The organism is Aeromonas sp. 1HA1 (assembly GCF_029237385.1).
GTDB classification, from domain to species: Bacteria; Pseudomonadota; Gammaproteobacteria; order Enterobacterales; family Aeromonadaceae; genus Aeromonas; species Aeromonas popoffii.
In genome coordinates, this window is sequence record NZ_JAACGC010000008.1 from 1 (window position 1) to 56,445 (window position 56,445).

The window sequence follows — 56,445 nt, forward strand, 5'->3', positions numbered from 1 at the left end:
CAAACAGACGCATCGAGGCAATCTCGTAGAGCGCGTCTTCCATGGCGCCGTCGCTGAGGTTGTACCACTGCTGCATGCAGTGAATGCGGAGCATAGTGTCGAGTGGGTAGGGACGACGCCCGTTACCTACCTTGGGATAGACGGGTTCGATGACCTCCAGCATCCTTGACCATGGGAGCAAAGCGTCCATGCGAGCCAAGAATATCTCTTTGCGGGTTTTGCGGCGTTTACCATTGAACTCGCTATCCGCGAAGGTGAGCTGGTGACTCATGCTGAACCTCATACCTGATGCCAAGTGGGATTCATGATCTCACATCAGGGACTTGTTCGCACCTTCCCTAGAGGGGACAATAGCCGAGATGAAGTCAGGCTATCAATTCGCCATTAATGTAAAGTGATTCCACCCAGCGCTAACAATCTATTCAACATAAGATAATTCACCTTATGCATATGAATAAAAAGAGATTTAATGAATATTAAAGCGTGTTTAAAAACACCGACCAGGAAAGTTTCCCACCGAATTAATTATTCCATAAAAATTTGAACAGAGGATTATTTGGATCAACGTAACAGTGATGTTTTTCATGCCAGAAATACTGACCATCTCGCTTTAAATATTGCAAAAAATTATCCCGCCCCATATTACGAAAACGAGCAGGATGCTGGCTCTGACCATCAATATGGGGAGTGGCGGGCGAGATAATTCGTCGTTGATCCGCAGCGGTATCGCGATGATTTTTCATAGTGGCGGCCCCGGGCGGCGCCGCCAAGAGGGCTCAAGGCTGGGCCGAGCCAGCCGCCAGATAATCCAGAGCCGCTTGCCAGCCCATACGGTAACCCAGTTCCAGCCGCCCCTTGTCTGTGGTCATGCGGCCGACCCGAAAGCCCGCCGGTGGATAGATGAGCCGGATGCGACAATCCGCCGGTGGCTGGCGGATGAAGTCGATGGCGTCGTTGTAACTGGGATGACGCTGTGGTTGCGCCCCCTGCTAGCCCGCCAGAAAGGCCGCCAGATTGAGCGGATGTGGCATGATCTCCATGAAACGATCACCCGGAACCACCAATGCCGCACATTGGGTGAATTATTACGTCGCGTGTTCTACTTCCGGGATCAGGCTGCACCGTTCCCCGGTAACGGACATGGGCTTATGCAACTGGAGCGGAATTAGGATCAGCTATTTAGAGGGCGAGCACTAGGGGTTGATTGCCGTCCGTGCCGGCGGCGGGTACGGCGCAGCAGATCAGAGCCTCACTTTCGGCCGGCAGGTTGGATGGTGGCTGCGGGTAGGTTACCTGACCACTGACGATGCGCGTGCGGCAGGTGCCGCAGGTGCCGCCCCGGCAGCTGAACTCCGGAGTCAGGCCGCGGCTCTCGGCCAGATCCAGCAGGCTGCCGCTACCAGGCAGCCAGCGCGCCTCCTTGGCCGAGAGCTCAAAAAGCACGGGCACCGGGTTGCTGGCCGCCAGCGGCCAGTCCTGTGTCGGACCGGCCAGGTCTGGGCGTCGCATGAGGCTGGAGGGGCCGAAGGTCTCGGCATGCAGGCGACTGTCACTGATGTTCAGCTCGCGCAGGCCATCGTACAGCGCCTGGGTGAAACCGGCTGGTCCGCACAGAACAAAGTCATAGTCGTCGAAGGGCAGCACAGCCTTGAGCAGTTCGATATCGATGCGCCCGTGCAGGTCGAAGTCCAGTCCCTCCTGCAGCCCGGCCTCGGGCTGGCTGATGACTCGCAGCCAGTGCAGGGTTTCGCCGCTCTGCTGCTGCAGCTCATACAACTCCCGGCTGAAGGCCAGCTCCGCCTGCTGGCGGGCGCTCTGGATCAGCCAGACCGTACGGCGCCGACGCAGCCGGCGATTCTGGTAGGCCACCTCGCGCAACATGCTCAGCAGCGGGGTGATGCCCACCCCGGCGGCCAGCAGTACAAGTGGCCGGTGCTGCACGGGATCGAGCACGAACTGACCCTGCGCGGCCTTGGCCTCCAGCAGACTGCCGACCTTGATCTGATCATGCAGGTAGCCGGATGCCAGTCCGTCACGCTTCACGCTGATGCGCAGAACGTCATCGGAGGGCGCGTTGGATAGGCTGTAGGTGCGGATGACAGGGTGCGCCTGTCCGGGAATCGTCAGGCGCAGGGGCAGGTGCTGACCCGCCGAGAACGCCGGCCAGCCACCGACATCGGCCGGTTCCAGATAGAACGAGCGGATACTGGCGCTTTCCTCGACCACGCGTGCCACCCGCAGGGGGCGCCACTGATCGCGAAGTGTCTGCGCCTGCAGGCGCGCCTCGGCCTGTTCCCAGCTGCCGGTCATCAGGCTGTTGGGCGAGTAACTCTGTAAATCCCAGCGCAGCGTTAGCGCGCCTTGCCGACGGATCACCTGCTCGACCTCCACGTGCCAGAGGCGCTCAGCGCCCTGAAAAGCGCGGATTTCATCACCTTCCAGCGTCAGCTCAGTGCGCCCGCTGATCTGCAGCAGGTCACCCGTGGCGAAGTCGATGAACAACAGGCCGGCTTGCGGGTTGAGCAGCAGGTTGCCGAGGGTGTTGAAGTGCAGGTTGCCGGCAAAATCCGGGATGCTCAGGCGGTTGCCCTGCACCCGCACAAACCCGGCCTGGCCGCCCCGGTGGGAAACGTCCACCGCCAGCCGGCCATCCTCCAGGGTGACATAGCTGGCGACAAAGAAGGTGTCAGCACCGGCAATCATCTGCTGCGCCGGCTCATCCAGATGGTCCAGTTGCTCGGCCACCACGGCCGGCAGGGGTTGGCTGACGGGCAGCAGGTGCTGGCGCAGCTGGATGTACTGCGGGCAGTTGCCGAACGCCTGATCCACGGCGATGCCCAGGCCCTGCGCGTCACGCCCGACCACATTACCGTTAAGGCGATTGCGCCGACGGGTATGCAGCTCGATGCCCAGCAGGCCGACGGCCGCACCGTCTTGCAGCGCCTGCGCGGCCGGATCGCCCGCACCGAGCACGCTATCCAGCCGCAACAGGCGTGGCTCCGGGGAATGGGCAAAGCCGACCGGGCCTTCGAGGATGCTGGCCCAGGGGCGCCCTTGGGCGTCTACCGAGCCCAGCAGCAGGAACGGCAGTTGCCGGTAGAAATCACGGTGCTGGTCGGGCATATGGTCGCGGATCACCCGCCGGCCAAATGCTTCCATACGCTCGGCAACACCCACGCGCTCCTGTAACTGCTTTTCCCCGGCGTGCCAGGGAGATAAATTGGTCGGCTGTGGGCTGGTCATGGCAAGGCTCCGCTGAATGAAAAGGCCGGCGCGGCCGATGGCCGCGCCGGGGGTGAGTCAGGCGCTTTGCAAGCCGACGGCGGTGCGTTGCATCGGTACGAAGCCCGGCAGGGCTTCGACGCGCGCCAGCCAGGCACGCACCTGCGGGTAGTCGGCCAGCGACACATTGCCCTCCGGCGCATGGGCGATATAGGTATAGCTGGCGACATCGGCCAAGGTCGGCAGGTTTCCGGTCAGGTACGGGCGGCTGGCCAGCTCCTGCTCGATCACCTTGAGCAGGGCATGGGTGCGGGCGATGGTCGACGCTGCATCGTAGGGGGCGCCGAACACAGTGATCAGGCGCGCGGTGGCCGGTCCCGAGGCGATCGGTCCAGCGGCGATGGACAACCATTGCTGTACCTGCGCACCTGCCAGCGGCTCCTTGGGCAGCCACTGACCGCTGGTGTCGTACTTCTTCGCCAAGTACACCAGGATGGCGTTGGAGTCACTCAGCACCACGCCGTTATCATCGATTACCGGCACCTGGCCGAAGGGGTTCATGGCCAGGAATTCGGCCGACTTGTGCGCGCCCTTGGCCAGATCGACGAACACCAGTTCGGTCGACACATTCAGCAGCGAGAGGAACAACTCCACACGGTGAGCGTGACCGGAGAGGGGATGACGAAAAAGTTTGATCGGCTTGGACATGGTGAACTCCGCAGTTAGCTATGTGAAACAGCGACACCGAGTGTGCCGTGTTGTGTGAACCATACTGAGCTACCTAGCCAAATCGTAGAATCGCCAGAAAAAGCAATTCATTATTACGTAAAATGAAACAAAAGCGTCGCTCAGCGCAGCGCCGGGTGCTCGCGCAAACGGCCCACCGCAAAATCAACAAAGCTGAGCACCCGCGCAGCGGCGCGCCGTCCTTCGCGATAGACCACATACACCGGCAGTTCCGGTAAGCCGAACGCCTGTAGCACCTCGACCAACTCGCCACGTTGAAAACGCTCATGCACCTGATAGCTCATGCAGCGTATTAGCCCGCCATCGGCGCAGGTTGCGCGAATCGCTGGCTGATTGGAGGTACAGCTCAACCGCGGGCGAAGCGGGTAATGCCGCAGTCTGCCCTCGACCTGAAAGCGCCACTCGGTCAGCCTGGCATCGGCACTGGAATGGATAATGCGGTGCCGTGAGAGTTCCTCGGGATGCGTGGGTGTGCCCAAGCGTGCCAGGTAGGCGGGGCTGGCGCAGACCACGCGGCGTATCTGCCCGGCCTTGAGGGCGAACAACGAGGAGTCGGGCAGGTCGCCGGCCAGAATGGCCACATCGACGCCTTCCTCATGCAGGTTCGGCTGGCGGTCGAGATAGCGGACATACAGCTGCACCTCGGGGTACTGCTGCAGGTAATCGAGCAGGATGGCTGGCATCAGTTCCTGGCCGAACAGCAGGGGCACGCTGACCGTCAGATGCCCGCGGGGCTGACTGTGCAGGCCACTGGCCGAGGCTTCGGCCTCCTGTACCTCGGCGAGAATGCGCTGGCAGTCCGCGGCAAAGCGCTCACCCGCTTCGGTGAGCAACACGCCCCGGGTGCTGCGTTGCAGCAGTGCCAGATTTAACCGTGCTTCCAGGGCGTCGATGGCGCGGGTCACGGTCGGCTCGGAGAGTCCCAACTGGCGTGCGGCGGCGGCCAGGCTCCGCGTTTGACTGACCACAAGGAGCACCTGCATCTGTTGCTGGCGATCCATGACTCAGTTCGACCAGTGTGGATTGAGCGCCGGATCCTGGCCCAGGCGTTGTTCGCAGAAGTCGACGAAGGCGCGCACCTTGGCCGCCACCTTGCGCCCGCCATGATAGACCACATGCACGGGCAGCGGTGGCTGCTCGAACTCCTGTAGGACGATTTCCAGTTCGCCGCTGGCGACCTTGGCCGCCACTTGATAACTCAGCACCCGGGTCAGGCCCCAGCCCAATGCGGCGGCATTGATGGCCGCCTGATTGGCGGTGACCACCAGCCGTGGTTGCAGGCGCACGTTGAGCAGGCTGCCGTTGTCTTCGAATTGCCAGTCGCTGAGCAGCGGGCTGCTGGCCGAGCCCACCACCTGCAACTGCTGCAATTGTTCAGGGTGCGTCGGGCGGCCATGGGCATCAAGAAACGCCGGAGACGCGCAGATCACGCGGCGCACTTCACCGACCCGCAGTGCATTCAGGCCGCTGTCCGGCAGGTTGCCTATCCGCACGGCCACATCAATGCCTTCATCAACCATGCTCACCACCCGATCTACCAGCATCGCGCGGATCTGCACGGCAGGATGCTGCTCCAGGAAGTCGACCATCAACGGGGTAACAAACAGCTCGCCAAACAACAAGGGCGCCGTGAGCGTCAGTTGGCCCCTCGGCATGGCATGGCTGCCAGCGGCAGACTCTTCGGCTTCTTCCAGTTCGGCGAGGATGCGCCGGCAGTCCTCGGCATAACGCTGACCGGCCTCGGTGATGTTCATGCTGCGGGTGGTACGGTTCAGCAGCAGGGTGCCGATGCGCTCTTCCAGTCCGGCCACGGCGCGGGTCACGCTGGGCGGCGACATGTTCAGCCTGCTTGCTGCGGCGGCAAACCCCTGTTCCTCGGCAACGGCCAGAAACACCTGCATTTCCTGAAAGCGGTCCATATTGGACTCCTCATGTGAGGCCACAGTCTGCACTGTTAGTGCTGTGCTTAGACTTACATCTTCATCCCGTTGAAAAGTTCATATCGCAGGGGCGCGTTTCGGGAAGCTAAATTACCGTTCCGAAATGTAGACCACTTATCCGGGTAAAGAATGGAACTCTACGTCGTTTGTGCGTCCTGATTAATCGCCAAATCAACCAAACGACAAACGAGCCGAGCCGAGCCCGAAATGATACTAACACTGCCCGACCATGATGAGCGACGCAGGATCATCAACAAGATGCATCGGACCAAAGATAAAGATCTCTGCCGGAAGCTCAACGCCATCTTGCTCGTCGCTGACGGGCACAGTGTCTCGCTGTTTCAAGGCTCACTGCCGCCGCTCGCTCATCTGGGTGAACTGGTACACCTTATACAGCCTTGAGGAGCTTGAAAGCGAGCTTTGGGGGCGCAAGCCGGTACTGCCATTTGCTCACATCTCGGGTCTATTGCTGCTGTTGATCCAGTTGTCACCTCAGGAGCTAGGATATCAGCGCTCGCCTTGGAGTACCGAACTGATGGCATCTGAACTGAAACGGAATTGGCACCTGAAATTACATGCTTCAACCATAGGGCGCTGGCTGCCACGGCTGGGTATTGTCTAGCACCGGCGCGCCCACTTTGCACATTCGCAATCCTCACAAAGAGCTCAAAATGACGGCCATCAATGATAGCCTTGGGACTCACACTTTGGCTCATCCGGCGCCCGGCCCGGGGGCGGGCTCCCTATAATGGGCGCGCCTCAACGCTCGTACCAACCAGATATAACTTATTGATGCTACGGAATATTACAATGAAAAATATCAGCAAGTCCCTACTCGCCGCTGCCATTTCCCTCGGATTGATGGCAGGCTGTAACAGCCAACATGACTCCGAGACCCCGACCACCATGGTTCGCTTCGCAACTTTCAACCTCTCCTTTGATCGCACCGCTCCAGGCATGCTGAGCGGGGAACTGGCACTGACCCGCGCCGAGCAGGACGCCCTGCTGACCCGCTACCAGCAAGGGGACGGCAGCCTAGGCAAGGAGGAGATCACCCGCGCCAAGGATGTGCAGCAGATCCGCAATATCGCCGAGATTATCCAGCGCACCCGGCCGGATGTCTTCCTGCTCAACGAGTTCGACAACGACGGCAAGGGCGCCGGCACCGCCGATCTGACGGCGTTCAACGACAACTACCTGGCCCACGCCCAGCACAACGAGGTGACCGCCATCCGCTACCCTGTGCTGCAAAACTTCGCCACCAACACCGGCCTGATGAGCGGCCATGACCTCAACCTGGATGGCAAGGTGGGCAGCGGCCCGGACGATGGCTGGGGCTTTGGCAACTACCACGGCCAGTACGCATTCGCCGTCATGTCCCAGTACCCTATCGACACCAAGCAGATCCGCACCTTCCAGCACTTCAAGTGGAAGGACATGCCTGGCGAGCAGAACCCCGTCATCGACGACTGCAACAACCCCAATGCCAAGATCCCGTCGGGCCGCCAGTGTGGCGATGCCTGGTATGACGACGCCGCCTGGCAGGCGTTCCCGCTCTCGTCCAAGAATCACGCCGATGTGCCAGTGCGCATCAAACGCGGCAACCAGGAGGAGGTGATCCACTTCCTCGTCTCCCACCCGACTCCGCCCATCTTCGGCAATGCGGCGCGCCACAACGTCAAACACAACCGCGCCGAAGTCGCCTTCTGGCAGGACTACGTGGAAACGGCCAGCTACATGGTGGATGACGCAGGCAAGGCCGGCGGCCTGCCCCAAGGTGCCAAATTCGTCATCGCCGGGGATCTCAACGCCGATCCCCAGATTGGCGATGGGGATCTCACCGCCATTCAGGATCTGCACAACCATGTGCTGGTCAATCAGGCGGTCACCAACGGCGCCATCATACCGGTCAGCCAGGGCGGCCCCGAGTGCCTCGCCAGCCAGCCGGATCAGTGCAAGCGCAACAACAACCGCCCCACCCCGGAGCGCATCACCAGCAGCAGCGGCCTGCAGCTCGATCACCTGCTGCCCTCCGCCAACCTGAACGCGGTCGCCTCCGGCGTGTTCTGGCCCGCCAGCTTCGAGCCCGGCTACCACCTGGTGTACGACGCCAAGCTGGGCATCGCCAAGGGCGTGAGCTCGGATCACCGGCTGGTGTGGGTCGACTTCAAGCTCGACTAACCTGATTGTTTCCATCTTTCGTGAATGGGCGGACCAGCGGCAGGCTCATCGGGATAGATGAACCGATCACAGAACCCGGCCGCCAATCGGGTTAGAATCGGGGCTCCTGTCGCCATGCCACGCCCTGGTGACGCCTCCTCCGCTTTCACTCATGAGGACACTGTTCATGGAACTGCTTCTTCTTAGCAACGGTAAAGCCACCGAATGCCAGGGTCTGCTCGGCTGGGCCCGGGAGCGGGTGCAGACCCTGCTCGCCCGCAAACAGGTCAAGCGTATCCTGCTCATACCCTACGCGGTGATCCGCAGCGATTGGGATGCCAGGGCCAATGAACTTGGCGAGAGCCTGGGGGTGGAAGCTATCAGCATCCATCAGTTCGACGACCCTGTGGACGCAATCCAGCAGGCGGAGGCCATCTTTATCAGCGGTGGCAACACCTGGCGCCTCAACCAGTTGCTGCACGAGAATGGCCTGGTTGTGCCAATCCAGCGCGCCGTGCGCGAGCGGGGCGTGCCCTATGTGGGCTGGAGCGCAGGTTGCAACGTGGCAACCCCGAGCATTCGCACCACCAACGACATGCCGGTGTGCAGCGCCGCCGTGTTGCCTGCGCTGGGCCTGTTCCCGCTGCAGATCAACCCCCACTATCTGGATGCCAGCATCAGCGGCCACATGGGGGAGACCCGCGATGAACGTCTGGCAGAGTTCTGCGCCATCAACCCGAGCGAACATGTGGTGGCCCTGCGCGAAGCCAGCTTGCTGCAGATCAACGGCGACACCCTCGAATACTGGAGCGCCCGCGGCGAAGACTTCAAGATCTTCAAGCACGGCGAGGCGACTCAGGAGTGCATGGATGCCAGCCCGCTGGCGACGTTGACGGCGTTTCGCCCCCACGGCTGAACCATGATGCAAGAGGGCACGCCTGCGTGAGGCGCTATTCAAGCGGCCGAGCCTGTGGTTTGCCATGCTGTGAGGGGCAAGGGATATTCCCTCGCCCCTTTTCTTTTCGGCGGGAGGATGCAATGACGACACGGATAGAACACGACAGTTTCGGGGAGATAGCCGTTCCGGCCGAGCGGCTATGGGGGGCCCAGACCCAGCGTTCCCTCCACCACTTCGATATCTCGGGGGAGCGTCAGCCCATGGAGCTTATTCACGCTCTGGCGCGCATCAAATCTGCCTGTGCCAGGGTCAACCACGCCAAAGGGCTGCTGCCCGCTCGCACGGCCCAAGCCATCATGAGCGCCGCCGATGAGGTCCTCTGCGGCCAGCACGAGGAAGAGTTTCCGCTCAGGGTCTGGCAGACAGGCTCGGGCACCCAGACCAACATGAACGTCAACGAGGTGCTGGCCAACCGGGCCAGCGAACTGCTCGGTGGCCCGCGCGGCGAAGGGCGTCTGGTGCACCCCAACGACGAGGTGAACAAGAGCCAGTCAAGCAACGATGTCTTCCCGAGCGCCATGAACCTGGCAGCCGTCAGTGCTATCACGCTGCAACTGCTGCCCGCCCTGCTCACCCTGAGCGCCACCCTGGCGCGCAAGGCCCACACCTTCGACGACATAGTCAAAATTGGCCGCACCCACTTGCAAGACGCCACCCCGCTCACCCTGGGACAGGAGTTCTCCGGCTGGGTCGCCCAACTGGAACAGGCGGAGCGCCACATTCGGGCTGCCCTGCCCCATCTGTGCGAACTTGCGCTGGGAGGCACGGCCGTCGGCACCGGCCTGAATACGCCACCCGGCTTTGCCGACGAGGTGGCGGCCACCCTGGCACAGCAGACGGGCCTGCCACTGGTGAGCGCCCCCAACAAGTTCGAAGCGCTGGCGGCAAGCGATGCCATGGTGCATGCCCACGGGGCCCTCAAGGCACTGGCCGCGTCGCTCATGAAGATCGCCAATGACGTGCGCTGGCTGGCCAGCGGCCCCCGCAGCGGACTGGGGGAGCTGCTGATCCCGGAAAATGAGCCCGGCTCCTCCATCATGCCCGGCAAGGTCAACCCGACCCAGTGCGAGGCGCTGACCATGCTGTGTGCCCAGGTGATGGGCAACGACGTGGCCATCACCATAGGCGGTGCCAGCGGCAACTTCGAGCTGAACGTGTTTCGCCCCCTGATTGCCCACAACTTTTTGCAGAGCGTACGCCTGCTTGCCGATGGCATGCAGAGCTTCTGTGATCACTGCGCCATCGGTATCACGCCGAACCGGGCACGCATTGATGAGCTGCTGGCCCGCTCCCTGATGCTGGTCACGGCGCTCAACCCCCACATCGGCTACGACAACGCGGCCGAGATAGCCAAGCGTGCCCACCACGAGGGAATCAGCCTGCGGGAGGCCGCCATCGCCTCCGGCCATCTCACGGCGCAGGAGTTCGATGCCTGGGTGGTGCCGGCCAACATGGTCGGTCGACGGAGAACATGAAATGAGGGACAACTGAACAGCAAAAAGTCGGGCATGCCCGACTTTTTCATTCTGCAAGACGGCAGTCAGGGAGTGAGCAGCTTGCTCAATGCATCTCGCTCGTTCTGGGCTGCCAGCAAACGGATCCGGGCTTCTTCCCGCTTGGTCTGCTTGTTGGCGATCTTGTCAGGTTTGCCCACACCCGCACCGTTTCCAGCTCGAGCAGCCGCTCGTTCACCCCCTCTTTCCGCTCGGCCACCCGTTGCTACTGCTCCTTGAACAGGTCCGCCTCGGTGCAGTGAGCCTCGATGTTGCGCACCGCCCGTTTGAGCTCGGCAACCTGATCCCCGTTGTTGTGCGCCTTGGCGAAGACCCGCTGATCCGCCACGGCCTGTTGCTGTGCCTTGCAGCCAGCATCCAGGCGGGCCAAGCCGTGTGCCAACCGGTTACGACAGAATTTGTGCAACATCACGCCAGCGCGGCTTCGGCGAGTCTACAATAGCGGCTTTCAGGATGGAGTCTTTCATGAATCAACGTATTGTCATCATTGCCAACGGCGCCCCCTACGGCAGCGAATCCCTGTTTAACGCCCTGCGGCTGGCCATCGCCCTCAATGAGCAGGGAGGTGTGAGCCTGCAACTGTTTCTGATGTCCGATGCGGTCGGCGCCGCACTGGCAGGACAAGTACCCGCCGAGGGGTACAACCTGCGCCAAATGCTAGAAATCCTGCTGGCCCAGGGTGCCATCATCCGCCTTTGCAAGACCTGTACCGATGCCCGCGGCATCACGGCCCTGCCGCTCATTGAGGGGATCGAGATCGGCACCCTGCCGCTGCTGGCCCAGTGGACCCTGGCAGCCGACAAGGTACTGACCTTCTAGTGCATAAATAAATGGGCGCAGCCGTTGATCTGCAACAAACCTGCGCCATTTGAAAACCTTCCCCCTGCTGTTAATGTCTACACTGTCAATTAGATAAACGTGCGCGCCTTCATTTTCGTTCAGGGAACTGCCATGAATCCAACCGAACAAACTCTGCTGGAACAGATGCGGATCACAGAGTTCGACATTGCTCACCGCAAGGAGCTTTTGCTGCTGAATGAGGATGACTTCTCCCGGCTCGCCAGTTATCGCCCCAATATAGAGCCTCACATAGATGCACTGGTCGACAAGTTCTATGAAATGCAGACCGGGATCACCGAAATCGCGCTACTGATCGGTGATGCCGATACACTCACCAGACTTAGAACGGCTCAGCGTCGCTATATCCTTGATCTGTTTAGTGGCCTGTATGATCTGGAGTACGTCAACAACCGGCTGCGGATCGGATTGGTGCACAAACGGATCGGGGTTGAGCCCAAACTCTATCTGGCGGCCATCAACACCCTCAAGGGGCTGCTTATCGAGGATATTTTCACCCAGATTGAGCATGAGCAGGATCGCATCGCCATGTTGACCGCCCTCGACAAGCTGTTCCTGTTCGACATTACTCTGGTGTTCGAGACCTATATCCGCAGCCTGGTCTCGGAGATAGAGTCATCCAAGGAGAAGTCGGAGATCTACGCCAGGACGCTGGAGGAGAAGGTGCGGGAGCGTACCCAGCAGCTGGAGGAGATGAGCCGGACCGACTCCCTCACCGGCCTGCTCAGCGTGCGCCACCTGCAGGAGAACCTGACCCGCACACTGCGTACCTGCCAGCGCCGCGCCGAGCCCGTGGTCATCGCCTACCTCGACATCAACGACTTCAAACAGATCAACGACACCCAGGGACACCAGCGGGGCGATGAGATACTGCGCATCGTCGGCGACTGCATTCGCAAGGTGTCACGGGCGGAGGATTACTGTTTTCGCTACGGCGGGGATGAGTTCTGCCTGATCCTGCCCAACTGCAATGAAGACCAAGCCAGAAACGTCTACCTCCAGCGCCTGACCAATGCCCTGAAAGAACAGGTCGACGATGTGACCCTCAGTATCGGCATGGTGCAGACCGGCCCCATGCAGTTCGACGAGGGCCACAGCCTGATCCGGCTGGCCGACGAGCGCATGTATGCCGCCAAGAGGGCGATGAAGCAAGTCAACCAGAAGGAGACCCATTAACCCTCGCGGGAACAGGCTTTCGCCACCTCGGGGCGCGGGATCCTCGCGCCCCACTCGTACAACAGAAAGGTCAGCATGCAGAACAGCGCCATCAGAATGTAGAGTGACTGCCCGCTCCATCGTTCCAGGATCCAGCCTCCCAGCATGGCCCCGATGGCCCCGCCCAACCCGGCCAGCGCACCGGCGCCGAAATAGCTCCCCTTCAGATGAGGGGGCGACATCTGATCGATCAGCACGTTGAGCAGCGGGAACAGAATCGTCTCCCCCACGCTCAGCAGCAGCACGGCGCCGATCCAGTGCGACCACTGCGCGGGATCCCCCAGCGCAAACAGCACCTGAGCCCCCAGAAACAACATGATGCCAAGCTGCAGTCGCACCTTGCCCGGCCAACGGGCGAGCAGATGCAGCAGCGGGAATTGCAGCACGACCACAGTCAGCGCATTGATCGTCACCAGAATAGCGACCAGCCGCGCCACCTCTGGGGTCTCGGCCCGAGTCAGGTACTGCACCAGGGGAGAGTGAAACTGGGAGTAGACCAGCACCATCAGCAGGTTCGCCATCACCAGCAGCAGAAAGCCCCGATCCAGCCACAGCACCTTGATCGCGGCCCGCAGACCCAGGCCGCCTGCGCGCCGCTCTTCCTCGTTCAGCGCGCGAAAGCCCCAGACGAAAGCAGCCCCCAGCAGCAGGTAGCTGCCGGAGAGCAGCAGGAAGGTCTGCTGCTGGGCGCTGATGCCCAGAGTCACCCCAAGCAGAGGCCCTATCGCCGCCCCCAGGTTGAGCAGGAAGTAACGCATATGCAGTGCCAGCTCGCGCGCCTTGGCCGAGGCGAGGCTATCGGCCATCAGCGCCTTGCCCGGAGCATCTATGAGGCCAGAGGAGAGACCGCTGCCTATCACCCCGACTCCGAGCCAGAGCACTGAGTGGGAGAAGCCGAGCAGACCATAGCAAAGCAGCGCGACCAGGCAGCCGGCCAGCAATATGTTGCGCCGCCCCAGCCGGTCCGACAGCCAGCCGCCGTAAAAGCTGATCAGGGTGGAGATCGCCGCACTCGCTCCCAGCATGGCCCCTATGCTGGTGGCCGAGAGGGCATACTCCCGATAGAGCAAGATCGAGAGAAAGGGCCAGACCATGTAATAGCTGGTGCGCACCATGAAGGTGCCCAGGATCACGGTCCAGACCAATGGGGGAAACTGCCTGAGGAGGGCCCACGACATCATACTGATCCTTGTTACCCGTCGCGCGGGGAGCCCATTGTTGTAACAGAGGGCTTCATAAGAAACAACTTTTCTGCCGAGCAGGCACAAAAAAGCCGACCCTGAGGTCGGCTCTTGAACAGCACGGCAGCCCTTATTCGGCAGTCGGCTCTTCGGCAACAGCCACGTCAGCAACCGGTGCGGCGGCTTCGGTCGGTGCATTCGCTTCCTTGATGGAGAGACGCACACGGCCTTGACGGTCCACTTCCAGTACCTTCACCTTCACCACATCACCGATCTTCAGGAAGTCGGCCACGTTTTGCACACGGGCATCGGTGATTTGGGAGATGTGTACCAGACCGTCTTTACCCGGCAGGATGTTGACGAAGGCACCGAAGTCGGCCAGACGCACAACCTTGCCTTCATAGATGCGGTTCACTTCGATCTCGGCTGTGATGGCCTCGATGCGACGAATGGCTTCCATGGCGGCTTCGTTGGCAACGGCGGAGATACGGACGGTACCGTCATCATCCAGCTCGATGTTGGTGCCAGTCTCTTCGGTCAGCGCACGGATCACGGAACCACCCTTGCCGATCACATCCTTGATCTTCTCAGGATTGATCTTGATGGTGTGGATACGCGGGGCAAAGTCAGAGATTTCGCTGCGCGGCGCCTGGATGGCTTCGTCCATCACTTTCAGGATGTGCAGGCGAGCACCACGGGCTTGCTTGAGGGCAATCTCCATGATCTCTTTGGTGATGCCTTCGATCTTGATGTCCATCTGCAGCGCAGTGATACCCTGGGTAGTACCGGCCACCTTGAAGTCCATGTCGCCCAGGTGATCTTCGTCACCCAGGATGTCGGACAGCACGACGAAACCTTCTTCTTCCTTCACCAGACCCATGGCGATACCGGCAACGGAGGCCTTGATCGGCACACCCGCGTCCATCAGCGCCAGGGAGGAACCACAGACGGAGGCCATGGAGGAAGAGCCGTTGGATTCGGTGATTTCAGACACCACACGCACCACGTACGGGAACTCGGCGGCGCTCGGCATCACGGCAGCAACGCCGCGCTTGGCCAGACGACCGTGACCGATTTCACGACGCTTGGGGCTACCCATCATGCCGGTTTCACCGACGCAGTACGGCGGGAAGTTGTAGTGCAGCATGAAGCGGTCGGCACGGTGGCCAGCCAGCTCGTCGATGTTCTGGGCGTCACGCTCGGTACCCAGGGTCGCAACCACGATGGCCTGAGTCTCACCACGGGTGAACAGGGCAGAGCCGTGAGCGCGGGGCAGAATGCCGGTGCCAACAGACAGGGCACGGATCATTTCCGGATCGCGACCATCGATGCGCGGCTCGCCACGTACTACGCGACCACGGACGATGCGGCTTTCCAGGCTGTGGAACTCTTCGCCAATCTTCTTGGCATCGTCTTCCACGCCGGCGGCGATCACTTGCTCAACCACGCGCTGCTTGATGGCACCGATGGCAGCGTAACGCACAGCCTTCTCGGTGATGCGGTAGGCTTCACCCAGTTCAGCTGTAGCCAGCTCGGCAATCTTGGCCTTGAGCGCTTCGTTGGTCGCAGGCGGGGTCCAATCCCACGGCTGGGTACCCACGTCGGCGGCGAATTCGTTGATGGCGTTGATCACGACTTGCATCTGCTCGTGGCCATAAACGACGGCGCCCAGCATGGTCTCTTCAGACAGGATGGCCGCTTCGGATTCCACCATCAGTACCGCGTTGGCGGTACCGGCAACCACCAGGTCCAGATCGCTCTGCGGCAGTTCGGCGGTGGTCGGGTTCAGCACATACTGACCGTTCATGTAACCCACGCGAGCAGCCGCAATCGGGCCGCCGAACGGGATGCCGGAGATGGCCAGTGCAGCAGAGGCACCGATCATGGCAACGATGTCCGGGGAAACCAGCGGGTTCACGGACATGACGGTGGCAACCACCTGAACCTCATTGAGGAAGCCTTCCGGGAACAGCGGACGAATAGGACGGTCGATCAGGCGGGAGGTAAGGGTCTCGCCTTCGCTCGGACGGCCTTCACGACGGAAGAAACCACCCGGGATACGACCAGCAGCATAGGTACGCTCCTGGTAGTTGACGGTCAACGGGAAGAAATCACGGCCGTGATCGGCCTCTTTCTTACCGACTACGGTCACAAATACACAGGTATCGTCCATGCTGACCATAACGGCCGCAGTGGCTTGACGGGCCATCACACCGGTTTCCAGAGTGACGGTGTGTTGACCGTACTGGAATGACTTTACAATAGGATTCACGTGAATTTCCTTTTTTACAATTTGGCTCTTTAAATTCGCGTGCAAGTATACTTGATTCGAATCAAAAGGTAAGCAATCACACAAATTCTGTGACGCCGGCGACAGCCCGACGCGCAATAAAAAAGGGGAACCCGGAGGTTCCCCTTTTTCGCGAAATCTGATGGTCGATTAACGACGCAGACCCAGCTTGGCGATCAGAGCAGCATAACGCTGAACATCTTTACGCTTCAGGTAGTCCAGCAGCTTGCGACGCTGGGAAACCATGCGCAGCAGACCACGACGACCGTGGTGATCTTTAGCGTGCTCTTTGAAGTGACCTTGCAGATGGTTGATCTGGGCAGTCAGCAGGGCAACCTGCACTTCGGGGGAGCCAGTGTCGTTGGCGCAACGAGCGTTGTCAGCAACGATGGAAGCTTTGATCTCAGCATTTAGAGACATGAGTTTACTCCAGTAGAGTGTTTAAAGGTTCACAGCCAATCTCTAATTCAGCCGTGAAATGAGGGCGGTATCATAATCGTCCCCGCCACATTTCGCAACGGGAAAGAGGCGCAGCGGGAAAGACGCCCTGATACCGCCCGAGGATCACTCCTCGTCGCGGTCGTCGTGGTAGCGCACCAGACGCTTGGGGGCTACCCGCCCTTCGTCGTCTATCTCGCCCACACCGATGAACTCACGCTCAGGACCGACCGTCATGCGTACCTGGCCACCTTGCGGCGCCCCGGCAACCTGCACGGCCTGCCCCTGGTTCACATAAGCGGCCACCGCCGCCAGCATGTTCACTTCGGGCAGCGCGGCCACGGCGGTATCCATCGGCAACAACAAGGGATCGAGCTGCTCCCGTGGCGGGATACTCTCAGCCTTGGCCTGTTCGAAGATGCACTCGAGCTGTTCCAGGGTCAGCATCCGCTCATAGGGATAGCTGGCCACCTGGGTGCGGCGCAGCTGGGTGACGTGAGCGCCACAGCCCAGCACTTCCCCCAGATCGTCCACCAGGGAGCGAATATAGGTGCCCTTGCTGCAGTGCACCTCCAGCTTGACCTCATCCCCCTCAAAGCTGATGAGCTTGAGCTCAAATACCGTGATGGGGCGGGCTTCCCGCTCGATCTCTATGCCTTCACGGGCATATTCGTAGAGCGGGCGACCGTTGTGCTTGAGGGCTGAGTACATGGACGGCACTTGCATGATGGGGCCGCGGAACTGGTCCAGCGACTCGATCAGGGTACCCACGGCCACGTTCACCGGACGGGTGGAAACCACCTCGCCGTCGGAATCGCTGGTGTTGGTGCGCTCACCCAGCTTGGCGGTCACCTCATAGCGCTTGTCCGCTTCCAGCAGATACTGGGAGAACTTGGTGGCTTCACCGAGGCAAATCGGCAGCATGCCGGTCGCCAGTGGATCCAGGGCGCCGGTGTGGCCGGCCTTGGCGGCATTGTAGATCCGCTTGACCTTCTGCAACACATCGTTGGAGGTCAGACCGGTCGGCTTGTCCAGCAGCAAGATACCGTGTACGTCACGGCCCTTGAAACGACGTCTTCGAGACATCTCAGGCTTTATCCTCAGTAGTATCATCCGGTGCGGCTTCGTCTTCTTCACGGCCAGCTTCGGCCATACGACGTTTGTCTTCACGCACAGTGTTGGTCACCAGGTTAGAGAGACGCATCCCCTCGACCAGGGTCTGGTCGTAGTAGAAGCGCAACTCGGGCACCACGCGCAAGCGCATGGCACTGCCAAGCAGGCTGCGGATGTAGCCAGCCGCTTCGGTCAGGCCCTTGAGCCCTTCCTTGATGCGGTCGGCGTCGTTCTCCAGCTGCAAGAAGGTGACATAAACCTTGGCATAGTTGAGGTCCTTGGACACTTCCACGTCCGAGACGGTTACCATGCCGATACGCGGGTCCTTGACCTCACGCTGCAAGATCAACGCGATTTCGCGCTGGATCTGCTGGCCGACCCTGTTGGTCCGGCTAAATTCTCTGGCCATATTCTATCCTGCGATAAAAGGGGGCCGCGGCCCCCTATTTTGTCTAACTCTCGGCTTACAGAGTCCGTTGAATTTCAATGGTCTCGTAAACTTCGATCTGGTCGCCTTCGCGTACGTCATTGTAGTTCTTGACTGCGATACCACACTCGTAACCGTTACGGACCTCGTTGACGTCATCCTTGAAGCGACGCAGGGATTCCAGCTCGCCTTCATAGATAACCACGTTGTCGCGCAGAACACGGATACGGTTAGAACGCTTGACCACACCTTCGGTAACCATACAGCCGGCAACCGCGCCGAACTTGGGTGACTTGAAGACGCTACGCACTTCAGCCAGACCGATGATCTCCTGACGATACTCAGGAGCCAGCTTGCCGCTCATGGCCTGCTTCACTTCGTCGATCAAATCATAGATGACGGAGTAGTAACGCAGATCCAGGCTCTCGGACTCGATGACCTTGCGCGCAGATGCGTCGGCACGGACGTTGAAGCCTACCAGGATGGCGCTGGAAGCAGCGGCCAGAGTAGCGTCGGTTTCAGTGATACCACCAACACCCGAGCCCACGATCTTGACCTTGACTTCGTCGGTAGAGAGCTGAACCAGCGCATCGCAAATCGCTTGCACCGAACCCTGTACGTCGGCCTTGATCACCACGTTCACTTCGGACACTTCGCCCTCGGTCATGTTGGCGAACATGTTTTCCAGCTTGGACTTCTGCTGGCGAGCCAGCTTGACGTCGCGGAATTTGCCCTGACGATAGAGCGCCACTTCACGGGCCTTCTTCTCGTCACGTACAACGGTGGCCTCATCACCGGCAGACGGCACCCCGGACAGACCCAGGATTTCCACCGGCAGGGATGGACCCGCTTCCTTGATTTCACGACCCAGTTCGTCGCGCATGGCACGGATACGACCGTATTCCAGACCACACAGTACGATGTCGCCCTGGCGCAGAGTACCTTCTTGTACCAGCACGGTGGCAACCGGACCACGACCCTTGTCCAGGAAGGATTCGATCACGACGCCGCTGGCCATGCCATCGACAACCGCTTTCAATTCCAGCACTTCGGACTGGATCAGGATGGCTTCCAGCAGGTCGTCGATGCCTTCGCCAGACTTGGCGGAGACGTGAACGAACTGGCTCTCGCCACCCCAGTCTTCGGACATGACGTTGTAACGGGCCAGCTCGGTCTTGACGCGATCCGGATCCGCTTCAGGCTTGTCGATCTTGTTGACCGCAACCACGATGGGCACTTCAGCCGCCTTGGCGTGCTGGATGGCTTCGATGGTCTGCGGCATGACGCCGTCATCGGCAGCAACAACCAGAACGACGATATCGGTCGACTTGGCACCACGAGCACGCATGGAGGTAAACGCAGCGTGACCCGGAGTATCCAGGAAGGTGATCATGCCACTGTCAGTTTCGACGTGGTAAGCACCAATATGCTGGGTAATACCACCGGCTTCGCCAGCAGCTACCTTGGCTTTACGGATGTAGTCGAGCAGCGAGGTCTTGCCGTGGTCAACGTGACCCATGATGGTCACGACAGGGGCACGCGGCTTGGCTTCGGAGGTCTCGTCACGATCGGACAGTACCGCCTCTTCCAGCTCGTTCTCACGACGCAGCACAACCTTGTGACCCATCTCTTCGGCGACCAGCTGAGCGGTCTCCTGATCGATCACCTGGTTGATGGTCGCCATGGCGCCCATCTTCATCATCGCCTTGATGACTTCCACGCCTTTGACGGCCATCTTGTTGGCCAGTTCGGCCACAGTGATGGTTTCGCCGATGACGACGTCACGGTTAACCACGGCAGCCGGCTTGTTGAAGCCGTGCTTCATGGCATTGGGCATGGCCACCTTGCCGCGCTTGCCTTTACGGGCACGCGGGTTGCGGGAATCGCGATCATCTTCACGACGACCGGCCTTTTTCGGCGCCTTAACGGCGGCGGCGGCGGTGCGACGGCTGGTCTCTTCCTTCCGGTCCAACTCGTCTTCTGCGGCTTGCGCATGCTTGTTGGTGGTCAGATGATAGTCACTGCTCTCTTTGGCGCGAGCAGCTTCTTCTTCAGCCCAGCGAGGGCCGTTCTGTTCCGCCATTACACGAGCCTCTTCGGCTTTCTTGGCGGCGAGTTCTTCTGCTTTTTGCAAAGCTGTTTGTTCCTGTTGGCGCTTCAGTTCTTCTGCTTCGCGCTTGGCCATCTTTTCTGCCTCTTGCTGAGCTGTGCTACTGGCTGCTTTGGCGGGCTGTGGAGCCTGTCGAGCCTTTGATTGTGCCTCGATCCGCGCCTTTTCCTCAGCTTCACGACGAGCCTGCTCAGCCTCACGGCGAGCCTTCTCTTCAGCATCGAGACGAACCTTGTTCTCGGCCTCGCTACGAGCTTTTTCTTCTGCTTCCAAACGCGCTGTTTCCTCGGCTTCCGCCTGGCGCTGTTCATCTTCCAGCGCCGAGCGTTTTACATAGGTGCGAGTCTTGCGCACTTCAACCTGCACTTCCTTGTTCTTGCCGCCAGTCCCCTGAACACTGATGGTGCTCTTGGTCTTGCGCTGCAAAGTCATGCGGGCTGGTGCGGTAATCTCGTCACCTCCATGCTGTTTTTTCAAGTGAGCCAGCAGAGTCTGTTTTTCAGACTCGCTGACGAGGTCGTCGGCCTTGCTCTTGCTGATACCGGCATCGACAAACTGCTGGAGAAGACGATCAACCGGTGTGTCGATGTCAGTGGCAAGTTGTTTGACTGATACTTCTGCCATTCATTTTCCTCCGTTTGATCTTATTCAGACTGCTCTTCTCCGAACCAACAGATATTGCGAGCAGCCATAATCAGCTCACCGGCTTTCTCAGCGGTCAGCTCTTCAATGTCGGCAAGGTCGTCGATACCTTGCTCTGCCAAATCTTCCAGGGTGCCGACACCACGCGCGGCCAGGGCATATGCCATGTCGCGACCGAGGCCAGCCAGATTGAGCAGGTCTTCGGAAGGTTCTACGCCGTCGAAGGATTCTTCTTTGGCCAGGGCCTTGGTGGTCAGGACATCCTTGGCACGCTTGCGCAGCTCTTCCACCATGTCCTCGTCCAGACCGTCGATGGCCAGCAGCTCATTGACGGGTACGAAGGCAATCTCTTCCAGAGTCGAGAAGCCTTCTTCCATCAGCAGACCGGCGAAATCGTCGTCGATGTCCAGGGCGCTGGTGAACAGGGTCAGGATACGATCGTTCTCGGCCTGGTGCTTGGAACGCATGTCCTCGACGGTCATGACGTTCAGCTCCCAACCGGTCAGCTGGGAAGCAAGACGCACGTTCTGACCGTTGCGGCCGATGGCCTGGGCCAGGTTGGCGGCTTCCACGGCGATATCCATGGTGTGGTTGTCTTCATCCACTATGATGGAGGCCACATCGGCGGGCGCCATGGCATTGATCACGTACTGGGCGGGGTTGTCATCGTACAAAACGATGTCGGCACGCTCACCACTCAGCTCGGCGGAGACAGCTTGCACACGGGCACCGCGCATGCCGATACAGGCACCGATCGGGTCTATACGACGATCGTTGGTCTTCACCGCGATCTTGGCGCGGGAGCCCGGGTCACGGGCGGCGCCCATGATTTCGATCATCTCTTCACCGATCTCCGGTACTTCGATGCGGAAAAGCTCTTTCAGGAAGTCCGGGCTGGAACGGCTGACGAACAGCTGGGAACCACGGGCTTCGGGACGCACGGCGTAGAGCAGGCCACGGATGCGATCGCCCGGACGGAACGTCTCGCGCGGCAGCATATCGTCACGGAAGATCACGGCCTCGGCATTGCTGCCCAGATCCAGGATCACGTTGTCACGGTTACTCTTCTTGACCACACCGCTGATGATGGTGCCTTCCTTGTCCTTGAACTGGTCAACGACTTGGGAACGCTCGGCTTCGCGCACTTTCTGCACGATAACCTGTTTAGCGGTCTGGGTGGTGATACGGTCGAAGGTCACAGAGTCGATCTGGTCTTCTACATAGTCACCAAGCTGGATCTCGGGCTGCTCGATCTGAGCGGCTTCGAGGGTGATTTCACCGTACGGGTTTTCCATTGCAGCCTGATCGGCCACAACAACCCAGCGACGATAGGTATCGTAGTCACCGGTCTTGCGATCGATTTCGACCCGAACTTCAATCTCGCCTTCATATTTCTTCTTGGTCGCAGTCGCCAGCGCGGTCTCCAGAGCCTGGAAAATTTTCTCGCGGGGCACAGCTTTCTCGTTGGATACTGCGTCAACGACCAGCAAAATCTCTTTATTCATATCCGATAGCCTCGTTAACCAAAGTTCGGCACTATGTTCGCTTTTTGGATATTGGTGAAAGCCAACACGTCGTCCTTACCATCTACTGTCAGGGTGATCATGTCGCCTTGCACAGCTTTGATTACGCCTTTGAACTTGCGGCGGTTATTTGTTGCCATCCGCAGCTGCACCGCCGCCTCTTGGCCAACGTATTTTTCGAACTGGGCAACCTTGAACAGCGGACGATCCAGACCAGGGGAGGATACTTCCAGGAAGTATTCTTCTGTGATGGGATCCTCGACATCCATGATGGCGCCAACCTGATGGCTGACTTCAGCACAGTTCTCGACAGTCACACCATTCTCGCTGTCGATAAAGACACGCAAAGTGGAGTGGTTACCCGCTCGGATAAACTCAATACCCCAAAGTTCAAAACCCAAGGCAACGACCGGAGCCTCGAGCAGATCGGTCAAACGTTGTTCCAACGTAGCCAAAGTCACCCTCCGAAAAACAAAAAAAGGGCATAAAGCCCAGATAGAGATCGATTCAGAGTAAATCGCACATAACAAAAAGCCCCGATGTCAAATCGGGGCTTGGCGCTTTACCCTGATTGTCGCCTCGCAGCGACCGCCTTCCTGAGCGTAGGAAATGCGTGAAATTTGGTTGCGGGGGCCGGATTTGAACCGACGACCTTCGGGTTATGAGCCCGACGAGCTACCATGCTGCTCCACCCCGCGTCCGAAATCGTGCGAGATTATAGCCAGTTCATTCTCTTCACACAAGACCGACTGGCTATAATATACCCGGTTACCCGAGCTCACTACTTAATTGGTGCCGTGGGCGGGACTCGAACCCGCACACCCTAGAGCACTACCCCCTCAAGATAGCGTGTCTACCAATTCCACCACCACGGCAAAAACTCACTTATTCGGGAACGTCAGTGTCTTTCTTTACTGGCGCTTTAGTCTGCTCAACCTGCTGGGTTTGTTGCAGATTTTCCCATTCACTACCCTGTTTGACCTTGTTGCTGGACATAGATCCGAGCACCAGGCTAATCAAAAAGAACAGAGTAGCCAAAACAGCTGTTGTACGGGTCAGGAAACTGCCTGAACCACCGGAGCCGAATACGGTATTCGATGCCCCTGCGCCGAAGGAGGCGCCCATGTCAGCCCCTTTACCTTGCTGAATCATCACCAGACCAATCAGAGCCAGTGAAACCAGCAGATAAACGACTAAAAGAATTTCGTACATTTAACTTGCACCCTTTGCCGCTTCAACAATTCCTAAAAACGTCTTGTCATCGAGACTCGCTCCACCTATCAGGCCGCCATCAATGTCGGGCTGGGCAAACAAATCTCTCGCATTGGTCGGTGTCACGCTCCCACCATAGATGATTCTAACTTTCTCACCTATAACCGGAGTATCCTCCGCCAAGCGACCACGTATAAAGGAATGAACCTCTTGTGCCTGCTCGGGTGTGGCGCATTTACCTGTACCTACAGCCCAAATCGGCTCGTAGGCGATGATAGCATTATCGAAAGCCATCGCGCCATTTTTCTCTATGACAATGTCCAGCTCTTCTGCGATCACCTCAAAGGTTCTTCTCGCCTGCCTCGCTGCGCCCGACTCACCCAAACAGAGGATGGGGATCAAGCCTGCCGCTCTGGCTGCCGCAAACTTCTCTGCGACGATAAAGCTGGTCTCACCAAAGAGACGCCTGCGCTCGGAGTGCCCTACCAGTACGTAACGACACCCTGCCTCAACCAGCATCTCACACGAGACTTCACCCGTATAAGCGCCTTGTCGGTGCTGACTCACATTCTGAGCCCCCAACTTCATTACCTTTTGCTCGTTGAGCAGTACGGCCGTGAAGTCGAGATGCACATGGGATGGACACAAGACCACATCTACTTGCTCATCCATGCCTTTAAGGCATTGGCGAGTAAACTGCTCTAACTGCGACCTACTACCTTGTAACTTCCAGTTGGCTGCTACAAACGGCTTGCGATGTCCCATCGGCAACTCCCTTGCGAAAGCGGGGCTGATAATATCCAGAGGATTGTCAGCTGACAAGCGCTATTTTTGAATTTTCGAATCGTTTGAACAAGATACAACCAGGGCGGCTAAAAAGCCGCCCACATTGTTCATTAAAACGCCGATTCGACCTGTTGAGCGATGCGTTGTGCCATGTCACGCACCTGCTGCTCATGCTCACCTTCCACCATGACCCGGATCAGGGGTTCGGTGCCGGATTTACGCAGCAGGACGCGGCCACGGCCAGCCAGCTCTTGTTCCACCTTGGCCACTTCCTGGTTGACGGCATCAGCCGCCAGCGGATCCTTGCCCTCGGCAAAACGGACGTTCACCAGCACCTGAGGGAACTTGCTCATGCCGGAACGCAGCTTGGCCAGCGGCATCTCTGCGGTGCAGATGGCCATCAGCACCTGCAGGGCGGCGACGATACCATCCCCGGTGGTGGTCTGATCCAGGCAGATGATATGACCGGAGTTTTCACCCCCGATACGCCAGCCCTTCTCGTTCATCATCTCCAGTACGTAGCGGTCACCCACTTTGGCACGGGCGAACGGGATCCCCAGGGTCTGCAGCGCCAGTTCCAGGCCCATGTTGGCCATCAGGGTACCGACGACCCCCCCCTTGAGGCGACCGTTGCGCAGCGCATCGCGGGCGATGATGTAGAGGATCTCGTCACCGTCGATGATGTAACCCGTGTGGTCCACCATCACCAGGCGATCGCCGTCACCGTCGAAGGCCACGCCTAGATCGGCTTTGCACTCCAGCACCTTGGCTGCCAGCGCCTCGGGAGCGGTAGAACCTACACCGTCGTTGATGTTGAGGCCATCAGGGCTGCAGCCGATAGCGATTACCTCGGCTCCCAACTCGCGGAAAACGGAAGGAGCGATGTGATAAGTAGCGCCATGGCCGCAGTCAACCACCATTTTCAACCCTTCCAGACTCAGATTGGAGGGGAAGGTGCTCTTGCAGAACTCGATATAGCGGCCAGCAGCATCCTCGATACGCACTGCTTTGCCCAGCTCGGCAGACTCAACACACTGGATCTCGTGATCCAGCTCGGCCTCAATGGCCATTTCCACATCATCCGGCAACTTGGTGCCATCGGCGGAGAAGAACTTGATGCCGTTATCATAGAAGGGATTGTGTGAGGCACTGATCACGATACCCGCCTCTGCACGGAAGGTGCGGGTCAGATAGGCAACGGCCGGGGTCGGCATGGGGCCCATCAGTATGGCCTTGAGACCTGCAGCGGAGAGACCCGCTTCCAATGCCGACTCCAGCATGTAACCTGAGATCCGGGTATCCTTGCCGATCAGCACCTTACGGGTGCCCTTCTTGGAGAGCACCTTGCCTGCGGCCCAACCCAGCTTCATCACGAAATCAGGGGTGATCGGGAATTCGCCAACCTTGCCGCGGACACCATCGGTGCCAAAATACTTTCTTGCCATTGTCTGTTCTCTTTTTTATTTGGATATGAAATCTTGTCCCGTCATTACCATCCAGCCGGCGCGCAGGGCATCCATGGTCGCTCGCACATCGTGCACCCGGATGATCCGGGCACCATGCTGCATCCCGATGAGCGCGCAGGCCAGACTGCCGGCCAGCCGTTCATCAACCGAGCGGCCAAGCAGGTTGCCTATCATAGACTTTCGCGACATACCGACCAAGAGCGGAAGCTGGTAATCGAGCAACTTCTCCTGCCAGGCCAGCAGTTGATAGTTGTGTGCCAGCGTCTTGCCAAAGCCGTAGCCCGGGTCCAGCAACAGCTGCTGACGCCCTATACCGGCGGCCAGACAGGCGGCGATACGTTCATCGAAGAAGGCCCTCACCTCCCCCAGCAGGTCGTCATAGTGGGGTTCGGCCTGCATGGTTCTCGGCTGGCCTTGCATGTGCATCAGGCACACGGGTACGTCAGCTTCTGCGGCGGCGGCCAGGGCACCGGGTTCGAGCAAGGCCCGCACGTCGTTGATGAGATGGGCCCCAGCCTTGCAGCCTTCCCGCATCACGGCAGCCTTGGAGGTATCGAGAGAGATCATCACATCCAGCTCGGCGACCATCCGCTCGACCACGGGGATCACCCTGTCCAGCTCATCTTGCTCGCTCACGTCGGGGGCCCCCGGACGCGTCGACTCCCCCCCTATGTCGATAAGCGTTGCGCCGTCGGAGATCATCTGGCGAGCATGGTCCATGGCCCGGTCAATCTGATTGAAATTGCCACCATCGGAGAAGGAGTCAGGTGTCACATTGAGGATCCCCATCACATGGGGACGATCGAGGGAGAGGCTGAGCCCCTTGCTGGTTAGCTGCATCTTCGCTTCCATTTACATAAAGAAAAACCCCGGGACCAGCCCGGGGTTTGCATCATCACGATTTATTTGGTCAGCAGATCGTTGGCCTTGTCGATGTCGACATCCGCCACCGACTCCACCTCGGTCACTGCCGGTTTGGCATCCGCCGCGACAGTGGCACCGCCTTGCGGAGTATCGCCGCTGTGCTCGTCATGCCAGTTGCTGGGAGCACGCACCTCACGACGGGCCATCAGATCGTCTATCTGTTTGGCGTCGATGGTTTCGTACTTCATCAGCGCATCTTTCATGGTGTGCAACACATCCATGTTGTCCAGCAGGATCTGCTTGGAGCGGGCGTAGTTGCGATCAATGACCTGTTTGACCTCAGCGTCAATGACGCGCGCCGTGTCGTCGGACATGTGCTTGACCTTGGCCATGCTGCGACCGAGGAACACTTCACCATCTTCTTCCGCATAGAGCATGGGACCGAGACGCTCGGACATGCCCCACTGGGTGACCATCTTGCGGGCGATGTCAGTCGCACGCTCGATATCGTTGGACGCACCAGTCGATACCTTCTCGGCGCCGTAGATCAGCTCTTCCGCCAGACGACCACCGTACAGACTGGAGATCATGGACTCCAGGTGCTGCTTGGAGTGGCTCCAGCGATCCTGCTCGGGCAGGTACATGGTCACACCCAACGCACGACCGCGCGGTATGATGGACACCTTGTAGACAGGGTCATGATCCGGTACCAGACGACCAATAATGGCGTGACCCGCCTCATGGTAAGCCGTCATCTCCTTCTCGGAGTCTCTCATCACCATAGAGCGACGTTCCGCACCCATCATGATCTTGTCCTTGGCCTTCTCGAATTCAGCCATGGAAACCACACGACGACTCTCACGGGCGGAGAAGAGGGCGGCTTCGTTGACCAGATTGGCGAGATCAGCACCGGAGAAACCCGGGGTACCACGTGCGATCAGGGCCGCATTGACATCATCTGCCAACGGCACCTTGCGCATGTGCACCTTCAGGATCTGCTCGCGACCACGCACATCCGGCAGACCGACCACGACCTGACGGTCGAAACGGCCCGGACGCAGCAAGGCAGGGTCCAGTACATCGGGACGGTTGGTGGCGGCGATGACGATGATGCCTTCATGGCCTTCAAAACCATCCATCTCGACCAGCATCTGGTTAAGGGTCTGCTCACGCTCATCGTGGCCACCGCCGAGACCGGCGCCACGCTGGCGACCGACCGCATCGATTTCATCGATGAAGATGATGCAAGGGGAAGACTTCTTGGCCTGCTCGAACATGTCACGCACCCGGGAGGCACCGACACCCACGAACATTTCGACGAAGTCGGAACCCGAGATGGTGAAGAAAGGCACCTTGGCCTCACCCGCAATGGCCTTGGCCAGCAGGGTCTTACCGGTCCCCGGAGGGCCAACCAGCAGTACACCGGTGGGGATCTTGCCACCCAGTTTCTGGAACTTGCTCGGATCGCGCAGATAATCGACCAGCTCTTTCACCTCTTCCTTGGCCTCATCGCAGCCTGCGACGTCGGCAAAGGTGGTCTTTATCTGCTCTTCGCTCATCAGACGAGCCTTGCTCTTGCCGAACGACATGGCACCCTTGCCGCCGCCGCCCTGCATCTGACGCATGAAGAAGACCCAGACACCGATCAGCAGTAGCATCGGGAACCAGGAGATAAAGATAGAGGTCAGCAAAGACGGCTCTTCCGGCTTCTCACCAATCACTTTGACATTGTGATTGAGCATGTCGTTGAGCAGCTGGGGATCCGGCGCCGGTATGATGGTGGTGAAGCGTTCACCGGTGCGCTTGACGCCATTAATGACCTTGCCATCCATCCGCACTTCACGGATCTGCTCTTGGGTCACTTCTCTAACGAAGCTGGAATAGTCCAGCTGGCGACTGGTGGTATCGCTGGGGCTGAAGCTATTGAACACCGACATCAACACGACGGCGATGACCAGCCACAGGATTAGGTTTTTCGCCATGTCACTCAAATCAATGACCTCGCAGACTGACAGTTAACGATGAAGGTTAGGGTACTACAGTTTAAAACCGGTAGCCACAATGTAGACTTCTCGTGAACGGGCACGAGACGAGTCTGGTTTACGAATCTTGACAGCAGAGAAAAGCTTACGAATTTCATTGAGATAGGCATCAAACCCCTCTCCCTGGAATACCTTCACCACGAAGCTGCCATTACTGCGCAATACTTGGTTACACATGTCGAGCGCCAGCTCGACCAAGTACATGGCGCGAGCCTGATCTACCTGCTGGGTGCCACTCATGTTGGGCGCCATATCAGACATGACCAAGTCTACCTTGTCCGGACCGACACGGGCCAGCAAAGCGCCGAGTACAGTTTCCTCCCGAAAGTCCCCTTGCAGAAAATCGACACCGGCAATGGGATCCATCGGCAAAATGTCACACGCGATGACCCGTCCATCGTCACCCACCTGCTCAACGGCAAACTGGGACCAGCCACCCGGGGCCGCCCCCAGATCCACCACTGTCATGCCGGTACGGAGCAATTTGTCCTTGCCCTGGATCTCATCAATCTTGAAAACAGCGCGGGAACGCAGCCCCAACTTCTGGGCTTTTTTGACGTATTGATCGTCGAAATGTTCTTTTAACCAGCGGGTTGAGCTGGGGGAACGTTTTTTCTGGGTCATGATTGTCGACTTTAAAAAACCACAAGGGTTATTAGTATTAAGGGCTAAGTGGGGGTAGAATACGCCCCTTTCAACCCTGACTTATGAAGAAATTGCCATGATTCTCAACAATAAACAGAAACAGTACCTCAAGGGCCTTGCCCACAGTCTGAAGCCCGTGGTCCTGCTGGGTCAACATGGTCTGACCGAAGGCGTACTGGCCGAGATCGATCTGGCCCTGAACTACCACGAGCTGATCAAGGTTAAGGTTGCGTCTGAAGATCGTGAGATGAAACAACTGGTTATGGATGCAATCGTCCGTGAAACCGGCGCGGTCAAGGTACAGAGTATCGGCCACGTGCTGACCATCTACCGTCAGGCCAACGAGCCGAAAATCCAACTGCCCCGCAAGTAACAGGAAAGAGCCTCGCTCTTTCCTTCATTTCTCTTCTTCCCAAGTCGCTTGCCAAAGTACTCTCCAGGCCCTTAACCTGCGATGAATACTCGTGGACACTCCACTATGGATCACCATCCGATTCTCACCGAAGATGAACTGGCCATGTTACGGGACTTGGGGAGCAGTCAGGAGACGGCCGCCGGGCAATCCCTGAGCGGTTATCTCGCCACCCCCTTGCTCGAACTGCTGCAACGTGCCGATCAACTGGTGCTCGAAGCCCGTATCGCCGGGCATCAACTCCGCTTTCCGCTGCGCTTCACCGAGGGAGACGATGGCTTTGTCGAACCGCGCATCGCTGCCCCCATCATCACGGAGCTGGGTTATCCCCATTTGCGCGCCTGGCGCCTCGACCAGGAGGCGCGCCTGAAGGTGGCCGATACCGAGTGTCTGGTGCACAGCTTGTCGCTGGACGGATTAGTGGTGGAGGGCTTGCCCACCGACCTGACGATCGGCGCCACCCTCAGTGGCACCCTGCTCATTAATGAACTGGCCCCGCTCCCCCTCTGCGCTGAGCTGGTCAGGCACATGCATCTACGCAATGGTGTACAAGGCTGGGCACTGCACTTCCAGATGGCCAAGCCGGATCTTGAGCAACTGAGCAGCTGGATGTTCCAGCGCCATCAGGATGCCTTCACCCAAGCCTACCAACCCCGCTAAATAGCAACAGGGGAGCCGGGCTCCCCTGTTTCAGACATCACCTCATATCAGAGGTAAGCGACGGCCAGAACCTCGTATTCCACGTCGCCGGCCGGCGTCTTGACGATGGCAACATCATCCACTTCCTTGCCGATCAGGGCACGGGCGATGGGCGAGTTCACCGAAATCATGTTCTGTTTGATGTCAGATTCGTCGTCACCCACGATACGGTAGACAACTTCCTCTTCCGTCTCGCTTTTCAGCAGGGTAACGGTCGCCCCGAAGATAATGCGACCATTGTTGGTAATCTTGGTGACATCGATTACCTGGGCATTGGAGAGCTTGCTCTCAATCTCCTGAATGCGGCCTTCACAGAAGCCTTGCTGCTCACGGGCGGCATGGTACTCGGCGTTTTCTTTCAGATCACCATGTTCACGGGCATCTGCAATCGCTTCGATAATCTGCGGACGAAGCTCGCTCTTCAGATAGTCGAGCTCTTGACGCAGCTTTTCGGCGCCGCGAACAGTCATCGGAGTATGATTCATAGTCGAAACCTGGGTTGCTTGAAAAGAGAAGCTGCGGCTATCAAAAAGAGCCGCAGCTATCGGTTCGGATGAGCCATCTTAATATGAAGCCAGCACAAAATCCATGTCAGTCCCTGCGAGCAGGATCGCGCTTTGCCATCGACACTACTTCTGCTCAGAGACCCCAATCGGGGCTGATACTGTCGGCTTGCCCTGCATGATGGCGATCTCCACGCGCCGGTTCATGCGCCGGTTTTCCGGGGTGGTGTTCAGTGCCAGTGGCTGGGAATCGGCCATGCCCTGCACCACCAGTCGCCCGCCATCGAAGCCGGGCACCTTGATCATCTGATGGGCAACCGCCACCGCACGCTGGGATGAGAGATCCCAATTCGATCGAAACAGCTCATTTTCGGTCGCTATGTTGTCGGTATGGCCCGACACGGTTATCTCACCTGGCACATCTTTCAACAAGCTGGCGACTTTGCGAATAACCGGCCAGAACTGGGGCTGCAGGAAGGCTGAACCGGCCGGGAAAGCCGCCCTTTCGCGGATCCGTATGATAATCTGCTGACCCAGCGCCTCCACCTCGATAGCGCCATCCTGGATCTGAGCCTTCATCTGCTCCGCCAACTCCTTGGTCAAGGCATTGGACTGCTCCTGCTGTTTCTGCGCCTCCTGTTGGGTGTCGCCCCCAACCAGTTTTTCTTCGCTCTTGTCATGACCTCCGGCCTGATCGGCGTCACCGGGCTGAAAGTCCAGCTCAGTCTGGGTCATGTCTATAGTCTGCTGCATGATGGTATCGATGGGGGTCGGCTCGGGGCGACCCGGCCTGAACTCGAGGGCGATGACAGAAGTTCCCTTTGGAATGTCTTTGACCTCCAGAATGTTCTGCACGCCGAACGCCTTCTCCATGGAACCGGCGATCTGCTTGAACTTCTGCACATCCATCTCGGAAAAAGAGAGCAGCAGCACGAAGAAACACATCAACAGCGACATCAGATCGGCGAAGGTCCCCATGTAACCGGGCAGACCAGGTGGCGGACACTTGCACTTAGCCATGGGGATTACTCGCTGCCATTGTTGCGTTTGGACTGGTTCAGGTAATTTTGCAGCATGGACTGGATCACCCGCGGGTTCTGACCATCCTGAATGCCCATGATGGCGTCCAGCACCAGGCAGCGGCTCAACTGCTCTTCACCGCTGCGCAGCTCCAGCTTGTCGGCGATGGGGATAGCAATCATGTTGGCCTGAATGGCGCCATACAGTGTGGTGAGCAAGGCCACGGCCATGGCTGGGCCTATGGATTTGGGATCGCTCATGTTGGCCAACATCGCCACCAGTCCCACCAGCGTGCCTATCATCCCCATGGCGGGCCCCAGATCACCTAGCGCACGAAAGACCTTGATGGCCAGGATGTGCCGATCAGCGGTGAGCTCGATATCCTTTTCCATCACACCACGGATAACATCGGCGTCGTGCCCGTCCACCAGCATGTCGATACCTTTTTTCATGAAATCGTTTGGCACTTCGGCGGCTTCCAGCGCCAAGAACCCCCCTTTACGGGCCGAATCTGCCAGTTCAACCGCCTTGATGATGAGGTCGTCGAGCTTGTCACCCTTGTAGATGAACGCCTTGCCGGCCACCTTGAACGCCATCAGGAACTGACCGATGTTGAACTTCATCATACAGATGAAGAGGGAGCCCAGAATGGTGATGCAGACAGAAGGGATATCGATGTACATGCTCATGGGCCCCCCCAGTAGCATGCCGTACACCACGACCCCAAATCCCAGTACTATGCCAATCAGACTACCTAGATCCACATCCCTACTCCTGTCAGCTGAAATTTTTTTATCTGTAGTTTTTTGAATTTTCTGCTATTGGCTCATCAGCGGCAAGGGCCACCACGTTTTTCCTTGTTCACGAGATGGTTTATTATCGGCCACTTTTCCGAGAGTTTAAGCCGACCGCACTTTTCAGCCTCCCCCCTGCCCGTCGTCGATGTTAAGATAAGCCGTTTTTTTCAATCCCCGAGGATGAACATGGCCAGTAAAAAAATCGACCGCCTGAGTTTTGATGCCACTCTGGAAGAGCTGGAAACCATAGTTCATCAACTGGAACAAGGTTCCTTACCACTGGAAGAGGCGCTCAAACAGTTCGAACAGGGCGTTCATCTGGTGCGGGCTGGCCAGCAGAAGCTGGAACAGGCCGAACAGAAGATCCAGATCCTGCTGACTCAGGCCGATGGCACAGAGCAAGCAGTCCCCTTCCAGCCAGAGCAAGGAGAGGAATGAGTGACGCTAGACGATTTTTCCCGTCTGCATCGTCAACGTATTGACGACTGCCTGTCTGCACAACTTGAATCTTTGCCCGCCATGGCCCCGCGTTTGCGCGATGCCATGCACTACGGCCTGCTGCTGGGCGGAAAGCGAGTACGGCCCTTCCTGGTCTATGCCGTGGGCGAGATGCTGGGTGTCAAGAGCGAGCTGCTGGATGGCCCCGCCGCCGCAGTGGAGTGCATCCACGCCTACTCCCTGCTGCACGACGACCTGCCCGCCATGGACAACGACGACTTGCGCCGTGGTCAGCCGACCGTGCACAAGGCATTTGACGAAGGCACCGCCATCCTGGCCGGTGATGCCCTGCAGACCCTGGCCTTCGCCATTCTGGCCGACCATCCCCTGCCCGACCGGCTTCTGGCCAACCGGGTGCGGATGCTGAGTCGCCTCGCCCGCGCCTCCGGCTACCTCGGCATGTGTGGTGGACAAGCACTGGATCTGCAGGCCGAAGGCCGCCAGATCAGCCTGTCCGAGCTGGAGCAGGTGCATCGCCACAAGACGGGCGCCCTGATCGAATGCGCCGTGGCACTGGGAGCCCTGTGCAAGCCCGACGTGGACGACGCCACTCTGGCCGCGCTGCAAACGTACGCAGCCGCCATCGGACTGGCCTTCCAGGTGCAGGACGACATCCTCGACATCACGGGCGATACCGCCACCCTGGGCAAGCCGCAAGGCTCGGATCTGGCGCAGGAAAAGAGTACCTATCCGGCCCTGCTCGGACTCGACAATGCCCGTGAGCTGGCTCGCGAACTGCACGGTAAAGCCTTAACAGCCTTGCAATCTTTGCCCTACAATACCGACATTCTGGAAGCGTTTGCCGATTACATCATCGAGCGAACCCACTAAACGCTGGATAACAGTAACAATATGAGCGTTGATATAAGCAATTTCCCCAACCTGGCCCTCGCGGATACGCCGGTCGATTTGCGATCCCTGCCGTTCGATCGGCTGCCTGTACTGTGCAACGAACTGCGTGAATATCTGCTGCGTTCGGTGAGCCGCTCCAGTGGTCATCTCGCCTCCGGGCTCGGCACAGTCGAACTGACGGTAGCGCTGCACTACGTCTACAACACACCGTTCGATCGACTGGTGTGGGATGTGGGTCATCAAGCCTATCCCCACAAAATCCTGACCGGTCGTCGGGACAGGATGCAGAGTATCCGTCAGAAAGACGGCCTGCATCCCTTCCCCTGGCGCGGCGAAAGCGAGTATGACGTGCTCTCGGTCGGTCACTCCAGCACCTCCATAGGTGCGGCGCTCGGCATGGCCGTCGCTGCCGAGAGCGAGGGCCTGGGTCGTAAAGTAGTGGCCGTGATAGGTGATGGTGCCATCACAGCCGGGATGGCATTCGAGGCCCTCAATCACGCCGGCGATGTCCACAAGGACATGCTGGTGGTGCTCAACGATAACGAGATGTCCATTTCCGAGAATGTCGGGGCGCTGAACAACCACCTGGCCCGCATCATGTCAGGCAAGCTCTACACCAACATACGCGAGGGTGGCAAGAAGGTGCTGGCGGGCCTGCCTCCGGTCAAGGAGCTCGCCAAGCGGGCCGAGGAGCATCTCAAGGGCATGGTGGTGCCTGGCACCCTGTTCGAAGAGTTTGGCTTCAACTACATAGGCCCCATCGACGGCCATGACATCAATGCCCTGGTCGAGACCCTGCGCAACATGCGCAATCTCAAGGGACCGCAACTGCTGCACGTCAAGACCAAGAAGGGCAAGGGTTACGAGCCCGCCGAGAAAGATCCCATCGGTTATCACGGCGTGCCCAAGTTCAATCCGGACGAGTGCACCCTGCCCAAGGCGAGCGGCGGCAAGCCGAGCTTCTCCGCCATCTTCGGCCAGTGGCTGTGCGACATGGCGGCAAAAGACGAGAAGCTGGTCGGCATCACTCCCGCCATGCGCGAGGGCTCGGGGCTGGTCAAGTTCAGCCAGCAGTATCCGGATCGCTACTTCGACGTCGCCATCGCCGAGCAGCATGCGGTCACCTTCGCCGCTGGCCTCGCCATCGCCGACAAGAAGCCGGTGGTCGCCATCTATTCGAGCTTCCTGCAGCGCGCCTATGACCAGCTGATCCACGACGTGGCGCTGCAAGAGCTGCCGGTACTGTTTGCCATCGACCGGGCCGGTCTGGTGGGCGCCGATGGCCCGACCCATCAGGGGGCGTTCGACATCAGCTTCCTGCGCACCGTGCCCAACATGGTGGTGATGACGCCGTCCGACGAGAACGAGTGTCGCCAGATGCTCTACACCGGCTATCAGTGCAACCAGCCTGCGGCGGTGCGTTACCCCCGTGGCAGCGGCACAGGTATCGAGGTGCAGACCGAGATGCAGGCGCTGGCGCTCGGCAAGGGCCGTGTCATTCGCAAGGGCAAGGGCACCGCCATACTGGCGTTCGGCACCCTGCTGCAGCAGGCCAGGGCCGCCGCCGAGGCGCTCGATGCCACCCTGGTGGACATGCGCTTCGTCAAGCCGATGGATGAGGCGCTGGTACTGTCGCTTGCCACCAGCCATGACCAGTTCGTGACCATAGAGGACAACGCCATCATGGGCGGTGCCGGCTCTGCGGTGAACGAGCTGCTGATGCGCAATAAGCAATGCAAACCGGTGCTCAATCTGGGCCTGCCGGATCGCTTCGTGGAACAGGGCACCCAGCAGGAGATCTATGCCCTGCTCGGTCTGGACGAGACAGGCATCCAGCGCAGCATCGAAACCTGGCTGCAAGCCTGACCTGCTGCGAGTTAAAGAGAAAACAAGAGAAGGGCGCCTGATGGCGCCCTTCTTGTATCTTCACTTCTGACCCGAGTTAACCCTTGTAAATCTTCGGGTTGAACACATCCCGCAGCCAGTCACCCAACAGGTTGATGACCAGTACCAGCACCACCAGACAGATGCCCGGGAAGGCAGTGATCCACCAGGAGCCGGAGAAGATGTAGTTGAAGCCGACGCTGATAAGCGAACCGAGCGACGGCTGATCCACCGGCATCCCCAAGCCGAGGAAGGAGAGTGCCGCCTCGCTCATGATGGCGTTGGCCACCTGCACGGTGGAGATCACCAGAATGGGCGACAGGCAGTTGGGCAGAATGTGGCGAAACATGATGCGCGGGGCGCGGAACCCCATCACCTTGGCCGCTTCCACATACTCCTTTTTCTTTTCGGCAAGTACAGAGGCACGTACCGTCCTGGCGTACTGCGGCCACTCGGCAATACCGATGATCACCACCAGCATCATGATGGCGAATTTCGAGTAGAACTCGGAGCCAAAGGTTGCCTGAAAGATGGCGGAGACGATGATCGCCACCATCATGGTGGAGAACGACAGCTGCACGTCGGCAAAGCGCATCAGCAGGCTGTCGATGCGGCCACCGAAGTAACCGGCGATCAAACCGACGACGATGCCGAGCACCAGTTGCAGCCCCACAGCAAACAACCCTATGGTCAGCGAGATGCGGGCACCATAGAGGATGGTACTCCAGATATCGCGGCCCTGGTTGTCGGTGCCGAGCCAGAAGCGCTCCTCACCCCCTTCCAGCCAAGAGGGCGGCAGTTCGGCATCCATCAGATCGAAACTGGTCTGGTCATAGACGTTGTGCGGCGCCAGCCAGGGCGCCAGCAGCGCCGCCAGTACGAACACCACAAACACGGCGAAGCTGAACATGGCTACCTTGTCCCGCAGGAAGTAGTAGACGATGTCAGCGTTCTTGAATCGAGTCCAACGGCTTGGGCTCGCAGTCACAGTGTTAGTCATGTATCACCCCTTGGCGGTCAGGTTGACGGTCGGGTTGATAAACCCGTAGAGCAGGTCGACCAGGGTATTGGTCACCACGAAGATCAGTCCCACGAAGATAACGTAGGCGGTGATCAACGGGGTATCGACCCGGTGGATCGCCTCGAGGAACAGGAAACCGGTACCCGGCCACTGAAACACGCTCTCGGTCAGGATGGTGTAAGCCACCATAGTGCCGATCTGCACACCACCGACGGTAATGACCGGCAGCATGGTGTTCTTCAGGGCGTGCTGGTAGTAGACCTTGTTGTTATCCAACCCCTTGGCGCGGGCGAACTTGACGTACTCGGAAGATAGCTGCTCCAGCATCTCGGAGCGCACCAGCCGGATAAACAGTGGCAGCATGATGGAGGAGAGCGACACCGCTGGCAGGATCAGGTGCTTGATACCATCCCAAGTGAAGAAGCCCGACTCCCAGCCCAGCAGGTTGTAGGTTTCGCCACGGCCGTAAGCCGGCAGCCAGCCCAGCTGAATAGAGAAGAGATACATCAGCATGATGGCGGTCAGAAAGACCGGGATCGAGATGCCGATACTGCTTCCCGCCATGATGAGCTTGGTGGGGATGCTGCGCGGGCGGATCGCCGAGTAAACACCGAGTGGAATGGAGACCACCACAATGATCAGCGCAGCGGCAAACACCAGCTCAAGGGTAGCCACCAGCTTGTCGAGTATCACCTCGAGGGCCGGTCGCTTGAAGAAATAGGAAGTGCCCAAATCCCCATGCACCGCATTTTTCAAAAAGCGGCTGTATTTGATGAGGAAGGGATCATTGAGGCCCATCTTCTCACGCAACTCGTGACGCTGGGCTTCGGAGACCGATTGTCCCACCATCTCGCGCAACGGGTCACCCAGGTTGTCCTGGATGGAGAAGGCGACCAGGCTGATGACGAACATCACTATCACCGCCTGATAGAACCGTTTCAGCAGGAATGTAAACATGCTTGTCCTTCTACGTGGCCTGTGTCGTGGCACAGGCTTCTGTTAGTGGGCGGAGTGGCCAGCTGGCCACCCCGCCCCGTCCTTCCTTGCGACGTTCTCTTACTTGCCGACCACCAGGTCGCCCAAGTAGGGGAATACCATGACGTTGGCTACCGGTGCGATATCCACATTCTTCTTGGCGCCATAAGCTACGTTTTCCCAGTGAAGCGGCACATAAGTGGCATCTTCAACCAGCAATGCTTCAGCCTTTTTCAGCATCTCGGCACGCTTGGCCGGATCGGTCTCGGTGTTGGCATCCATCACCAGTTTGTCAACATCGGTGTTCGCGTTGCCTGCGCAGTTGTACTGGCCCATACCGGTCTTGGCATCTTTGGTAAAGGTCAGGAACTCAAACAGGTTGGCGCTATCTTCGGTATCCGAATGCCAGCCGATCAGCTGCATGTCAGCGGCGCACTTGTCAAACTCGGGCCAGTACTGAGCCACCGGCATGGTCTTCAGATCCACCTTGATATTGATCTTGGCCAGCATGGCAGAGACCGCCTGGGCAATCTTGACGTCGTTGACGTAGCGAGCGGCCGGGGAGATAAAGCTCACCTTGAAGCCATTCTCGTAACCGGCTTCCTTCATCAGTGCTTTCGCTTTAGCCAAGTCATATTGAGGGGTCAGGGCTTCATTGTGACCAACATAGCCTTTCGGGCTCAGTTGACCAGCCGCTGTGCCAAAACCCTTGTTGATCTTCTCAACGATACCTTCCTGGTTGATGGCGTAGTTGATTGCCTGACGCACACGCTTGTCTTTCAGTGCCGGGTTGGTGTTCTGGTTGAGTTCGATGATGATGATGCGGGTACCAGGCAGGCTTACCAGCTGGGTATCCTTACCATTTTTGACTCGCTCCAGATCGTTGGGGGCAACCGGATAGATAATATCCACATCGCCGCCCAGCAGGGCTGCAACACGGGTTGCATCTTCCTTGATCGGCACAACGGTCAGATTTTGGACGTTACCTTTGGAACTCTTGTCCCAGTAGTTAGCATTACGGACGTAATCAAGTTTCACACCTTGCTCGCGAAACTTGACGGCAAAGGGCCCGGTGCCAGACACATTGGTCGAGGCGAAGGAACTGCCGTTTTTAACAATCTCAGCCTTGTCCTTACCATCGTTGGTTTTCCCAGTGTAGAACTTGGCGTCCATCGGGAAAAAATAGGTTGCTGTCTGTAGCACCAGTGGGAATGGCTTGGCAGTAATGAAGTCAACGGTGTGATCATCGATCTTCTTCACCTCAGTGATGGGCTCAAAGATCGCTTTGTAGTCGACAGAAGACTTCAAGCGGTCCATGGTCCATACCACATCATCGGCGGTGAACTCATTACCGGAGTGGAACTTGACCCCTTTACGCAAAAAGAAACGTATCGTCTTGTCATCGATGCGCTCATATTTCTCGGCAAGACGCGGCTCGAACTGCATGTCCTGGGTGTAGCGCACCAAGGGATCGAACACCAGATGCGACATCTCCAGGGTCTGACCGGAGAGCTGCTCCTGCGGATCCATGGACGTTGCATCTGACGCTACGCCGACTTTGATATCAGCAGCTGAGACACCGAAGGCGAAACCGGCGGCAACCAGCGCCAGGGCAATTTTGGACAATCCTTTCTTCATCTTGTTCTCCATGCTTTTGGCTTTTTTATTGACAGACAAACCGGCGAGCTGGTGATTTCCTAGCTTGCGATTTCCAGCCCCTCGCGGGACATTCCCTTGAACTCCGGCATGAGGGAGATCAGCTTGCGGCTGTACTCATGCTCGGCATTGGTAAACAGTTTTTCGGTCTCGGCCACTTCCACCAGATGGCCATGCTGCATCACGCCGATGCGATCGCACATCTGGCGGATCACCGGCAGATCGTGGCTGATGAACAGCATGGTGAGCCCAAGCTCCTGCTGCAGATCCTTGAGCAGGTTAAGGATCTGTGCCTGTACCGACACATCCAGCGCCGAGGTCGGCTCGTCGCAGATAAGGAAGCGCGGCCGGGTCGCCAGGGCACGGGCGATGGAGATGCGCTGACGCTGACCACCTGAGAACTCGTGGGGATATTTGACCCCGGCACCACGACCGAGCCCCACATGATCGAGCAGGTCGTTGACTATGCCCTCGATCTGGCTCTCACTGCCCGCCAGCTTATGGAAGCGGATGGGCTCGGCGATGATGTCACGCACCTTCATGCGCGGATTCATCGAGGAGTAAGGGTTCTGGAATACCATCTGCATCTGGCGACGCAGGGGGCGGCGCTCACGCTCACTCTTGAGAGCGGTGAGATCGATCCCCTCGAAAAAAATCTTGCCAGTATCGGGCGGATAGAGGCCTGTAATGGCGCGGGCTATGGTGGATTTGCCGGAGCCCGACTCCCCTACCAGGCCGAAGGTCTCCCCTTCGAAGATCTCGAAACTGATGTTGTTGCAGGCACGCACGTACTGGCGACGACTAGGGAAGATGGAGTCCTTGGTGACGAACTTCAGATCCACGTTCTCCACCCGCAGCAGGGCCCCCTCATAGGTACGCTCGTCCTGACTCTGGCCAAGCCAGTGGGTCTTGAGATCGATATTGGTATCCGGCGCGCTGGCATCCTCGATATAGGAGACCAGCGGGAAACGTACCAGCTTGACGTCGGAGCGGGGCACTGCCGAGATGAGGCTGCGGGTATAAGGGTGATTGGGGTGACCCAGCACCTGTTCAGTGGTACCGAACTCCACCAGATCGCCACGGTACATCACAGCCACCTTGTCAGTGACGTTGGAGACCACCCCCATGTCGTGGGTCACCAGCATGCAGCCCACCTGACGCTCTTTGCAGAGGTTGCGGATGAGCTGGAGGATCTGATCCTGAATGGAGACGTCGAGGGCCGTGGTCGGTTCGTCGGCGATGATAAGCTCCGGATCGCACGACAGCGCGATGGCAATGACCACCCGCTGACGCATGCCGCCGGAGAACTGGTGTGGATACTGCTTGATTCGCAGCTCGGGCTGCGGGATCCCGACCGCCCCCATCAGCTCGAGCGCCTTGGCAAAGGCCGCGTCGCGAGAGAGCTTGGTATTGGCAAGAATGGTCTCCACCAACTGCTGTTCAACCGTGAACAGCGGATTGAGGGAGGTCATGGGATCCTGGAAGATGAAGCCGATACGGGAACCACGGATGGCCCGCATCTCGTTCTGGCTCTTGCCAGAGATGAGTTCGCCGTTGAGATAGATGTCACCACGGGCGATACGCCCCGGCGGGCTCAGCAGATCGATGACGGCATTGCCTATGGTGGATTTACCGGCGCCAGATTCGCCCACCACGCCGACGATCTCCCCTTTTTCGACACACAAGGAGAGATCTTTGACTGCGGCCAGCACGCCATAGCGGGAGGGATACTCGATCCGCAAGTTTTTCACTTCGAGCAAGGACATGTTTACCTCTGCGGGGGACATCCGTCCCAAAGAATTCGTCCGTAAATCGGCCGCAGATGCTGGCTGTGCCTGGAGTACTGATATTGAGTGCTTTTATGAGTAATAAACGCTCAATCCATGAGGCAGCGAAACCAGCGATCCGGGCGGGTTTTTTGCATTTTTTTGGAATAACCCGCGAGTAAGTTAGACGGTTTGACCGCGACTGTAAATGATCGGGTTATACAATTTCGCAATACGTTGCTCAGCCAACGGCCATCATAGCAGTTCAAAATAACGATTTTTGTCTCATAAAAAGAGTATGTGACTACATTAAGTACTTTTTACTGCTTTTAATTTCAACAAAGACGCAACAGACGGAAATAATCACTATTAGAACAATAGCATTAAGCTTCGAATGAGTAGTGAATATTTATGTGAAATGATTTTTTAACGGCAGCATATGCCGATGAATGAAAAATAAACAGAGCTATATAGGGGGAATGCCCGGTTGGCGATCCCCCTTACGAGGAGAGTTACCCCAGCCAGTATGCCAGTAATTGCATACAAAACAGGGCGAACAAACCGGCGATGAGATCGTCCAGCATGATGCCGAGTCCACCGTGAATGCGGCGATCAAACCAGGAGATGGGCCAGGGTTTGCACACATCGAACAGGCGGAACAGCACGAAGCCGGCCAACACCCACTCCCAGCCAGCCGGAGCGGCAATCATGGTGACGCCAAAACCTATCACCTCGTCCCAGACGATGGCACCGTGATCCGGCATGCCGATGGCATCGGTAGCGCTCTGGCAGATGCGAATGCCCACCACGAATCCCACTGCCAGCAGGGCGATGAACCAGGGCGTTGCCAGACCACTCACCAGCAGATAAAGCGGGATAGCCGCCAGCGTCCCCATGGTGCCCGGCGCCTTGGGAGAGAGGCCCGAGCCAAACCCCACCGCCAGCAAGTGCAGCGGATTCTTCAGGTTCAGCCTTTTCAGCTCCGGTCTTATCATAAAAAAGGTCATGCGAAGTGATCCCACCCTTTCAGTTGCAGTTCGAGCCCTTGCTCGCCTCTCAGGTAGTCGATACCCGGCTCGCCTGCCACGATGCGACCGATGCGGGTGAACTTGACGCCACAGTTGGCCAGCGCCGTATCCAGCGCCCCACGATACTCCTGCGGCACGGTAAAGCAGAGCTCGTAGTCATCGCCACCGGCCAGCGCCAGTTGCCAGGCATCCTGCTCGGGCACCGTATCCTGCAGCACGGGCGACAGGGGCAGCAGATCGAGATCGATCTGGGCCCGCACCCCGGATGCCTTGAGGATATGGCCGAGATCCGATGAAAGTCCATCTGAAAGATCCAGCGCACTGCTCGCCAGCCCGCGCAGGGCTTGCCCTGCCAGAATGCGGGGATGGGGGTGGTCGAGCCGTGGCAGCACGGCAGCCAGCTGGTTCTCGTTGAGACTGCGCTTACCCAGCAGATGGGAAAGCGCAAGGGCGGCATCTCCCAGGGTGCCGGTGACATAGATGCCGTCACCGACCTTGGCACCGCGGCGCATCAGGGCGCGACCGGCGGGGACGGATCCCTTCACCGAGACGGTGATGGAGAGCGGGCCACGGGTCATGTCCCCACCCACCAGCGCCACGTTGTAGTATTCGGCCAGCTCGAGAAAACCCTCGGCAAACCCGGCGACCCAGGGTTCGTTGATGGCGGGCAGCGTCAGTGCCAGCGACACCCAGCGCGGCTCGGCGCCCATGGCGGCGAGGTCAGACAAATTGACCGCCAACGCCTTGTAGCCAAGATCCACCGGATCCATGTCGGGGAAGAAGTGAACGCCGCTCACTAGCGTATCCGTGCTCACCGCCAGCTGAGTATCGGCGGGCAGGGTCAGCAGGGCGCAGTCATCTCCGGGGCCCATCACCACATCCTTGCGGGCGTGGGGGACCTTGAAGTACTTATCAATCAGCTCAAATTCACCCATACAGTAAAAAGCCAGCGGTTAGGCTGGCTCCTCTCTTAATGCTGACGGACAGCAGGATCAACGCTTGGCCAGCGTCTTGATCACCTTGTCCAGTACACCGTTGACAAACTTGTGGCTGTCATCGGCAGCAAAGGCCTTGGCCAACTCGATCGCTTCGTTGATCACCACGCGCGGCGGCACATCATCACGACGGGTCAGCTCATAGGTCGCCAGACGCAGGATCGCCTTGTCCACCATGTCCACTTCTTCCAGCGGACGAGAGAGGAAAGGAGAAAACACCTTGTCCAGCTCGTTGCAGTGGAGGGCTACCCCGAACAGCAGATCGCGAAAATAGTTCAGGTCCACACCCTTGGTGTCCTGATCTATCTTGAACTGCTCTTCGATGTCGCCCACGTTGGCCCTGGTCATCTGCCACTGGTAGATGGCCTGGGTGGCGCAATGGCGGGCTTTACGGCGCTCGGACGGTTTCAATGTACTTCTCCTCGTTACACGTCCAACTGTTTCAGGACGTTGATCATTTCGAGCGCGCTCAGTGCAGCCTCTGCACCCTTGTTACCCGCCTTGGTACCGGCGCGCTCGATGGCTTGTTCAATGTTTTCTGTGGTCAACACGCCGAAGGCAACCGGAATTTCATATTCCATCATTACCTGGGCCATGCCCTTGCTGCTCTCGCTTGCCACCAGCTCGAAGTGATAGGTGCCGCCACGGATGACAGTGCCCAGCGCGACTATGGCATCGTATTGACCACTCTTGGCCAGCTTCTTGATAGCCAAGGGAATTTCGACTGCGCCCGGCACTCGTACCAGGGTGAGATTGCTGTCCTGGACTTGACCTTGACGCTTCAGTACGTCCACAGCACCGTCCACCAAGCTTTCGTTGATGAAGCTGTTGAAACGGGCAACGACAATAGCAACGCGCGCCTCAGGAGCGGCGATATTTCCTTCGATAACCTTCATTGGAAATCCTGTATCTGTGCAATCAAAAGGGGCCGGAGTCAAAAGTGCGCACATTCTAGCACAACAGACCCACGACAAAAACCACAGCCGCGATGGGCGGCCATGATCGCAATGTCATTCGGACGACGCGCTTATTCAGCGACGCATTCAACGACCTCCAGGCGGAAACCGCCTGAAGAGACGAGGGGATTTCTTGGACAAGTTCAGCCGCAGGCGCTAAGCCAGCTACCGAACCCGCTTATTCCCCGACATACTCCACCACTTCCAGGCCGAAACCGCCGAGGGCATGGTATTTCTTCGGCGAGCTCAACAGCCGCATCTTGCCAACCCCCAGCGTCTTGAGGATCTGGGAACCCACGCCGACCCGACGCGATGTGCCTTGCCACTTGGCCCCTTCCGGTGCCAGGCCCTTGTCAGCGGCTTCAAAGCCCTTGACCCGGGGCAGCAGCTCCTCGCCATGGGATTCCGCCCCCAGAATCACCAGCACCCCGCCCTCGCTGGCGATGCGGGCCATGGATTTGGGCAGCGGCCAGCTACGGGCAGCGTGACGGTCGGTCAGCAGCAGATCGCTCAGCACATCGTGCAGATGCACCCGCACCAGCGTCGGCTGGTCGGCCTGAATCTCACCCTTTTTCAGGGCAAAGTGCACCTGATTGTCGATGGTGTCGCGGAAGGTGATGAGATCGAACTCGCCGTATTCGGTAGGCAGCTTGCACTCGGCCACTTTCTCCACCGTGGTCTCGTGCTGGTTGCGGTATTCGATAAGGTCGGCAATGGTACCAAGCTTGATGCCGTGCTGCTCGGCGAAGATCTCCAAGTCAGGACGGCGCGCCATGGAGCCATCCTCGTTGAGGATCTCGACGATGACGGAAGCTGCCTCGTAACCGGCCAGCCGGGCCAGATCGCAGCCCGCCTCGGTGTGACCGGCACGGGTCAGCACGCCGCCATCCTGCGCCATCAGCGGGAAGATGTGGCCCGGCTGCACCAGATCGGCCGCCTTGGCATTGGGGGCAACCGCTGCCTGTACTGTGACGGCGCGATCGGCGGCGGAGATGCCAGTGGTCACCCCTTCGGCCGCTTCTATGGTGACGGTGAAGGCGGTCGAGAACTGGGCATTGTTGCGATCAACCATCAGCGGCAGCGCCAGCTGCTTGCAACGATCCCGGGTCAGGGTCAGGCAAATGAGACCACGGCCGTAACGGGCCATGAAGTTGATATCCTCCGGGCGGACACAGGAGGCGGCCATGATGAGGTCCCCTTCGTTCTCCCTGTCTTCGTCATCCATCAGGATCACCATCTTGCCAGCCTTGATATCGGCAATGATTTCCTGGGTTGTGCTCAGCGCCATAGGCTACTCCATCAACATGCTTCTGGGATTGAGCCTGCCGGCTCGGCTTGATACGGGATTATGTTGCTCTAGATGGGGGCACAAGGCCCCATTTCAATCGGAGCGGGATCACAGAAAACGGTTTTCCCGCGGCATAGGCCGTTACAGGAAGCCGGACTGGGCCAGTTTTTCCAACGTCAGGGACGATGATGCACTGTCATGGGCCTTGCCTTGCATCAGGCGCTCCAGATAGCGAGCTATCTGATCCACCTCGAGATTCACGCGATGACCCGGTTTCCAGCGGGCGATGGTGGTCTCTTGCGCCGTGTGGGGCACTATCGTCAGGCGGAACACATCCCCCTGCACGGCATTGACCGTCAGGCTGATGCCATCCACCGCAATCGAGCCTTTCTCGGCGATGTAGCGGGAGAGCTCGCCCGGCGCCTTGATCCAGTATTCGATGGCGCGGCCACTGCTGGACTTGCTCTTCACCTCCCCCACCCCGTCCACATGACCGGAGACCAGATGACCGCCCAAGCGGGAGGTCGGCATCAGCGCCTTCTCCAGATTGACGGGATCGCCCACCTTGGCCTTGGCAAAGCCGGTGCACGACAGGGTCTCCAGCGACACGTCGGCGGTATAGCGCTGGTCACCCAGCGCAACCACGGTGAGGCAGACGCCATTGGTGGCGATGGAGTCACCCAGTTTGACATCGCTGAAATCGAGGCCAGGTGCGTGCACAGTGAGGGCCATATCCTCGCCTTGGCGACGCAGCTCGGTCAGGGTGCCCACCGCTTCGATAATTCCGGTAAACATGCAGATCACCTTGCTGATGACGGGGCCACACTGGCCCCCGATAAACATTGAGAAATCAGGCTATTTTCGCCGTGATGCGAATGTCCTGCCCCACCAGCCGCACATCCTTGATGTTGAGCTTGGGCGCCTGGAACAGCCGGGTGAGTTCGGGCAGATGGAACAGGCCACGCCCTTCATCCCCCATCAGTCTTGGCGCCTGGTAGAGCACCAGCTCATCCACCAGCCCTTTGTTCAGCAGGGCGCCACACAGCCGCGGCCCTGCCTCCACCAGCACGGAGTTGATGTGCTGCTTGGCCAGCAGCATAAAGAGGCTGACCAGATCCAGCTTGCCGTCCAGCAGCGGCAGCTCCAGTTGCTGCACCCAGGCCGGCCAGTCGCCGGTAGCCTTGTGGCGGGCCAGCAAGACCGGGCTTGTGCTCTGGAACAGGGGCAAGTCCGGGGTGAGCCGGTTTTGCGAGTCGACGATGACCCGCAGCGGCTGGCGCAGGGTCTCTTTGGGATAGCTGGCCTTGACTGAGGGGGGCAGCTCGTCCCAACGCACGGTCAGCGAGGCGCCATCGGCCAGCACCGTCTCGGCGCTGGAGAGCACCGCATCGTGACGGGCCCGCAGCCGCTGTACATCGGCACGGGCCAGGGGACCCGTTATCCACTGACTCTCGCCGCTTGCCATGGCGGTGCGACCATCCAGGCTGGCGCCGAGCTTGACCGTCACCTGTGGGAAGGCGGTGCGCATCCGTTTGAAAAAGCCCGGATTGAGTGCCTCGGCCTCGGCACTGAGCAGGCCGAAGTCGGTCTTGATACCGGCCTCAGACAACATGCGCAGCCCGCGTCCGCCCACCTCGGGATTGGGATCGACCATGGCGGCAACCACCCGGGTCACCCCGGCCTTGATCAGCGCCTCAGCGCAGGGCGGGGTACGGCCATAGTGGGAACAAGGCTCCAGAGTCACATAGGCGGTGGCGCCACGGGCCTGTTCACCGGCGGCATGCAGGGCATAGACCTCGGCATGGGGCTCGCCGGCACGCTTGTGCCACCCCTCACCGACCACCACGCCAGCTTTCACCAACACGGCACCGACACAAGGGTTGGGCGCCGTGGTATAGCGGCCACGGCGGGCCAGTTCGAGGGCCCGACTCATCCATTGGTAATCATCTTGACTAAACATCTGGGCTCCCGTTCAAAGCGATAAAATGGGCGTTGCAGGTTCGATTAGCGCATCGTAATCGGACGTTGGGGAAGCTTGTTTCTCCAACGTGGCGATCTGTTCTACTTCTCCAGCTTGGCGATCTCTTCACCAAATTCACGAATGTCTTCGAAGCTGCGATAGACGGAAGCGAAGCGGATGTAGGCCACCTTGTCCAGACTCTTGAGCTCGTCCATCACCAGATTACCCACCAGCTGGGAGGCGACTTCGCGCTCACCGGTGGCCCGCAGGCAGGACTTGATGTGATTGACCCCCTTCTCGATGGCTTCCATGCTCACCGGCCGCTTCTCCAGTGCACGCAGTATACCGGCACGCAGCTTGTCTTCATTGAAGGGTTCACGGGAGCCGTTGGACTTGATGACACGGGGCATCACCAGCTCGGCCATCTCGAAGGTGGTGAAACGCTCGTGGCAGAGCAGACACTCACGACGGCGGCGCACCTGATGGCCTTCTGCCACCAGACGGGAATCGATCACCTTGGTATCAACGGCACTACAGAAAGGGCAATGCATCTGACCTCCGGCGTTAACTGAAAAGGCACCTGCCCCGCAGGGTCAGGATCTTGGTCGGCCAGTGTAGCACGGCCATTGAAAGCCGGTAAAAGCCCAGAAAAACAATATGTCACCGCAGATGCACTTTAACCGTATCAGCACGTGCGCAGCGCTTCTATGGCCGCCACTGGCAACCAGAGCACTGTATGTGCATCACCCTCGATCAGCGCAACAATGGCCTCTCTCGGGCCTGCTTGCCATGCCTCAGTCCCATAGAATGCCGCCTGAGAGCGGTTCAGATGCTCAAGGTCATCGTAGGCACGCATCAGAAAATAGGCGTCCGGATCATGCAAGGAGGGGCCATAGCTCACCACATCCATCCCCCAGGCAAGGTGCAAGGGCAGACTCTGCTCGGTGACCAGCCGATGAAAAGCCGCACGGCTCCCGGCCTTGAGCCGATAGCTCCGGATCTCCAGCACTCGCTTCATCACGCTTTCTCCTGCTAAAAATGGTGTAAAAAGGCACATACAGCATCATTCGATCGGCCAGAGGCTCAATCGTCATAAGGCAAGGTGTCGGGATCACACCCAGTGTGATCGGGCGCCGGATCCTGCACAAACTGCACGGCATCAATATGGGTGTGGCCCTGCATCAAGGCCTTGCTCACCCTGTGCATGCCATCCATGACCCGTCCCGCACTGTCCAGAATGATGGGATAGGCGAGATCGGCGGCCAGCATCAGCTGACAGTGCTCTATGATGCTGCGCACCGTGGGTCTGGCCTCGCCGTATCCATACCAGTGCTCAAAATCCAGTTCGGCAATCTGTGCCAGCGGCACAGCTTGCACCGGCAGCCCGCGGCTCCGCCGTACCAGACGGCGCACATCCCATGCCAGCAGCCCCTCGGGACTATCGCGAAAATGGTACTGGGCACGGATGGACAAGATCAGATCCTCATCTGTACTCGCGCTCTCGCCTGACATGCTGCCTCCTCTGTCTGCTGAACGAACTCGGCGCCCGTAGCGGGGCCGAAACAGAAAAAACAATGCCACCCGAAGGTGGCATTGGCCTCAAACCGGATGAACGCCGTTATCAGGCATAAACCGGGAAACGACGGCAGATGTCCAGCACCTGCTCACGTACGGTGGCCAGCACGGCATCGTTGTCGTGGTTGTCCAGCACGTCGCAGATCCAGTTGGTCAGCTGGATGGACTCGGCTTCCTTGAAACCGCGGCGGGTGATGGCCGGAGTACCGATACGCACACCGGAGGTGACGAACGGGGAGCGCGGGTCGTTAGGAACGGAGTTCTTGTTGACCGTGATGTTGGCCTTACCAAGGGCGGCATCGGCCTCTTTACCGGTCAGCTCGCGACCAATCAAGTCCACCAGCATCAGGTGGTTGTCGGTACCGCCGGAGACAATCTTGTAACCACGCTCGATGAAGGTGGCCGCCATGGCCTTGGCGTTTTTGACCACCTGAGCCTGATAGGTCTTGAACTCGGGCTCCAGCGCCTCTTTGAAGGCCACGGCTTTACCGGCGATGACGTGCATCAGCGGGCCGCCCTGGCCGCCCGGGAAGACAGCGGAGTTCAGCTTCTTGTAGAGATCTTCATCGTCAGCGGCGGAGAGGATCAGACCACCACGGGGACCGGCCAGGGTCTTGTGGGTGGTGGAGGTGACCACGTGAGCGTGGGGCACCGGGTTCGGGTAGACGCCAGCGGCAATCAGACCGGCCACGTGCGCCATGTCGACGAACAGCCAAGCACCGATTTTGTCAGCGATTTCACGCATGCGGGCCCAGTCAACGATACCGGAGTAGGCGGAGAAGCCACCGATCATCATCTTCGGCTTGTGCTCAACGGCCAGACGTTCCATTTCGTCATAGTCAATCTTGCCGGACTCATCGATACCGTAAGGGATGATGTTGTACAGCTTGCCGGAGAAGTTCACCGGGGAGCCGTGGGTCAGGTGACCACCGTGGGCCAGGTTCATGCCCAGCACGGTATCGCCCGGCTGCAGCAGCGCCATATAGACGGCGCTGTTGGCCTGGGAGCCGGAGTGCGGCTGCACGTTGGCGTAAGTGGCACCAAACAGTTCCTTGGCGCGCTCGATGGCCAGGGTTTCGACCACATCGACATACTCGCAACCACCGTAGTAGCGCTTGGCCGGATAGCCTTCGGCATACTTGTTGGTCAGCTGGGAGCCCTGGGCTTCCATGACGCGGGGGCTGGTGTAGTTCTCAGACGCGATCAGCTCGATATGCTCTTCCTGACGACGGGTCTCGTCTGTGATGGCCTGCCACAGCTGGGGATCATAGCCTGCGATGGTCATGTCACGTTTCAACATCCGTTTATCTCCTGAAAATCGTTTGCGCGTTAGGTGAAGTGGGCAGCGGCATTGTAACGTGAGCGAGATCAAAGAGACAGTCCAACCACCCAAAAATTTGTTTAAACAATGTAAAATGTGTCGCAAATATCGAGGCCCGCGTCGCCCCCCAATCCTCCGCCAGCGTGCCTGCCAAGGCGCTCGTTCCCATGCCTTCTTCCTTGCTGTTCACTACCCCACACCCCAGACAACAGCCACAAACGCAGACAAAAAATAGAAAAAACCAGAACCGGATCATAGATATAGCGATTATTAACAGATAACATCTTTGCGTGACGCAGTGGTTGCCCAGCCAAGATGGAGGCAAAAAATGCCGCGCAAGGCGTTCACCCTTCGCCAGCACACCTGCCGACCAAGGGTGGGTAGGGACGACCGTTTGGCTGAACCGCCCAGCCATCGCTGGCCACCCCATTGCAACACCATGTTCCCGACCCGCTTCCGCCTCGCTCTTTCTTCTCTGCACCGGCTCAACACGGGAGTACGCCATGATGGATAACCTGATGCTTTTTCTGATCATATCGGTATTCGCTGTTTTCTATTGGGTCTACTATACCGGCAGTCGCAAGAGCCCCTTTACCTATCAGTGGGAGGCCTTGCCCACCTGGGAGCAGTATCTGGCCGCCCATCCGGAGGCCGTCGATGGCGATATCATCTTCTGCATTCATTGCGGCCATCATGAACAACTGGACGTCGGCCTGCTGCATCAGACCGATTTTCGGCGCCAGCATATCTGCGTCCGTTGCAAGCAGGCGCTCTACCGCGAAGAGCGCTGATCCATCAATCAAGGAACCGCAAGATGACACTATTGACCGCCAGCTGCCTGTGTGGCGCCGTGGCCCTGAGCCTGCCCGACCAGTTCGACTACCTGGGCAACTGCCACTGCTCCGAGTGCCGCAAGTTCTCCGGTGCCGATTACGCCCCGGTCGGCGGGCTGGACGGTGACAAGGTCACGGTCACCCGTGGCGAAGAGGCCATCAGCCGCTTTCAGAAATCCCCCGAGACCACCCTCGCTTTCTGCCGCCACTGCGGCTCCAGTCTGTTCAGCCAGAAGCAAAGCAGCGGCAAGCTGAACCTGCGCCTCGGCATTCTCAACGAGGCGCCGACCCAACGACCCGGTTTCCACATCTTCGTCGGATCCAGGGCGCCCTGGCACGAAATCTGTGATGCGCTGCCGCAGTTCGAGACCCGCCCCACCGTCTGACGTCGTTACCAACATGCCCTGAAAACGTCGTCTCCGGCGGCGTTTTTGCTGGCCTGTTCGGCGAATTGTCACCTATGGGTTAACTTTTCTGCCAAAGCCGTTAGAATCGGTTTCACTCTGTTTCCCGCTTGCCATCCACGGAGGAAAAATGCAGGAATTTCTGGCCACTAGCGAACGTCGGGCCGAACTGTACTGGTGGTTTGCCACCCTGTTTAGCGCCGAGCTCAGTGATGAACAGATCGCCGAATACGACAGCTACGATGTGCGAAGCTTCCTGAAGAGCCTCTCCACGCTGGATCCCATGCGCCCGGCCGTCACCGAACTCAACGAGGCCATCGCCCGCCTGCTGGTGCGCCCGGATCGGGCCCGAGCCCTGACCGCCGATTTCAAGGCGCTGTTTCTGGCCGACCCCGCCGTTCAGCCTTATGAGTCCGCCCATCTGACGGTGGCATCCCTGGTGCGCATGCAAGAACGACTGGCACGGCTCGCCATCGACGTCGACGCCAAGTACCCGCAGCCGGTCGATCATCTGGGCGTCGAACTGGATCTGATGGGCAATCTCATCATACGCGCCGCCGAAGCCGCCAGTGCCGATCAGCGTGAATTGTGGCTCGGCGAGCAAGAAGCGCTGTTGCACACTCATCTGCTGGCCTGGTTCCCCCTTTTTGAGGCCGCCTGCCGCGCCGCCGATCCATTCGGCTTCTATGGTGCCAGCGCCCGCCTGCTGGGGGTATTCCTCACCATGGATGCCAACTACCTCAGCCTGGTCAAACCGGCCCGTTCCGCCGACTGAGCCGATGAAAACAGCCCTGTTACTGATCGCCTGCTGGCTACTGGCACTGATCCCGCAGGAGCAGGGTCTGACCCCCTTGATCAGCCTGCTGTTCAATCCGGATAGAGAGATCTACGGCACGGCCCAACTCACCGGCTTTGGCGGCATACTGCTGACCCTCTATCTCGCCAATCTGGGGGTGGAAGTGGTGCTGCGCCGTCGTTTTCAGATAGCGGGCATGCTCACCCTGCTGGTCGCCTGGATAGACTTCATCAACGCCAGCGGCAGCGAGGCCCACTGGCTGCTGTTACTCGCCCTCTCCCTGCCCTTCCAAGTGCTAGGCCTGCTGGTGCTGGTGCGCGGCATTCAGGCATTCGGCCGCCAGAAGGGCTGAAGAACCGCCAAAAGTATTACAAATCATGACAGCCGGATCCGAAGATCCCCCGCTATCGCAAGGCGGGTGTGACGAACGACGGTAACATCCGCTTACATTCAGCTCCCATTCAGTTTTGTTGCAACCGTTATAGTGCCGCTCCTTTTCCACCGATACAGGAGCAACCCCATGCCTCCACAGGACGCACGCATCACGGGTCTCGACCTGTTGCGAGGGCTCGTCATCTTCATGGCCGTCTTCGAACACTACACCGGCTACCTCAACTACTGGTATATCGACTTCTTCAACCGGGAACAGGCCCTGTGGGACAGCTTCTATCTGTCGCACAAGGCCATGGCTGGCCATCTGCTGCCCATGGATCACACCACGGCACAGGTCTCGGCCTGGCTCATTCCCTGGGTGAGCCAGATCTATCTGGCCCTGGCGGCCTTCAACCTGAGCCGTCGCGATCAAGCCAGCTTCAAACCGCAGCTGGCCGGCAAGCTGGTGCTGTTTGCCAGCATCATTCTGGTGCTCTATGTCGAGGGACTGGTCATAGCCCCCAACTTCGGCGAGGCCATCTCTTTCTATCCGGTCATGTTATGGATGTGCCTGCTAGCGCTCTTCTCGCTGGTCTACGCCTGGTTCGGTATGCGCGGCATGCTGCTGCTGACCCTGCTCAGCCTGCTGCTGGATCAACTCGGCGTGCAGACCCTGCTCGGCCACATCGACAGCTGGATGAAACTGCATGTGCACCCTGACTATGAGCTCGATGCCCGCCTCGATCTCTTCATGGCCAGCGGCTGCTTCGGCTTCCTGTATGGCTGGTGCTGGCATCAGCGTCCCCAGTGGCGGGATCGCCTCAACGGCCTGGTGCTCACCCTCTCTCTCATCGCCCTCGCTGTTTACCTTGTGTTTGGCGAACGCAGCTCCGTCGAACTCAACGACATCTATGCCAACGAGCATGAGCTGGCGATGGACATGACGGGCCGCGCCGGGATCTGGGGCATGGAGTTTCTGGTGATCGGTGTCGTGCTCTGGTTGCATCAGCGCAACATCCGCCTGTGCTGGCGCCCGCTCAACTGGATAGGCATGTATTCGCTGACCGTTTTCATCTTCCACAAAAGCATCTTCGTGCACCTGTGGGGCCCCTTGCTGCTGTGGTGGACCGCTCGCCAGGGCACCATATTGCCCAACAGCTTCGGCCTCATCATGGCACTCAGTGCCACCAGCGTGTTTCTTATCTACGCCTTCCAGCGCTCCGGTATCATCTGCCACCTGATGGGCATGCATCAAGACAGAGACTGGCTGCGGCTCTATGGCAAGTAGCCGTCGCTGGCTACTACTGGCCCCGGCACTCGCATTGCCCCTGTCAGCCAAGGAGCCGGACAACCTGTGGCAAGTGGGCAGCCAGTGGCAGCTCGGCAGCAATCAGGCTGGGGGCAGTGCCGACGCCAGCATGCAGCTCTGGCTCACCCATGAACGGGAGACCCTGGTTGGCCTGATCTTTGCCGATGGACAGAGTGCGGGACTGGCCTTGCCGCTCTACCAAAAGAGCTTCCTCGCCGTGGGGGTCAGCCCCATGCAGGTGGTCGATCGCACTCGTTTCAGCGCGCTCTGGCGCCTCGGCTGGCAGTTGGATGAGGATCATCAGCTGACCCTGGGCCAGCTCCATGATGTCACCGGTCGCTATGGCCAGATCTGGTATATGGAGCACAGCCTGCCGCTGCCGGCCGCCCTCTCCCTCAACCTCTGGCTAACGCGGGGCAGTCAGGCTCACATGGCAGCTTATGATGCCAACGCGGGTTGGCGGGACTGGGGGCTCACGCTCGAGCGCAGCTGGGCCTGGCAGCAGTGGCGACTGGGCACTGAGCTGGGGGCCAAGCAGTGGCTGATCAAGGAGCATGACTGGCAGCCGGTGGTGAGCCTGACCCTGAGCTATCGCTTCCACTGGTAGCACCCCACCACTCCACCTTTGATAAACCAACCCCTGAACACGTCAGGCACCAGAGAGGGGGCAAATACAGCCCCTCTCTCTTCCCTCCAAAGCGCTTCATGCCATACTGATAACACCTTAAATGACAATAAAGTCAATTCAGGAACCATCATGTGCGAAGAGACATCCGAATTCATGCCTGCCTCACCAAAAACAGGTCATATGAATCCAAATGAACTGCAGCAACTGTTCGAGCTGGCACCGTTTGGCATAGGTGTGTTCGACCGCCATTTTCGCTGCCGCAGCGTCAATCAGACACTCGCCGATATCAACGGCCTCTCCCGTGAGGATCACTACGGCAAATACTTGCGTGAGATAGTGCCGACTCTGGCGCCAGTACTGGAACCCCTGTTCCAGCAGATCATCAGCAGCAGCGTCCCCCGGGTGACGCTGAGCCTGAGTGGTCAGACAAAGGCGCATCAGGGCCAGCAACGGCACTGGCAGGCCATTTACAGCCCCATGCGGGATGAGCAGGGCACACCTGACGGCATCCTGACCATAGTGCGGGATGTGACCGAGCTGGTCGAGGCGCAGCAACGGCTGCAACTGGCCATGAGCGCCGGCCAAGTCGGGGTCTGGGAGTGGTATGTGACAGAGGATCGGCTGCAATTTGATGGCCAGGTTGAGCGTCTGCTCGGGACGCAGGCCCATCAGTTTGAAGGGGGAATGGATCAGTTCATCAAGCGCTTCGACCCGGTCTCGGGGGAGCAACTCAGATCGGCGCTCAAAGGCACGGCCCCCCTTCATCTGACCTTGAGCTATCTGGGGCCCGATCAGGTGCGGGGCTGGATCGATCTTCACACCCTTCACGTGGCGACCCCCGACAGTCTGGGGCACCGCATCATGGGGGTGATCCACGACGCGACCGATCGTTGCATTCAGGAAGACCAGCTGCGCCAGGCCAATGTGGTATTCGAAACCACGGCCGAGGGCATCATCATCATGGATGGCCAGCGCCAGATCATCTCGGTCAACCCGGCCTTCTGCAACATGACCCAATATGAAGCGAACGAGGTCGTGGGCAAGTCGCCGGAATCCATCATGCATCCGCGCAGCCATACCGGTATCGACTACCCCTGGCATACCCTGCAGCCCGGCAGCCATGCCTGGCACGGGGAGATGATATGCCTGCGCAAGGATGGCGGCTACTTCACCTCCTGGCAGCACGTCAGCGCGCTCTACGACAATCGCCACAACATCACCCACTACGTGATAGCCTTCTCCGACATCAGCGCCATCCGCAAGGCCGAGGCACAGCTCAATCACCTCGCCTATCACGATCCCCTGACCGAGCTCGGCAACCGCAACCTGTTGCAGGAGCGGCTCGAACTGGAGATCAAGACAGCCCAGCTCAACCGGCAGCGACTCGCCCTGCTGTTCATCGACCTGGACGGCTTTAAGCTAATCAATGACAACCTGGGCCACAGGGCGGGGGATCAGCTGCTCAAGCTGCTGGCCGAACGCATCCGCCTCTGCCTGCACCACAACGACGTTGCCACCCGGCTCGGTGGAGATGAATTTCTGGT

The 56,445-nt window shown here is 58.9% G+C and carries 55 protein-coding genes, 2 tRNA genes and 4 pseudogenes (1 of these 61 only partly in view); 19 read left to right on the forward strand and 42 right to left on the reverse strand.

What is annotated here, in order from left to right:
* Together GWQ22_RS04255 and GWQ22_RS04260 are read right to left on the reverse strand one after the other, a co-directional pair.
* A partial coding sequence (locus GWQ22_RS04255; protein WP_275929600.1) for a transposase occupies positions 1–271 on the reverse strand: 271 nt, incomplete at its 3' end.
* A 505-nt stretch (positions 272–776) separates the two neighbouring features.
* A pseudogene (locus tag GWQ22_RS04260) lies at positions 777–971 on the reverse strand (DUF6363 domain-containing protein); the annotation flags it as partial.
* Positions 972–1,010: 39 nt separating this feature from the next.
* Here GWQ22_RS04260 and GWQ22_RS04265 point away from each other — a divergent pair.
* Positions 1,011–1,169 (forward strand): annotated as a pseudogene (locus GWQ22_RS04265) (IS630 family transposase); the annotation flags it as partial.
* Between the two features lie 10 nt (positions 1,170–1,179).
* Here the strand turns inward: GWQ22_RS04265 and GWQ22_RS04270 are convergent.
* The 4 genes from GWQ22_RS04270 to GWQ22_RS04285 form a co-directional block, all read right to left on the reverse strand.
* Complete coding sequence (locus tag GWQ22_RS04270; RefSeq protein ID WP_275929550.1) at positions 1,180–3,243, reverse strand: pyridoxamine 5'-phosphate oxidase family protein; 2,064 nt, start codon at positions 3,241–3,243, stop codon at positions 1,180–1,182.
* A gap of 57 nt (positions 3,244–3,300) precedes the next feature.
* Positions 3,301–3,930 carry a glutathione S-transferase gene (locus GWQ22_RS04275; RefSeq protein WP_275929551.1) on the reverse strand — a complete coding sequence of 210 codons (630 nt, stop codon included), beginning with the start codon at positions 3,928–3,930 and terminating at the stop codon, positions 3,301–3,303.
* A 140-nt stretch (positions 3,931–4,070) separates the two neighbouring features.
* Positions 4,071–4,970 carry a LysR substrate-binding domain-containing protein gene (locus GWQ22_RS04280; RefSeq protein WP_275929552.1) on the reverse strand — a complete coding sequence of 300 codons (900 nt, stop codon included), beginning with the start codon at positions 4,968–4,970 and terminating at the stop codon, positions 4,071–4,073.
* Between the two features lie 3 nt (positions 4,971–4,973).
* Entirely contained in the window at positions 4,974–5,888 is a 915-nt protein-coding gene (locus GWQ22_RS04285; protein ID WP_108536862.1) for a LysR family transcriptional regulator, read from the reverse strand.
* Between the two features lie 228 nt (positions 5,889–6,116).
* Between GWQ22_RS04285 and GWQ22_RS04290 the strand changes: the two are divergent.
* From GWQ22_RS04290 to fumC, 4 genes and pseudogenes are all read left to right on the forward strand, one after another.
* Positions 6,117–6,607, forward strand: a pseudogene (locus tag GWQ22_RS04290) (IS630 family transposase); the annotation flags it as partial.
* A 112-nt stretch (positions 6,608–6,719) separates the two neighbouring features.
* Entirely contained in the window at positions 6,720–8,090 is a 1,371-nt protein-coding gene (locus GWQ22_RS04295) for an endonuclease/exonuclease/phosphatase family protein (RefSeq protein ID WP_275929553.1), read from the forward strand.
* A 166-nt stretch (positions 8,091–8,256) separates the two neighbouring features.
* Positions 8,257–8,985: a dipeptidase PepE gene (gene pepE / locus GWQ22_RS04300; protein ID WP_275929554.1), complete on the forward strand. Its 729-nt coding sequence runs from the start codon at positions 8,257–8,259 to the stop codon at positions 8,983–8,985.
* 122 nt (positions 8,986–9,107) lie between these two features.
* The gene (gene fumC, locus GWQ22_RS04305; RefSeq protein ID WP_108536864.1) at positions 9,108–10,502 is read left to right on the forward strand and encodes a class II fumarate hydratase; all 1,395 of its coding nucleotides are present in this window, start codon (positions 9,108–9,110) and stop codon (positions 10,500–10,502) included.
* 65 nt (positions 10,503–10,567) lie between these two features.
* Here the strand turns inward: fumC and GWQ22_RS04310 are convergent.
* Positions 10,568–10,950, reverse strand: a pseudogene (locus tag GWQ22_RS04310) (DUF1090 domain-containing protein).
* 56 nt (positions 10,951–11,006) lie between these two features.
* Here GWQ22_RS04310 and GWQ22_RS04315 point away from each other — a divergent pair.
* Both GWQ22_RS04315 and GWQ22_RS04320 read left to right on the forward strand, forming a co-directional pair.
* Positions 11,007–11,360, forward strand: coding sequence for a DsrE/DsrF/TusD sulfur relay family protein (locus GWQ22_RS04315; protein ID WP_108536865.1), 354 nt, complete (start codon positions 11,007–11,009; stop codon positions 11,358–11,360).
* Between the two features lie 132 nt (positions 11,361–11,492).
* A complete protein-coding gene (locus GWQ22_RS04320) occupies positions 11,493–12,575 on the forward strand; it encodes a protoglobin domain-containing protein (protein ID WP_108536866.1) in 1,083 nt (360 codons plus the stop codon).
* Here GWQ22_RS04320 and GWQ22_RS04325 read toward each other — a convergent pair.
* From GWQ22_RS04325 to rlmE, 16 genes are all read right to left on the reverse strand, one after another.
* Positions 12,572–13,993, reverse strand: coding sequence for an MFS transporter (locus tag GWQ22_RS04325; protein WP_345893619.1), 1,422 nt, complete (start codon positions 13,991–13,993; stop codon positions 12,572–12,574). The genes GWQ22_RS04320 and GWQ22_RS04325 overlap by 4 nt on opposite strands.
* A complete protein-coding gene (pnp, locus tag GWQ22_RS04330; RefSeq protein ID WP_108536868.1) occupies positions 13,926–16,067 on the reverse strand; it encodes a polyribonucleotide nucleotidyltransferase in 2,142 nt (713 codons plus the stop codon). The genes GWQ22_RS04325 and pnp overlap by 68 nt, the downstream gene beginning before the upstream one ends.
* A gap of 168 nt (positions 16,068–16,235) precedes the next feature.
* Positions 16,236–16,505, reverse strand: a complete 270-nt coding sequence (gene rpsO, locus GWQ22_RS04335) for a 30S ribosomal protein S15 (RefSeq protein WP_005317514.1) — start codon at positions 16,503–16,505, stop codon at positions 16,236–16,238.
* A 144-nt stretch (positions 16,506–16,649) separates the two neighbouring features.
* Positions 16,650–17,609 (reverse strand): tRNA pseudouridine(55) synthase TruB, encoded by a 960-nt coding sequence (gene truB / locus GWQ22_RS04340; RefSeq protein WP_042035800.1) that lies wholly within the window; start codon positions 17,607–17,609, stop codon positions 16,650–16,652.
* A 1-nt stretch (position 17,610) separates the two neighbouring features.
* Complete coding sequence (gene rbfA / locus GWQ22_RS04345) at positions 17,611–18,045, reverse strand: 30S ribosome-binding factor RbfA (RefSeq protein WP_042035801.1); 435 nt, start codon at positions 18,043–18,045, stop codon at positions 17,611–17,613.
* A gap of 55 nt (positions 18,046–18,100) precedes the next feature.
* A complete protein-coding gene (infB, locus tag GWQ22_RS04350; RefSeq protein ID WP_042035802.1) occupies positions 18,101–20,797 on the reverse strand; it encodes a translation initiation factor IF-2 in 2,697 nt (898 codons plus the stop codon).
* A 20-nt stretch (positions 20,798–20,817) separates the two neighbouring features.
* A complete protein-coding gene (gene nusA / locus GWQ22_RS04355; protein ID WP_042035803.1) occupies positions 20,818–22,320 on the reverse strand; it encodes a transcription termination factor NusA in 1,503 nt (500 codons plus the stop codon).
* Positions 22,321–22,334: 14 nt separating this feature from the next.
* Positions 22,335–22,793, reverse strand: coding sequence for a ribosome maturation factor RimP (gene rimP, locus GWQ22_RS04360; protein ID WP_042035804.1), 459 nt, complete (start codon positions 22,791–22,793; stop codon positions 22,335–22,337).
* A gap of 166 nt (positions 22,794–22,959) precedes the next feature.
* Positions 22,960–23,036: transfer RNA gene (locus GWQ22_RS04365), tRNA-Met, on the reverse strand.
* Positions 23,037–23,128: 92 nt separating this feature from the next.
* Positions 23,129–23,213: transfer RNA gene (locus GWQ22_RS04370), tRNA-Leu, on the reverse strand.
* A 10-nt stretch (positions 23,214–23,223) separates the two neighbouring features.
* On the reverse strand, positions 23,224–23,550 hold the full coding sequence (secG, locus tag GWQ22_RS04375) for a preprotein translocase subunit SecG (RefSeq protein ID WP_042035805.1): 327 nt from the start codon (positions 23,548–23,550) through the stop codon (positions 23,224–23,226).
* On the reverse strand, positions 23,551–24,315 hold the full coding sequence (tpiA, locus tag GWQ22_RS04380; protein WP_275929556.1) for a triose-phosphate isomerase: 765 nt from the start codon (positions 24,313–24,315) through the stop codon (positions 23,551–23,553).
* A gap of 131 nt (positions 24,316–24,446) precedes the next feature.
* Positions 24,447–25,781 (reverse strand): phosphoglucosamine mutase, encoded by a 1,335-nt coding sequence (gene glmM / locus GWQ22_RS04385; protein ID WP_042035807.1) that lies wholly within the window; start codon positions 25,779–25,781, stop codon positions 24,447–24,449.
* Between the two features lie 15 nt (positions 25,782–25,796).
* Complete coding sequence (gene folP / locus GWQ22_RS04390) at positions 25,797–26,642, reverse strand: dihydropteroate synthase (protein ID WP_275929557.1); 846 nt, start codon at positions 26,640–26,642, stop codon at positions 25,797–25,799.
* Positions 26,643–26,704: 62 nt separating this feature from the next.
* A complete protein-coding gene (ftsH, locus tag GWQ22_RS04395; RefSeq protein WP_275929558.1) occupies positions 26,705–28,657 on the reverse strand; it encodes an ATP-dependent zinc metalloprotease FtsH in 1,953 nt (650 codons plus the stop codon).
* Positions 28,658–28,702: 45 nt separating this feature from the next.
* Entirely contained in the window at positions 28,703–29,332 is a 630-nt protein-coding gene (rlmE, locus tag GWQ22_RS04400; protein ID WP_108536871.1) for a 23S rRNA (uridine(2552)-2'-O)-methyltransferase RlmE, read from the reverse strand.
* Positions 29,333–29,429: 97 nt separating this feature from the next.
* Between rlmE and yhbY the strand changes: the two genes are divergently transcribed.
* A complete protein-coding gene (gene yhbY, locus GWQ22_RS04405; RefSeq protein ID WP_042035811.1) occupies positions 29,430–29,726 on the forward strand; it encodes a ribosome assembly RNA-binding protein YhbY in 297 nt (98 codons plus the stop codon).
* 105 nt (positions 29,727–29,831) lie between these two features.
* Positions 29,832–30,425 (forward strand): PilZ domain-containing protein, encoded by a 594-nt coding sequence (locus GWQ22_RS04410; RefSeq protein WP_275929559.1) that lies wholly within the window; start codon positions 29,832–29,834, stop codon positions 30,423–30,425.
* 47 nt (positions 30,426–30,472) lie between these two features.
* On the opposite strand, the gene greA is transcribed toward GWQ22_RS04410, so the two are convergent.
* From greA to pomA, 3 genes are all read right to left on the reverse strand, one after another.
* Positions 30,473–30,949: a transcription elongation factor GreA gene (gene greA / locus GWQ22_RS04415; protein WP_042035813.1), complete on the reverse strand. Its 477-nt coding sequence runs from the start codon at positions 30,947–30,949 to the stop codon at positions 30,473–30,475.
* Positions 30,950–31,093: 144 nt separating this feature from the next.
* Positions 31,094–31,987, reverse strand: a complete 894-nt coding sequence (locus GWQ22_RS04420; protein ID WP_275929560.1) for a flagellar motor protein MotB — start codon at positions 31,985–31,987, stop codon at positions 31,094–31,096.
* Between the two features lie 5 nt (positions 31,988–31,992).
* Positions 31,993–32,751, reverse strand: a complete 759-nt coding sequence (gene pomA / locus GWQ22_RS04425) for a flagellar motor protein PomA (RefSeq protein ID WP_275929561.1) — start codon at positions 32,749–32,751, stop codon at positions 31,993–31,995.
* A 219-nt stretch (positions 32,752–32,970) separates the two neighbouring features.
* On the opposite strand from pomA, the gene xseB reads away from it, so the two are divergent.
* From xseB to dxs, 3 genes are read left to right on the forward strand one after another with little or no spacing between them, the layout of a single operon-like run.
* On the forward strand, positions 32,971–33,222 hold the full coding sequence (gene xseB / locus GWQ22_RS04430) for an exodeoxyribonuclease VII small subunit (protein WP_005317577.1): 252 nt from the start codon (positions 32,971–32,973) through the stop codon (positions 33,220–33,222).
* Positions 33,223–34,113: a (2E,6E)-farnesyl diphosphate synthase gene (ispA, locus tag GWQ22_RS04435; RefSeq protein ID WP_042035816.1), complete on the forward strand. Its 891-nt coding sequence runs from the start codon at positions 33,223–33,225 to the stop codon at positions 34,111–34,113. It begins immediately after the preceding gene.
* A 21-nt stretch (positions 34,114–34,134) separates the two neighbouring features.
* The gene (gene dxs / locus GWQ22_RS04440) at positions 34,135–36,000 is read left to right on the forward strand and encodes a 1-deoxy-D-xylulose-5-phosphate synthase (RefSeq protein ID WP_275929562.1); all 1,866 of its coding nucleotides are present in this window, start codon (positions 34,135–34,137) and stop codon (positions 35,998–36,000) included.
* 76 nt (positions 36,001–36,076) lie between these two features.
* On the opposite strand, the gene GWQ22_RS04445 is transcribed toward dxs, so the two are convergent.
* The 16 genes from GWQ22_RS04445 to GWQ22_RS04520 all read right to left on the reverse strand — a co-directional run bounded on the left by GWQ22_RS04445 (position 36,077) and on the right by GWQ22_RS04520 (position 51,064).
* A complete protein-coding gene (locus GWQ22_RS04445) occupies positions 36,077–37,018 on the reverse strand; it encodes an ABC transporter permease (protein WP_275929563.1) in 942 nt (313 codons plus the stop codon).
* Between the two features lie 3 nt (positions 37,019–37,021).
* The gene (locus tag GWQ22_RS04450) at positions 37,022–37,996 is read right to left on the reverse strand and encodes an ABC transporter permease (RefSeq protein WP_042035819.1); all 975 of its coding nucleotides are present in this window, start codon (positions 37,994–37,996) and stop codon (positions 37,022–37,024) included.
* Between the two features lie 99 nt (positions 37,997–38,095).
* Positions 38,096–39,652: an ABC transporter substrate-binding protein gene (locus GWQ22_RS04455; RefSeq protein ID WP_042035820.1), complete on the reverse strand. Its 1,557-nt coding sequence runs from the start codon at positions 39,650–39,652 to the stop codon at positions 38,096–38,098.
* A gap of 59 nt (positions 39,653–39,711) precedes the next feature.
* On the reverse strand, positions 39,712–41,436 hold the full coding sequence (locus tag GWQ22_RS04460) for an ABC transporter ATP-binding protein (RefSeq protein WP_042035821.1): 1,725 nt from the start codon (positions 41,434–41,436) through the stop codon (positions 39,712–39,714).
* Positions 41,437–41,948: 512 nt separating this feature from the next.
* On the reverse strand, positions 41,949–42,443 hold the full coding sequence (locus tag GWQ22_RS04465; protein ID WP_108536876.1) for a phosphatidylglycerophosphatase A: 495 nt from the start codon (positions 42,441–42,443) through the stop codon (positions 41,949–41,951).
* Positions 42,440–43,399 (reverse strand): thiamine-phosphate kinase, encoded by a 960-nt coding sequence (gene thiL, locus GWQ22_RS04470; RefSeq protein WP_275929564.1) that lies wholly within the window; start codon positions 43,397–43,399, stop codon positions 42,440–42,442. The genes GWQ22_RS04465 and thiL overlap by 4 nt, the downstream gene beginning before the upstream one ends.
* A 57-nt stretch (positions 43,400–43,456) precedes the next feature.
* On the reverse strand, positions 43,457–43,870 hold the full coding sequence (gene nusB, locus GWQ22_RS04475; protein ID WP_042035824.1) for a transcription antitermination factor NusB: 414 nt from the start codon (positions 43,868–43,870) through the stop codon (positions 43,457–43,459).
* A 14-nt stretch (positions 43,871–43,884) separates the two neighbouring features.
* Positions 43,885–44,355 carry a 6,7-dimethyl-8-ribityllumazine synthase gene (gene ribE / locus GWQ22_RS04480; RefSeq protein ID WP_005317595.1) on the reverse strand — a complete coding sequence of 157 codons (471 nt, stop codon included), beginning with the start codon at positions 44,353–44,355 and terminating at the stop codon, positions 43,885–43,887.
* Positions 44,356–44,593: 238 nt separating this feature from the next.
* Complete coding sequence (ribBA, locus tag GWQ22_RS04485; protein ID WP_275929565.1) at positions 44,594–45,703, reverse strand: bifunctional 3,4-dihydroxy-2-butanone-4-phosphate synthase/GTP cyclohydrolase II; 1,110 nt, start codon at positions 45,701–45,703, stop codon at positions 44,594–44,596.
* A 141-nt stretch (positions 45,704–45,844) separates the two neighbouring features.
* Entirely contained in the window at positions 45,845–46,498 is a 654-nt protein-coding gene (locus GWQ22_RS04490) for a riboflavin synthase (protein ID WP_275929566.1), read from the reverse strand.
* A 55-nt stretch (positions 46,499–46,553) separates the two neighbouring features.
* On the reverse strand, positions 46,554–47,663 hold the full coding sequence (ribD, locus tag GWQ22_RS04495) for a bifunctional diaminohydroxyphosphoribosylaminopyrimidine deaminase/5-amino-6-(5-phosphoribosylamino)uracil reductase RibD (RefSeq protein ID WP_275929567.1): 1,110 nt from the start codon (positions 47,661–47,663) through the stop codon (positions 46,554–46,556).
* 101 nt (positions 47,664–47,764) lie between these two features.
* The gene (gene nrdR / locus GWQ22_RS04500) at positions 47,765–48,214 is read right to left on the reverse strand and encodes a transcriptional regulator NrdR (protein WP_275929568.1); all 450 of its coding nucleotides are present in this window, start codon (positions 48,212–48,214) and stop codon (positions 47,765–47,767) included.
* Between the two features lie 134 nt (positions 48,215–48,348).
* Complete coding sequence (locus GWQ22_RS04505) at positions 48,349–48,681, reverse strand: NIPSNAP family protein (protein WP_275929602.1); 333 nt, start codon at positions 48,679–48,681, stop codon at positions 48,349–48,351.
* Positions 48,682–48,746: 65 nt separating this feature from the next.
* The gene (locus GWQ22_RS04510) at positions 48,747–49,175 is read right to left on the reverse strand and encodes a hypothetical protein (protein ID WP_042035829.1); all 429 of its coding nucleotides are present in this window, start codon (positions 49,173–49,175) and stop codon (positions 48,747–48,749) included.
* A 109-nt stretch (positions 49,176–49,284) separates the two neighbouring features.
* On the reverse strand, positions 49,285–50,538 hold the full coding sequence (gene glyA / locus GWQ22_RS04515; RefSeq protein ID WP_042035830.1) for a serine hydroxymethyltransferase: 1,254 nt from the start codon (positions 50,536–50,538) through the stop codon (positions 49,285–49,287).
* Positions 50,539–50,542: 4 nt separating this feature from the next.
* Positions 50,543–51,064: a hypothetical protein gene (locus GWQ22_RS04520; protein WP_275929569.1), complete on the reverse strand. Its 522-nt coding sequence runs from the start codon at positions 51,062–51,064 to the stop codon at positions 50,543–50,545.
* On the opposite strand from GWQ22_RS04520, the gene GWQ22_RS04525 reads away from it, so the two are divergent.
* The 7 genes from GWQ22_RS04525 to GWQ22_RS04555 all read left to right on the forward strand — a co-directional run.
* Complete coding sequence (locus tag GWQ22_RS04525) at positions 51,063–51,350, forward strand: hypothetical protein (RefSeq protein WP_042035832.1); 288 nt, start codon at positions 51,063–51,065, stop codon at positions 51,348–51,350. The two genes, GWQ22_RS04520 and GWQ22_RS04525, sit on opposite strands and share 2 nt — an antisense overlap.
* 23 nt (positions 51,351–51,373) lie before the next feature.
* Complete coding sequence (locus GWQ22_RS04530) at positions 51,374–51,778, forward strand: GFA family protein (protein WP_275929570.1); 405 nt, start codon at positions 51,374–51,376, stop codon at positions 51,776–51,778.
* 148 nt (positions 51,779–51,926) lie between these two features.
* Positions 51,927–52,571 (forward strand): molecular chaperone TorD, encoded by a 645-nt coding sequence (gene torD / locus GWQ22_RS04535; protein WP_275929571.1) that lies wholly within the window; start codon positions 51,927–51,929, stop codon positions 52,569–52,571.
* 4 nt (positions 52,572–52,575) lie between these two features.
* A complete protein-coding gene (locus GWQ22_RS04540; RefSeq protein WP_275929572.1) occupies positions 52,576–52,944 on the forward strand; it encodes a hypothetical protein in 369 nt (122 codons plus the stop codon).
* A gap of 168 nt (positions 52,945–53,112) precedes the next feature.
* A complete protein-coding gene (locus GWQ22_RS04545; RefSeq protein WP_042035836.1) occupies positions 53,113–54,252 on the forward strand; it encodes a hypothetical protein in 1,140 nt (379 codons plus the stop codon).
* Positions 54,242–54,880 carry a hypothetical protein gene (locus GWQ22_RS04550; RefSeq protein WP_108536883.1) on the forward strand — a complete coding sequence of 213 codons (639 nt, stop codon included), beginning with the start codon at positions 54,242–54,244 and terminating at the stop codon, positions 54,878–54,880. The genes GWQ22_RS04545 and GWQ22_RS04550 overlap by 11 nt, the downstream gene beginning before the upstream one ends.
* Positions 54,881–55,030: 150 nt before the next feature.
* Positions 55,031–56,445 carry the 5' portion of an EAL domain-containing protein gene (locus GWQ22_RS04555; RefSeq protein ID WP_275929573.1) on the forward strand. It continues 1,036 nt past the right edge of the window, so 1,415 of the gene's 2,451 nt are visible here — the first part of the coding sequence; the start codon lies at positions 55,031–55,033; its stop codon lies off the right edge, out of view.

What these genes read in the sequence shown, in the direction of transcription:
- GWQ22_RS04270 (WP_275929550.1), bottom strand. Translation starts at nt 3,243, where the DNA reads ATGACCAGCCCACAGCCGACCAATTTATCTCCCTGGCACGCCGGGGAA.
- GWQ22_RS04275 (WP_275929551.1), bottom strand. Translation starts at nt 3,930, where the DNA reads ATGTCCAAGCCGATCAAACTTTTTCGTCATCCCCTCTCCGGTCACGCT.
- GWQ22_RS04280 (WP_275929552.1), bottom strand. Translation starts at nt 4,970, where the DNA reads ATGGATCGCCAGCAACAGATGCAGGTGCTCCTTGTGGTCAGTCAAACG.
- GWQ22_RS04285 (WP_108536862.1), bottom strand. Translation starts at nt 5,888, where the DNA reads ATGGACCGCTTTCAGGAAATGCAGGTGTTTCTGGCCGTTGCCGAGGAA.
- GWQ22_RS04295 (WP_275929553.1), top strand. Translation starts at nt 6,720, where the DNA reads ATGAAAAATATCAGCAAGTCCCTACTCGCCGCTGCCATTTCCCTCGGA.
- pepE (WP_275929554.1), top strand. Translation starts at nt 8,257, where the DNA reads ATGGAACTGCTTCTTCTTAGCAACGGTAAAGCCACCGAATGCCAGGGT.
- fumC (WP_108536864.1), top strand. Translation starts at nt 9,108, where the DNA reads ATGACGACACGGATAGAACACGACAGTTTCGGGGAGATAGCCGTTCCG.
- GWQ22_RS04315 (WP_108536865.1), top strand. Translation starts at nt 11,007, where the DNA reads ATGAATCAACGTATTGTCATCATTGCCAACGGCGCCCCCTACGGCAGC.
- GWQ22_RS04320 (WP_108536866.1), top strand. Translation starts at nt 11,493, where the DNA reads ATGAATCCAACCGAACAAACTCTGCTGGAACAGATGCGGATCACAGAG.
- GWQ22_RS04325 (WP_345893619.1), bottom strand. Translation starts at nt 13,993, where the DNA reads ATGCACCGACCGAAGCCGCCGCACCGGTTGCTGACGTGGCTGTTGCCG.
- rpsO (WP_005317514.1), bottom strand. Translation starts at nt 16,505, where the DNA reads ATGTCTCTAAATGCTGAGATCAAAGCTTCCATCGTTGCTGACAACGCT.
- truB (WP_042035800.1), bottom strand. Translation starts at nt 17,609, where the DNA reads ATGTCTCGAAGACGTCGTTTCAAGGGCCGTGACGTACACGGTATCTTG.
- rbfA (WP_042035801.1), bottom strand. Translation starts at nt 18,045, where the DNA reads ATGGCCAGAGAATTTAGCCGGACCAACAGGGTCGGCCAGCAGATCCAG.
- infB (WP_042035802.1), bottom strand. Translation starts at nt 20,797, where the DNA reads ATGGCAGAAGTATCAGTCAAACAACTTGCCACTGACATCGACACACCG.
- nusA (WP_042035803.1), bottom strand. Translation starts at nt 22,320, where the DNA reads ATGAATAAAGAGATTTTGCTGGTCGTTGACGCAGTATCCAACGAGAAA.
- secG (WP_042035805.1), bottom strand. Translation starts at nt 23,550, where the DNA reads ATGTACGAAATTCTTTTAGTCGTTTATCTGCTGGTTTCACTGGCTCTG.
- tpiA (WP_275929556.1), bottom strand. Translation starts at nt 24,315, where the DNA reads ATGGGACATCGCAAGCCGTTTGTAGCAGCCAACTGGAAGTTACAAGGT.
- glmM (WP_042035807.1), bottom strand. Translation starts at nt 25,781, where the DNA reads ATGGCAAGAAAGTATTTTGGCACCGATGGTGTCCGCGGCAAGGTTGGC.
- folP (WP_275929557.1), bottom strand. Translation starts at nt 26,642, where the DNA reads ATGCAGCTAACCAGCAAGGGGCTCAGCCTCTCCCTCGATCGTCCCCAT.
- rlmE (WP_108536871.1), bottom strand. Translation starts at nt 29,332, where the DNA reads ATGACCCAGAAAAAACGTTCCCCCAGCTCAACCCGCTGGTTAAAAGAA.
- yhbY (WP_042035811.1), top strand. Translation starts at nt 29,430, where the DNA reads ATGATTCTCAACAATAAACAGAAACAGTACCTCAAGGGCCTTGCCCAC.
- GWQ22_RS04410 (WP_275929559.1), top strand. Translation starts at nt 29,832, where the DNA reads ATGGATCACCATCCGATTCTCACCGAAGATGAACTGGCCATGTTACGG.
- greA (WP_042035813.1), bottom strand. Translation starts at nt 30,949, where the DNA reads ATGAATCATACTCCGATGACTGTTCGCGGCGCCGAAAAGCTGCGTCAA.
- GWQ22_RS04420 (WP_275929560.1), bottom strand. Translation starts at nt 31,987, where the DNA reads ATGGCTAAGTGCAAGTGTCCGCCACCTGGTCTGCCCGGTTACATGGGG.
- xseB (WP_005317577.1), top strand. Translation starts at nt 32,971, where the DNA reads ATGGCCAGTAAAAAAATCGACCGCCTGAGTTTTGATGCCACTCTGGAA.
- dxs (WP_275929562.1), top strand. Translation starts at nt 34,135, where the DNA reads ATGAGCGTTGATATAAGCAATTTCCCCAACCTGGCCCTCGCGGATACG.
- GWQ22_RS04445 (WP_275929563.1), bottom strand. Translation starts at nt 37,018, where the DNA reads ATGACTAACACTGTGACTGCGAGCCCAAGCCGTTGGACTCGATTCAAG.
- GWQ22_RS04450 (WP_042035819.1), bottom strand. Translation starts at nt 37,996, where the DNA reads ATGTTTACATTCCTGCTGAAACGGTTCTATCAGGCGGTGATAGTGATG.
- GWQ22_RS04455 (WP_042035820.1), bottom strand. Translation starts at nt 39,652, where the DNA reads ATGAAGAAAGGATTGTCCAAAATTGCCCTGGCGCTGGTTGCCGCCGGT.
- GWQ22_RS04460 (WP_042035821.1), bottom strand. Translation starts at nt 41,436, where the DNA reads ATGTCCTTGCTCGAAGTGAAAAACTTGCGGATCGAGTATCCCTCCCGC.
- GWQ22_RS04465 (WP_108536876.1), bottom strand. Translation starts at nt 42,443, where the DNA reads ATGACCTTTTTTATGATAAGACCGGAGCTGAAAAGGCTGAACCTGAAG.
- thiL (WP_275929564.1), bottom strand. Translation starts at nt 43,399, where the DNA reads ATGGGTGAATTTGAGCTGATTGATAAGTACTTCAAGGTCCCCCACGCC.
- ribE (WP_005317595.1), bottom strand. Translation starts at nt 44,355, where the DNA reads ATGAAGGTTATCGAAGGAAATATCGCCGCTCCTGAGGCGCGCGTTGCT.
- ribBA (WP_275929565.1), bottom strand. Translation starts at nt 45,703, where the DNA reads ATGGCGCTGAGCACAACCCAGGAAATCATTGCCGATATCAAGGCTGGC.
- GWQ22_RS04490 (WP_275929566.1), bottom strand. Translation starts at nt 46,498, where the DNA reads ATGTTTACCGGAATTATCGAAGCGGTGGGCACCCTGACCGAGCTGCGT.
- ribD (WP_275929567.1), bottom strand. Translation starts at nt 47,663, where the DNA reads ATGTTTAGTCAAGATGATTACCAATGGATGAGTCGGGCCCTCGAACTG.
- nrdR (WP_275929568.1), bottom strand. Translation starts at nt 48,214, where the DNA reads ATGCATTGCCCTTTCTGTAGTGCCGTTGATACCAAGGTGATCGATTCC.
- GWQ22_RS04505 (WP_275929602.1), bottom strand. Translation starts at nt 48,681, where the DNA reads ATGAAGCGAGTGCTGGAGATCCGGAGCTATCGGCTCAAGGCCGGGAGC.
- GWQ22_RS04510 (WP_042035829.1), bottom strand. Translation starts at nt 49,175, where the DNA reads ATGTCAGGCGAGAGCGCGAGTACAGATGAGGATCTGATCTTGTCCATC.
- glyA (WP_042035830.1), bottom strand. Translation starts at nt 50,538, where the DNA reads ATGTTGAAACGTGACATGACCATCGCAGGCTATGATCCCCAGCTGTGG.
- GWQ22_RS04525 (WP_042035832.1), top strand. Translation starts at nt 51,063, where the DNA reads ATGATGGATAACCTGATGCTTTTTCTGATCATATCGGTATTCGCTGTT.
- GWQ22_RS04520 (WP_275929569.1), bottom strand. Translation starts at nt 51,064, where the DNA reads ATGGCGTACTCCCGTGTTGAGCCGGTGCAGAGAAGAAAGAGCGAGGCG.
- GWQ22_RS04530 (WP_275929570.1), top strand. Translation starts at nt 51,374, where the DNA reads ATGACACTATTGACCGCCAGCTGCCTGTGTGGCGCCGTGGCCCTGAGC.
- torD (WP_275929571.1), top strand. Translation starts at nt 51,927, where the DNA reads ATGCAGGAATTTCTGGCCACTAGCGAACGTCGGGCCGAACTGTACTGG.
- GWQ22_RS04540 (WP_275929572.1), top strand. Translation starts at nt 52,576, where the DNA reads ATGAAAACAGCCCTGTTACTGATCGCCTGCTGGCTACTGGCACTGATC.
- GWQ22_RS04545 (WP_042035836.1), top strand. Translation starts at nt 53,113, where the DNA reads ATGCCTCCACAGGACGCACGCATCACGGGTCTCGACCTGTTGCGAGGG.
- GWQ22_RS04550 (WP_108536883.1), top strand. Translation starts at nt 54,242, where the DNA reads ATGGCAAGTAGCCGTCGCTGGCTACTACTGGCCCCGGCACTCGCATTG.